Below are 57,671 nucleotides of genomic sequence, written 5' to 3'. Positions count from 1 at the left end.
GCGGGTGCCGTTATTTTTACCACAGGTGTAGCGGGAACTGCGGCGGTAACAAGTCGCAAGACGCTAGCTAATGTTCAAGAAGATGGCACTAAACGTTATGGAATGATTCATGACGAAACCGCTTGTATTGGTTGTACCGCCTGTACCGAAGCATGTCGTGAAGTAAACAAAGTACCTGAAGGTGTATCGCGCTTAGAAATTATTAAGAGTGAGCCCCAAGGCGAATATCCCAATGCTGATTACCGTTTTACTCGTAACTCTTGCCAGCATTGTGATAACGCACCTTGTGTGATGGTTTGCCCAACAGGCGCGGCCTACAAAGATGAAAAAACGGGCATTGTCGATGTGCATCAAGAGAAGTGCGTCGGTTGTGGTTATTGTCTATTGGCTTGCCCATACCAAGTGCGCTTTTTCCATCCAGAAAACAAGTCCGCAGATAAGTGTAACTTCTGTCGAGACACTAATTTAGCACAAGGGAAGTTGCCGGCTTGTGTCGAATCTTGCCCAACCAAAGCGCTGACATTCGGTGATTTGAATGACCCTAAGAGTGAGATAAACCGAGTACTTCAATCCGAGGTGGTTTACAGAGATAAAGCCTATCTAGGCACTCAACCAAAACTCTATAAAGTGCCACACCAAAAAGGGGAGATTTGATTATGAGTGCATGGGACGCAGCTTTTCAGTCTGGTACGGTGGTATGGGACTGGATTATAGCAATCTATCTATTTCTCGCGGGGATGTCGGCGGGTGCCGTAATGATCTCCATTTACCTAAAACGTAAGGTCATTGAAGGCGATCCTGCTCATAATGGTGTGCTAAAGGCCACGGCTTTTCTTGCGCCATTTGGGATCATTTCAGGTCTGCTTATCTTGGTTTTCCACCTGACAAAACCGTTATCCTTTTGGAAGATCATGATCTTCTATAATCCAACGTCTGTGATGTCGATGGGTGTGATCTTATTCCAAGTGTATATGGTGATCTTATTTCTTTGGATCGGCATTATATTTAGAGATCAAATCGTCGTATTTTTAAATGACCAAACATGGTTAAAAGGGCGACTCGATTTCGTCGGTAACTGGATTGGCAAATTGGAAGTGTTTGAGAATGCTCTGGAAATATTCTTAGCTGTTCTTGCTCTAATGCTTGCCGCTTATACCGGATTCTTGCTTTCAGCTTTAAATACCTTCCCACTGTTGAATAACCCCGTGCTGCCGATTTTGTTCTTATTCTCGAGCTTATCTTCGGGAGCGGCGGCGTGTATTTTATTTGGTGTGTTGGTCTTTAAAGAATCACCTCATAGCCCGAGTATTTCATGGATCCACGGGTTCGAACGTCCGGTAGTGATGTTTGAGTTGTTTGTTCTGATTACTTTCTTTACTGGGCTTATCTTCGCTGGTGGCCAAAGTGAGCAAGCCGTATGGAACGCCATCGGCAGTGGTTTCTGGGCGAGTTGGTTCTGGTACGGCGTTATCGGTGTTGGCATGGTTCTACCATTGTTGCTGAATGCCGTTACACCAACCTCGATCCGCCATAGCTCGGTGTATATTTTCTCGGTGACTTCACTAAGCCTAATGGGTGTATTAATGCTGCGAACTTTTGTCCTTTATGCAGGGCAGTTAACGATAGCTTAATTTCGCTCAAGTTTATTAGTGAGCAGATGTTGGATACTAAATATCTGCTTATTAATGAACATGTTCTTAATAAACATGAGATGCGTGTTTAGATCGGCTCTGCTCTAGCGGAGCCTTATTGAGGTGATATGGTCGGTTCTTTGGGGCTGTTTAGTTTAGTGTTGGTTGCTGTACTCAGTAGCATTATTGGTGTGCATTCGTTTTATCAAATGCTAAACAAACGGACGCAAAATATAAGTTTAATCCGCAGTTTCTCTCTTTCAAGTGCATTGCTTTCTCTCACTTCTGTCGCATTGCTTGGCTATGCTTTTGTCAGTGATGACTTCTCTATTCTCTATGTCGCTGAGCATTCAAATACTCAATTACCCTCATTTTTTAAGCTCGCAGCCGTATGGGCTGGCCATGAAGGTTCCTTGTTATTTTGGGTGCTGACGATCAGCGTCTGGTCTGGCGTGATCGCCTTACAAAAACACTATTCGAATGAATATCAAAGCCGTGTGTTGTGGGTAATGAATCTACTGCTCGCGATATTTGCTTGGTTCACCTTATTCGCATCAAACCCATTTGAAATGAATTCGATTTTGCCGCTAGAAGGGCGTGACCTTAACCCAATGCTACAAGATGTCGGTCTGATTTTTCACCCTCCATTACTTTATCTTGGCTATGTCGGCTTTTCTGTGGTGTTGGCGTTTGCCGTTGCAGCCTTACTGGTAGATCCAATTGAGTTTGATTGGGTTGCCCATTGTCGCAGTTGGTGTTTGGTTGCTTGGATCTTTTTAACCGCAGGGATCATTCTTGGTTCGTGGTGGGCTTATTACGAATTAGGTTGGGGCGGCTGGTGGTTCTGGGATCCGGTTGAAAATGCAAGTTTGTTGCCGTGGCTTACTTCGACCGCTTTACTGCACAGCCTAGGTGTTGCTAAGGGCAAACAACAGTTACTGAAATGGTCTCTCAGTCTCGCTTTCATTACGTTTTGTTTGAGTATCTTAGGCACCTTTATTGTTCGTTCTGGCGTACTCACATCGGTACACGCTTTTGCCGTCGACCCAACCAAAGGTATCGCACTGCTTCTTATATTAGTTCTGGTACTGGTGAGTTCATTTTCTCTGCTTATCGTCAGAGGAGAGTCTTTTGAATCAAGCCCGATTACCAGCTTCGCCAGCAAAAGCTTTTTGAGCTTAGTTGCGGTGCTTATTTTTGTTCTCGCGACTGCTGTCGTGGTGTTCGGCACGTTTTATCCCATGGTCTTTGAGTTGCTTGGACTAGGAAATATCTCGGTCGGTGCGCCTTACTTTAATCTCTTGTTTGCACCTTTGGCTTTGCTCGCGTTGGCTGTCGTCGGCCTTGCCCCATTGCTGAGTATTAAGCCTCAAGCATCGAAAGGCGTTGTTACGTTGATCGCTCTAGCATCTATTTGCCTCGGGTTTGTCTGTTACGTTTTGCAAGTAGAGAAGATTCAAGTGATGGCACTAATGACATGGTCACTCGCATTTTGGGTTTTACTCACTCATGTTTATGGCTTGGCAGTAACGCGCAGTTCCAAGTTCCAACGTAAAGTCTGGGTGATGACCTTTGCCCATGTTGGGGTTTCAGTGTTAGCGGTAGGTGCTGCGATGAATAGCTACCACTCGTTTGAGCGCAGCTATAAGTTAAGCCCAGGCGTAGAAGTCGAATTCATGGATTGGACGCTTTCTCATCGTGATACTGAGCTGTATGTCGCTTCAAACTTTACCGCAGAAAAAGCGATACTCAGCCTAAAGTCTGGCGAGCAGCGCTTTTCTATCGCGCCGGAAAGAAGACATTACCAAGTTCGAGTCATGAACATGAGTGAGCCCGCAATGAAATGGTTCTGGCATGGTGATGTTTATATCACCATGGGCGAGAAAGTTGATTCCACCGCTTACGCATTTCGTGTTCAGTATAAGGCGTATGCGCGCTGGATCTGGTTTGGTGGGCTGTTCTCCATTATCGGCGCTTTGCTCTCATTGACTCATCGTAAAAAGAAAACCGTTAAGGCGTCACAGTATGCATACCAGCGTTCGTAACAAGTTAATTAGTCTAATTGCCTTAGCATTGATTGTGGTGCTGGGGTTTGTCTTTGCGCTTGATAATAAGCAGCAATCGACCATGGTGTCTGAACAACAAAGGGCATTTCCAGAATTTACATCGAGTGCGTTAGTGAATAGTGAAGGCGTCAGCAGTCAGCAGAAAATTACGCTCGCTGATGTCACGCAGTACCCTTATCAACTGGTTAATGTGTGGGCCTCTTGGTGCGGTATATGTAAAACCGAACATTCATTTTTGCTTCAACTTCACGATAAAGGCATTCCCATCGTTGGGCTTAATTATCGAGATAACTCTGGGGCTGCGATTAACGTGTTATCGAACGATGGCAATCCGTATTCAACGGTGATCAGTGATCCTCAAGGTAAGCTAGCGTTAGAGTTGGGCGTAATTGGCACCCCTGAAACGTATCTGGTCGACGCTGATGGCCAAATCATTAAGAAGTTACTGGGCGTGGTCAATGAATCTGTATGGCAAGAAGAACTTGCGATGTATTTTGATGGTGTGAATCTATGGTGAAGTCTTTAATACAAACTCTCGTTATGCTGTCTACGCTTATGTTTGTTAGTTTTCCGACTTTGGCGGAAGACTTGTTTACAGCCAGTAATAAGGATACGAGTATTCAAGTTGAACTCTTTGAGTTTGAAAACCCAGAACAGCAGCAGCGCGCTATTACATTGGCAAAAACGCTACGTTGTCCGCAATGCCAGAACCAAAATCTGGTTGAGTCGAACTCTCCGATAGCAAAAGACTTGCGCCTCGTTGTATTCAATATGGTGAAAGCAGGTCAGAGTAATAATGAAATTACTCAATATATGACAGAAAGGTTCGGTGAATTTGTGCTCTATAAACCGGCAATGAGTGTTTCAAACTTATTACTTTGGCTACTTCCAAGCCTATTATTTCTCTTATTTATATATTTATCATTAAAAAGTGTTAGAAAGCGCTCATAAAAATTATGTATTACTGTTTACCAATTGACCTGTATTTTGTAACATTAAAGGATTATAAAGGCTAAGCACTGTTATATAAGGATGTGTCTGTGGATAACGTAATCTCAAATTTAAAGAAAGAGTTCCATACTCATGTCCGATCTGACAAATGGGCAGAAAAATACAGTGCAAAATCGAGCATTTCTACGCTTACTCAAGAAGAGTTAACTGAATTAGAGAAGGCTTGGGTTCAACTTGTCATCTGGAAGCAAACTCAAGTAAGTTGAGCGTTCTGTAAAAAAGTGTAGTTTTAGCCGCAACTGTTTAATTTATAACCCCATGTTGGTCATCCCAATGTGGGGTTTTTTCTTACTTGAAAAATAATTGTTATATTATAACAATTTGTACAAGGTCGACCTTGAAAAAAATTGTTAACAGCCTCATAGTGTCTATCATTAGATAGTTAGCTACAAAATATTGCCTAGACATATCATGTAGCGTCGTTAAATACATCGAATTTTCAAGTGAGTATAGCTATGGCGGAAGTGCGTGCCAGAATAGATTTCAAAGTAGGGGTAACAAGCAGTATTGATGCTGAACTTCTGTCTTTTCATGGATTGAAAACAGATAAAGAGCATGTTGCTGTGATATTTAAATCAGCAGACAAGACACAAGACATACCTCTTGTTCGTATGCACTCTGAGTGCCTGACTGGTGATGTTTTCCATTCCTCTCGCTGTGACTGTGGCGAGCAGCTAGACGAAACCATTAGAATTATGGGTGAGACGGGTGGAGTGATTCTTTACTTACGCCAAGAAGGTCGTGGTATTGGTTTATACAATAAAATCGATGCATACCGCCTGCAAAGTGAAGGTATGAACACTTACGAAGCCAATAACCATCTAGGTTTCGGTGATGATTTGCGTGATTTTACTGAAGCGGCAGAAATGCTTCGTGCTTTAGGAACCACAAAAATTCGCCTAGTCACTAACAACCCCAAGAAAATTAATGAGCTGAAATCTTTTGGTATTGAGATTGAAGAAGTGGTGAACACCTCTGCTCATGTTAAGTCGGGTAATGAAAGCTACCTGAAGGCAAAAGTCTCACACGGTAAGCATAATCTGGATATCTGATTAGCCTCTTTGTTGCGCTTAACATAAAAATGTTTAAAGACCTCACATATGTGAGGTTTTTTTGTATTTATCTTGCAATAAAATTGTAAGTTTGTATTATTCAAATCCGTAGTGCAAATGATAATGGTTTGCACTATTACTACGAATAATAATTTAAAGCTCAACAAGGACGCTTCATGACTATTAAATCTTTAGTGACAAAAGCCGTAACTTCGTCACTCCTTTTTGCCTCTGCTTCTTCTTTCGCAGCAGTAACTCAAGATCAAGTTGTAGAACATTACGCAGATATTGCTCATGCCGTGTTTGCAGATTCAGTAATTACAGCAAAAGCGTTGAACTCTTCTATTGATACCTTCTTAGCTTCTCCTTCTGCTGGCAACTTCGAACAAGTAAAACAAGCTTGGCTTGAGTCTCGCGTACCTTACCAACAGTCTGAAGTATTCCGCTTTGGTAACGTTGTTGTTGATGATTGGGAAGGCCAATTAAACGCATGGCCACTAGATGAAGGCCTTATCGATTACGTTTCTTCTGATTACCAATATGAGCTTGGTAACGAAGGCGCAAGCGCAAACATCGTTGCGAACAAAACGTTCCAAATTGGTCAGACAACGGTAGACGCAACCAACATTACTCCAGAACTAATTGCAGATCTCAACGAGATCGGTGGCTCTGAAGCAAACGTAGCATCTGGTTACCATGCGATTGAATTCCTACTTTGGGGCCAAGATTTAAACGGCACAAACAGCGGTGCAGGTGAGCGTGCTTACACTGATTTCGTTGTTGGTGCTGAGTGTACTAACGGCAACTGTGACCGTCGTGGCGCATACCTAAAAGCATCAGCTGAACTACTTATCCAAGATCTAGAGTTAATGGAAAAACAGTGGGCTGAAGGCGAGAAAGGCAACTACCGCCAAGAGCTTCTTTCTGAATCTAGCGACAACGGCCTACGTAAAATGTTGTTCGGCATGGGTTCACTGTCTCTAGGTGAATTGGCGGGTGAGCGTATGAAAGTGGCTTTAGAAGCTAACTCTACTGAAGATGAGCACGACTGTTTCTCTGATAACACGCACAACTCTCACTACTACAACGAGCAAGGTATCTACAACGTTTACACGGGTCTATACAAGCGTGAAGACGGCACTCTGCTTTCAGGTCCAAGCCTGTTTGACCTAGTAGAGCAAAAAGATGAGCAAGCTGCGAAAGAGATTCAAAAGCAGTTTGATCTAGCACGTGCACAAGTAGGCGAATTGGTAACGTCTGCAGAGAAAAACAACCAGCACTTCGATCAGCTAATCGCCGCTGACAACGCTGCGGGTAACGCACTAGTAAACAAAACAATTGTTGCGCTAGTGTCTCAAACAGCGGCAATTGAGCGTGCTGCGGGTGTGATTGGCATTGATAGCCTACACCCAGACACAGCGGATCACGAGTTCTAAGAACCCGAGCGAACACAAATGTAAGGGCTCTCATTGAGCCCTTAATTGTTTGCTAATTAAGAAAGTCATTTCCACATAAAAACTAAAATCAAAAACACAGCAAGGCAATGTATGAAGTCGTATTTCTCAGCCTCACTATTAACCGTACTGTTTTTCATATCTCCGCTACACGCCCATGAAACCTACTCTGGTGGCAAAACGACCGTGAAGAAAGAGGGAGCGAACGCTTTTTCCCTTCCCGCAGCCAACCTACCAATGAGTAAACGCTTAGATTTCAGCGTAGGTAATAGCTTTTTTAGAAACCCTTGGGTACCTGCACCTTCATCAACCGATGCTCGTGACGGTCTTGGCCCACTGTTTAACACCAACGGCTGCCAAAACTGCCATATCAAAGATGGTCGTGGTCACGCACCAGAAAAAGGCGATGAGAATGCGGTTTCAATGTTGGTTCGCTTAAGCATTCCAGCGGAAACACCAGAACAGCGACAAGCCTTCATTCGAGATGGTGGTATTCCTGAGCCGACATACGGTGGTCAGCTACAAGATTTTGCGCTTCAAGGTGTAAAACCAGAGGGTAAAGTGAATATTAGCTACACGGATGTTCCTGTTGAATTCAAAGACGGCACTGTCGTTACTCTGCGTAAGCCCATTTTGAAGATTACCGATCTTGCCTTTGGCGAGATGCATCCTAAGACTGAGTTTTCAGCTCGAGTCGCGCCGCCAATGATTGGTCTTGGTTTGCTTGAGAGTATTCCAGAAGAAACGATTCTAGGATTTGCAGAGCAGCAATTAGCTGACAAGCAAGGTATTTCAGGTAAAGCTAACTATGTTCTTGATGTTCAAACCAATGAAATGGCGCTAGGTCGTTTCGGTTGGAAAGCTGGTCAGCCAAACTTAATGCAGCAAAACGCGGCGGCATTTAACGGTGACTTAGGCCTGACAAGCAGCTTATTTCCGAATGAAAACTGCACATCAGCGCAATCAACCTGTGATGATTTTCCAAATGGTGGCGAGCCAGAAGTGAGTGACAACATCTTAGATTTTGTTGAGTTCTATTCGCAGCATCTCGCAGTACCTATTCGTCGTAATGTCGATAGCCCAGCTGTCGTACAAGGTAAAAAACTATTCAAAGAGGTTGGTTGTCAAAGCTGTCACCAAGCCGAATTCCGCACGGCAGAGCGAGAAGGTCTGTCTGCATTATCTAATCAGTTAATTAGCCCATATACCGACATGTTGCTACACGACATGGGTGAAGGCTTAGCGGACAATCGCCCTGAGTATCTTGCCAATGGTCAAGAGTGGCGTACCACACCACTTTGGGGATTAGGTTATACCAAAGAAGTGAATGGCCACACCTTCTTGCTGCATGATGGTCGAGCAAGAAACGTGATGGAAGCAGTTCTATGGCACGGTGGTGAAGCTGAGATGGCGAAACAGAAAGTGTTGTCACTAAGTCGTAGCGAACGTGAAGCACTGCTGGCGTTCTTAGATTCACTATAAGCTAACTTTAACTCATTTGGGCCAGAGGCTTGATGAGCGAAGCAAGTAGCGAATAAATGACTGACTGCCGCTGAACTTGTAGAAATACGAGCTCAGCGGTCGTTTTCATATTTGATGAACTCATATAATTAAAAGAAAAATTAGGAAGTAAGGTAACAGCATGGCTCAAAAATTATTGTTAATGCCTTTGTCGGTTTTAGCCATGGCAGGCTGTCAATCACCAGGGGAGCAAGTTGCTTCGTCTGAGGTTAACGGTGTGTCTTATCAAGCCGACACGACAAGTCATATTAGTCGTAGTGTGTATCAACAGGAGTTTGATTCAGCAGTACTATTCGCCAAGCAATCGAGCGAATTAGAAGCCTTGATGCAAGGTTACTGTGAAACAAATAACGTTGAGTTAGATGCAGTTAAAAATCAGTGGCAGATCACCATGAACAGTTGGATGGCGCTGCAAGGGCAAGAACGTGGTCCAACGGCGGCATTAGAAGAGAGCTGGAATGTTCAGTTCTGGCCAGACAAAAAGAACACGACGGGTCTTAAGATGCGTCAATTAACTCAACAGAACAAAGCCTGGACACAAGACGAAATCGCGCAACAAAGCGTGACAGTTCAAGGTTTAGGCGCGTTGGAGTGGTCACTTTATGACGAGCAATCGCCACTACTGCAAGATAAAGCGTCTGGTTGTCTATCTTCACAAGCTATTGCACAAAACTTGGCGATGAAATCTGCCTCTATTGCTGAGGCTTGGCAGGTTAACCCTTGGTTAGCATTGGATGAAATGCGTTGGGAATCGGAATACATCGCTTTACTGACTAACCAACTTGATTACAGCATGAAAAAGCTGAGTCGTCCGATGGCTAAAATTGGTCATCCACGCCCTTACTTCTCGGAATCATGGCGCGCTCAAACCTCAATGACTCAGCTGAAAGCGAACGTAGCGGCGCTAGAGAAATTGTACTTAGCTGATGGTAATGGTCTTGATGGTTTATTGAGAGAAAAGGGCTTAAATGACCTTGCCGATCGTGTAGCAGCCCAGTTCATGCTAACCTTAGATACTTGGCCTACAGACTCTAGCTTGTTTACTCTACTACAGAGCAAAGAAGGCTACCGAGATGTGCTGACTCAATACAACAAACTAGAACGTTTGAAGTACCTGATTCATGAAGAAGTGGCGATAGAGCTTGGCGTGGTAATAGGATTTAATGCTACCGATGGTGACTGATACTACACGAAGAACGTTACTCAAGGCCGTACTGGGTTGCGCAGCTGTTCCAGTACTTCCATTTGGGTGTACAAGTCAAAAGGATGGCATGAGCACATCTAATGATCCCCAACTGATTGGTTGCGCGCTGAATGGGCGAGGTCAATATTCAGCGGTTGTGGCTGACGAATATGGAATGCCATTGAGTCAGTTGCCGATTCCCGATCGTGGTCATGGTGTTGCTATTTGTCCAACCTCATCACATGCGGTGGTATTTGCTCGTCGTCCTGGTGACTATTTTATGGTGTTTGACTATAAAAATGGTCAGCAGATCAAAATGATAGTGAAAGGTAACAACCGCCACTTCTATGGTCATGGCGTTTACTCATTGGATGGTAAGTTACTGTATGCCACCGAAGGGAAAACGGACACTAGCCAAGGCGTGATTGGCGTGTACGATGTCGAACAAGGCTATCGTAAGGTCGAGGAGTTCACGGGGTTTGGTATTGGTCCACATGAAGTGATCATCATGCCTGATGGTAATCTCGCGATTGGCGTTGGTGGCGTTCATACTGATGGCAGAACACCTAAAAACCTCGATTCAATGCAGCCTAGTTTGAGTTATGTTTCTCCTGAAGGTGTGTTGCTTGATCAGGTTGAACTGCTAGACAAGAAGCTGAGTGTTCGACACTTAGCCCATGATGGTGCTGAAACCGTGCTTTGTGGTCAGCAATATCGCGGTGAACCGGACGAGTATCCTTCGCTTTTGGCGATGCATACCAAAGGCGGGCAGTTTGAATCACTGAACGCTGAGCCTGAGCAATGGGCAAGATTTAATCACTATATCGCAAGCATTGCGGCGTCAGATGATTGGATTATCGCGACCTCGCCAAGAGGGAATTGCTACGGTATTTGGTCTAAAGAGAGCAAAGAATTAGTCGAGCTGTCTGCACTGTCGGATGCCTCTGGTGCCGTGCTACTTGATGGAGAGTTTCGACTCAGCTCTGGGGCGGGCAGTGTGGTTAGCCAACGCAAGCCTTATGAGAAATCAACTCAGCAATCATCGGTCCAGTGGGATAACCATTGGAGTTCTATCTGATTTATAAAGCCGCTTAAAAATAACATGCTTACTCCTATATCTTTGCCATACTTATGGGATGATTGATGATGGAGTTAAGCATGTTAGCGAAATACTTCTGTGGATTATTGGTGTTAGTTTCCGTAAGTACATGGAGCTATACGAGTTCTGAAGAGCGTCGGTTTATTCCGGCAGATTCAGAGCTCTCTTTTATGCTGATTTATCCAGAGCTCACCCAGAGTATTTATCAAGACTCTTCTCTTCCTATCCTTTGGGATTCGCCGGAACTTGTTAAAGCGTTTGAATTCCAACTGTCGCTGTTAGAACAAGCGCAAATGGCACCGCTTTTTGATCGACAATTGAAGCAAATTCGTCAGTACCAATCTCGTGGTCAATGGCAAGAGCTAGACATTTTACTCACCGACACTTTTATTTATTACTTAAGCTACGTTGAAAATGCGCCACTTGCCGGTAAGGAGTGGTACTTCTCGGGTAAGCTGCATTCCAAACTGCCTGCGCCTTCTCCGCATATTCTGATGAGACTGAAAGGCAGTGTCGCCAATGATTATTTATTAGAGATGGTGTTGTCTTACGCGCCTCCTGTTGGGGATTTTGACCAATTCAAAGCAACCTATTCAGTGTTAGAAACGGCGTCTGAACTCAAGGTTGAGCGATACAGACAGAAGGGCTTGAAACGCTTGGGCGACCAACTTTCAGATAAAGCGATTCTGGTTGAACGTATTGCCTTGGTTGGTGTAAACACTTCAATGATCGCTATCGATTCCCCTCGATTTGATCGAGACTTACAAATCGCGATCAAAGCTTTTCAAAGTATGCATGGGATTACCGCGGATGGGATTATCGGGCCAGACACGATCAAATGGATCAATATGGGCTTTGATGATCGGTTGAGTTCTTTGGCTCTGAATGCAGAACGCGTTCGTTTGTGGCCAAGAGACAGAGACTCTCTCATCGTGGTGAATGTACCTAGTTTTGATATGAAGTATTGGGAAGGCGGAGAAGAGGTTTTTGAATCTAAAGTCGTGGTCGGGAGAAAATCGAGAAAAACACCACTCTTAGAGATAAAACTTGATTCGGTGATATTAAACCCGACTTGGAACGTGCCATGGAAAATCATGGTTAAAGATATCTTGCCTAAAGTAAAAGCCGACGAAAGTTATCTTGAAACACACAATTTTCAAGTGATTGATGGTTGGCGTTCGATGGAAACTGTCGATACTACCGAGATTGATTGGCAGACGATTAACTTCAACTCTTTCCCATATCGAATGCGTCAGCAAGCAGGCTCTAGCAATGCATTAGGTTTGTATAAGTTCAATACGCCCAACAAGCGAGCCATCTATCTCCATGACACCCCAAGTAAAAGTTTGTTTAACGATGACTTCCGCGCCTATAGCTCTGGTTGTATTCGTGTTGAGCATGCCGAGGAACTCGCGGCGTTGTTATTTGCGACTAAGGTAAAGAAAGTGCCGAATCAGAGTGATGACCTAGCCCCCAATACTAAAGTTCGACTCAAGAAAAGAATCCCTGTACATATCATTTATCAAACCGTGTTATTTGAGGAAGAGGGGATTCAATATCGTGGCGACATCTATCAATACGATAAACAGGGTGGTTAATGGCAGATATGCATAGAATGGTGATCTTGACCAAAAAATGACAACTCGCCTTCTATTGATAAAATTATAATGAGTATCAATAACTAACCGTGCAAAGGTTACAGATACTAACGTTTTGCGTGGTTTTTGTACGTTGACGCAGCAAATACCATTATGTATCGTGCATTTTTCGTTCGATCTAATTGGTTTTTTTGCTGTATGTCTCAAAGTTTATTTTCACGCCGTCAGTTTCTGACTTACGCTGGTGGTACTGCTGTTGTCGCCTCTCTTACTCCTTCTATCGCTTTTGCTTCATACCCTGATCAACCAAGAACGATTAGCATGAACAATCTTCACACTGGTGAACGATTAGAGACTTGTTATTTCGATGGCACTAACTATGTTGGTGATGAAATGGCTCGCCTTAGTAAGTTATGTCGAGACTTCCGCCGCAATGAAATCCACCCAATGGATAAGAACCTCTTTGATCAGATCACTCAGATCCAAAATATCTTGGGTATTCAAAAAGAAGTTCAGATCATCTCTGGTTACCGTTCACCGGCGACAAACGAAGCATTACGATCTAAGTCGAGTGGGGTTGCGAAAAAGAGCTACCACATGCTTGGAAAAGCGATCGATTTTCGTATCGATGGTGTTGATTTAAAGGAGCTGAGAGACGTAGCTAAAAGTCTGCAAGCAGGTGGTGTTGGTTATTACGCTCGTAGTAACTTCATCCACATTGATACTGGTCCAGTACGAAGCTGGTAGCTCTAGGCTCTGTGGTGAACTGAAGCGGTAGGCACTTGTCAAAGTAGACATCCAATGTCATAGTTTGCCCAAATTTTAGTTTGCCCTTTAAGGTTTGTATATGTCTCTTAAGTATCAAGTTGTACCTGTTACCTCTTTCGCTCAAAACTGCTCGATTGTGTGGTGTGATGAAACCATGGAAGGTATCGTTGTTGATCCAGGTGGCGACATCCAACAGCTAGCTGCAATCATCGAAGAGCTAGGTGTGAAGGTAGTGAACTTGGTGCTGACTCATGGTCACTTAGATCATGTTGGTGGTACGGTGCCACTTTCAGAGATGTTGAACGTGGAAATTGTTGGCCCACATAAGGCAGACAACTTCTGGCTACAAGGCCTTGAGAATCAAAGCCAAATGTTTGGTTTCCCTCTGTGTAAAGCGTTTGAACCAAATACTTGGTTAGAAGAGGGTGATAAAGTGACGTTTGGTAACCAAGTTATCGATGTGATTCATACTCCGGGTCATACGCCAGGTCACGTTGTACTGTTCAGTGAGCAAGCGCGCATGGCGTTTGTTGGTGATGTGTTGTTTAACGGTGCAATTGGTCGTACTGACTTCCCACAAGGCGATTTCAACACGCTTATCACATCAATCAAGACCAAGCTTTGGCCACTAGGCAGCGATGTAACTTTCGTTCCGGGTCACGGACCTGAATCGACATTCGGTCGTGAGCGCGCTTCAAACCCGTTCGTCGCAGACGAAATGCCTCTGTACTAAGCCAGTTATTGAATACCAAAACGATTGAAAATGAAGCTTAGCTTTTCTTCTGAAAGCTAAGCTTTTTTTATGGTTCATCACGGGTTAGCGTGACCATTCACTTCTATAGCTTTGAGTGTTAATTAGAAACACGTTCGGCAGCAGCCAAGTAGCGTCGAGCCAGTCCCACAAACTCTTCTCCACTCATATTCAAATCATGGGTTGATATGAAAATGTCATAACCGTGGAAACCCCTTTGATACTTCATTCTGTTGGCAAGCATCGCCTGCAATCCAGAATAGTTTTTAATCACCGCGTTTTGACTGTTTGTTTCATTCGGTGAGTCAAAGTTGTCTTGTGATTGGTTATCGTTGAAATTAACGTCGTCGGTATTCTGTGACTCTTTATATTGGCTTAGTTCGACACAGCCACTTTCAGTACAACGCGCATGGTAGTGCGATGAGTCGAGAACCATATCTTCAAAGTTGGACTCTTTGCCCGCTTGCTTGGCTCCTAAGTACAAAAGTGCTCGTTGGCTGAGCAATAATTCACAAGTGATTTTAGGACAAATCGAATCGAGGTAGGGCGAGTAGTCTTTTACCTTAATTCCGACCCACGGCAGAGGCTGATGCCAACCATCTTGCTCATAAGTGCAAAGACCAATTTTTTGGATGTTACTCCATTTTAAAACCCAACCCCCTTTGTAAAAGTGCTGCTGAAAATGAGTCGGGGTGAGTGTGAACATCACTTGGCTGCGCAGCATCAAATAGTAGCCAGTTCCCAGAAGCGCAATACTGCAAAAAGCACCCACGATCAGTAACTTTGGATTGTCACTGTAGAGCGCAACGATCAAGCAAATGAAGCCTAAAATAACGGCGAGGATACGGTACGAACGAGTGAATGAAGGCAAAGAGAAATTAGTAAGGTGACGAGTGTCCATAGGCAACACCAAGTTTTCATATTTTTGTCTGGATGGATAACCAGTGTATATGACCCTGAATTGATAAGTCGATGTTTAAATAATAGACGCTAGTAGACAATATCGGTATTTTTCGTCGACTTTCGACGCTTCACTCTACAAATAGCTCCTGTTTTTTGGTATAAATCGCGCTTCAAATTTTCACCACTGCGAAAAGAGCAGTGAACTGGAGAAATATTCAATGAGACTTGCTCATAAGCGTAAGGTGCAGGCTAAACTGCAGAAACGCACTAAAGCGGCTGTAGTTAAAGCAGTGGCAACGCCGAAAAAAGCGAAGCCTGTCGCAGAGAAAGTTGTAGCAGAAAAAACTGTAGCAGCAAAACCAGCGGTAGAGAAAGCAGTAGCAGCAACTAAAGAAGTTGCAGTAGCACTGACTCCTAAGCAACAACAAGTTCTAGACATCGTTGTTAGCAATGCTGAAGGCATTAACCCTAAAGGTATCGGCCTAGCAGCTGGTCAAGAAGATGCGAAAGCAGCTTCATGGGCAACAGGCGCATTGAAAAAACTTCTTGAAGAAAACCTAGTAGCGAAAGAGCAGCTAGCAGGTAACAAGGTTATCTACAAAGCTATCTAATCCTGTGGGATTACATTCGCTTCGTTAAGTTTTTAAGCCTCGATTTTCGAGGCTTTTTTGTATCTGGCACATTATGCCAAGCCCAAGCCCAAGCCCAAGCCCAAATCTAAACTCAAGCCTAAACCTAGGCTCTATAATCTCAATTCCAATTCGAGATACGGCTTAACTGATGAGTGTTGTCTCGTGTCAGAGCTTCGAATCAGCAAGCACTAAATTAGGGCGTTAGCTAGGTAGAATAAGAGAGCAAAGCCTTGATTGTTTTCCCTAAAATACAGCAATGAATAGAGCTTCATCACGAAATGGCAATCAATTGTTAAGAGTATTTAATTATTAATACCTAGGTATTTATCAATAAGCATTTTCCTTATAAATGATCTCAATCCTTTAAAATCGACATTACCCAAGTATCTCCTACGTAGTTCTACGTAATCATTTGGTCTAATACGCAGTTTGTGTGCGCCTGTCGTGCGTGCTCTCCCTGATATCTTGTTGCCTCATCACGGTGCACTCTTATGTTGAATCATAAAAAATGCTCATAGAAAGAGTGTTAACCCAACAAAGGACGTGAACATGAGTCTCATTTCTAACTCCCTCACACGAGTTTTTAAAAACGTTGCAGTAACTGCTGCGGCTTGTTTAGCTTTGGTCGCTACTGGAGCTACAGCCGATGATAAGGTTTACCGTTTAAAACTTGCGGAAACTTGGGGACCAAACTTCCCAGTTTTCGGTGATGCAACCAAAAACATGGCGGCGATGGCTGAGAAGATGTCGAATGGTCGACTGCAAATCAGAATCGATTCAGCAAACAAACACAAAGCACCTCTTGGCGTTTTTGACATGGTTAAGTCTGGTCAATACGACATGGGTCACTCAGGCTCTTACTACTGGAAAGGTAAAGTTCCAAACACTCTTTACTTCACTTCTATGCCTTTCGGTATGACGCCAGCAGAACAATACGCGTGGTTTTATCACGGTGGTGGTATGGAGTTAATGGAGCAGGTTTACTCTCCACATAACTTGATGTCTTTCCCTGGTGGTAACACGGATATCCAGATGGGTGGTTGGTTTCAAAAAGAGATCAACAGCGTTGAAGATCTACAAGGTCTGAAAATGCGAATCCCAGGCTTTGCGGGTGAGATTCTTGCAGAGCTAGGTGCGAAACCGACGAACATTGCCCCGGGTGAGCTTTACACCTCTTTGGAGCGTCGCACAATCGATGCACTGGAGTGGGTAGGTCCATCACTTGATCTTCGTATGGGTTTCCACAAAATCGCGCCTTACTACTACACAGGTTGGCACGAGCCGGGTTCAGAGCTTCAATTCCTAGTGAACAAGCGTACATGGAACAAGCTTCCTGAAGACCTTCAAGAGATCTTGCGTGTTGCCATGCGTACAGCGGCTTATGACATGTACACACAAGCTACGCACGAAAGTGGCAAGAACTGGGTTTCAATGAAAACAGAATACCCAGATGTACAAGTTAAAGATTTTCCGCCTGAAGTAATGTCGGCACTGAAAGAAGCGAACGATCGCCTACTTGCTGCACATGCTGAGAAAGATGAGCTGGCGAAAGAGATCCAAGCTTCACAAGCCAGCTACCTAGAGCAAGTGCGCTCATGGACGGATATTTCACACAGAGCTTATTTAAATAGCCAAGCGAAATAATCGACAGTTGTTGAACTGAAGCTAAATGAACCCAAAGCTGTTCTTGTTAGGTAACTAAGAGTGACTAAGCGGCGGGTTCATTTTAACCATAATAATTAAGCAGGATAAATCCTGTAACAAGATCCCAAGAACCCTTTCTACGTCGTGCCTATTGCTAGCTATAAACTGAATCGTTTTTAGTTGGGTTAGCTGTACTGCAAGATGTCTTTTCAAATTCCATGGAGTCGGGAATGCGAAGTCTAATTTATATTGAACGCGTGTTTAATCGTATCGGTGATGCACTGGGATGGCTTTCCAGTATGTTGTTTATTCTACTTATCGCCAACGTTGTGTATGACGTTGTCATGAGATATGCCTTCAATGATGTCTCAATCGCTTTCCAAGAGATGGAATGGCACCTCTTCTCAGCCGTTTTCCTATTAGGTGTTCCTTATGCCATCAAGGCTGGTGGCCATGTGCGAGTGGATGTGTTCTACGAGCAACTGAGCTTCAAGGCGCAAGCGATTATTGACCTGCTCGGCACACTGATCTTTCTGATGCCTTTCTGTTTGCTGGTTGCTTGGTTTGGTATTGATGTGGCCAAAGAGAGCTATAACCTCGGCGAAACCTCAGGTGACCCGGGTGGCTTGCCATATCGCTGGATCATCAAAGCTATGATCCCGCTGTCATTCTTCTTAATGGCACTCAGTGGCGTGGGTTTGATCCTGCATTCACTGAACAAGATTTTTAATCCGCACCTTATCCATGCAAACAATACTCATACAAAGAATAAGTAGAGGCTGAACATGATTGGAATAGTAATGTTTTTCGTAGCCTTGTTTGCACTTTTACTTGGCTTCCCAGTGGCGTTCACCTTTGGTGGTATCGCGTTAATCTTTGGTGTTTGGGCTGAGGGCATCGAAATGTTTGCCTTCATGCCATATCGAATTCAATCAATCATGGAAAACACGGTGCTGATGGCCGTTCCATTGTTTGTTTTCATGGGGCTTGTTCTACAAAAGACCAAACTTGCTGAGCAGTTGCTTGAGTCTATGGGACGACTGTTTGGTGGTGTTCGTGGTGGTATCGCAATCTCGACGGTACTCGTAGGTTCTCTGCTTGCCGCTTCTACTGGCGTGGTTGGTGCTTCTGTTGTTGCTATGGGACTTATCTCCCTACCTGTAATGCTCAAGTACAATTACGACAAAGGCTTAGCCTGCGGCACTATTTGTGCGTCTGGTACATTAGGGCAGATCATTCCGCCTTCTATCGTACTGATCTTATTAGGTGATGTACTCGGTGTTCCAGTAGGCGACTTGTTCCAAGCGGCGATTTGGCCGGGCGTGATGCTGGTCGGCGCGTACATCGTTTATATCTTAATATACGCAAAGCTACACCCTGAAGCGGCTCAACCGATTGAACGTGATGACTCCATCAGCCGTAAGCAAGAAGTGTTTAATGCACTGAAAGCGATTCTTCCGCCTTTAGCGCTCATCATTGTTGTACTGGGCTCTATCTTCGCAGGTGTTGCTACGCCAACAGAGTCAGCGGCATTAGGTGGCGCGGGTGCGATGATTCTTGCACTGCTTTACGGTCAGTTTAGTTGGTCGATGGTGTACGACGCGTCGAAAGAGACGGTGAAAGTAACCGCGATGGTATTTGCTATCTTGTTGGGTGCAACGGCATTCTCAATGGCGTTTACCTACACTGGTGGTGATTATCTGGTTGAAGAGTGGATGCTACAACTGCCTGGTGAGAAATGGGGCTTCCTGATCATTACTATGTTGGTGATTCTGATTCTGGGTTTCTTCATCGACTTCGTAGAGATTTGTTTCATCATCGTGCCGATCATTGCGCCAGTTGCTGAACTGATGGGCATCAATATGACTTGGTTCGCTATCCTTATCGCGATGAACCTACAAACCTCATTCTTAACGCCGCCATTTGGTTTTAGTCTGTTCTATCTCAAAGGCGTAGCACCTAAAGGTGTGACAACTAAGGACATCTACCGAGGCGTGATGCCGTTCATTCTGATTCAAATCCTCGTACTTGGATCACTTCTCGCTTTCCCATCTTTCTATGGAATGTGAGTGAAGCCAAGAATGTGAATGATATGTTTCAACGGCTATCTATAAATTGCTAAAGTAAAACGGCTTATTGATGTTCAGTAAGCCGTTTTTTGTGAGGGAAAGGAATGCCTCTAAAAGCCAAGCTGATTTTGCTGACGCTGCTCCCGTTGCTGCTGGTAACGGCGAGTATTAGCTGGATCTCGCTGCACCAGACTAAAACGTTAGGCGCTAAAGAAGTCGAGATCTTTAGAGATAGCCTAATCAAGTCGCGTGAAAACGCCCTCAAAGACACGGTTGACCTCGCGTTCGACGCCATAGAACACGTCTATAACGATCCAAATATCCAAGAAGCCCAAGCCAAAAAAAAAGTTCGAACCATATTGTCTAAACTTAGATATGGCTCTGATGGGTATTTCTTCGCATACGATCGCCACGGGACCAACTTGGTTCACCCAATTCAGCCAGAATTGATAGGCCAAAACCTACTCCAACTGCAAGATGAAGATGGCGATTTTCTGATAGAAGCTCTGTTAAGAGAAGCGCAAACCGGAGGCGGGTTTCACCAGTATTTGTGGCAAAAACCGTCAACGGGTGAGGTGGTATCTAAGTTGAGTTACGCTGCTTGGTTAGAGCGTTGGGATTGGATGATTGGCACGGGTTTGTATATTGAAGACGTGCACCAAGAAGTGGCTTCGATGCAGGCTGCGATAAATAAGAATATTGAAACCACATTCTTTTCGATTGTGGTGATTTTGAGCGTAACGGTCGCGGTCATCATCGTGCTGACCTTGGCTATTAACATGCATGAACATCGGATTGCGGATAACAATCTAAAGGAACTGGCGCATAAGACGGTGATGTTCCAAGAAGACGAGAAGAAGCATCTAGCGCGTGAGCTACATGATGGTATTAACCAATTATTAGTGTCGAGTCGTTGCCACTTAGAACTGCTCGGTAATAAGCTACAAAATGAAGACCTTAAAGCACATTTGAATAAGTCGCAGCATTCACTGATGCGAGCGATCGAGGAAGTGAGGCACATCTCGCATCAACTTCGTCCAAGTTCATTGGATGACATAGGCTTAGAAGCGGCATTGTCTTCGCTGTTATTAGATTTTCAGGCGCATTCGGGTATTGAAGTGGAAACCTTGTTTAGCACTCAACAGGGTAAGTTGAAATCTGAGGCTGCGACAACCTTGTATCGAGTAGTACAAGAGTCGCTGAATAACATAGAGAAACACGCGCAAGCGACCAAAGTAACGGTTATCGCGCAGCAAATCGGTAATGTGCTGCAACTACTGATTCAAGATAACGGTGTCGGTTTCAACACCTATAAAGCGATGGAAAAACGAGGGATCGGGCTGCGTAACATGAGAGAGCGAGTGGAGTTCATCGGTGGTGACTTTGAATTGATGAGTGAGATTGGCCTCGGAACGGAAATTACAGTGTTACTGACACTAGAGGGATTAATGAATGAGTGAAGTTATTCGAGTTGTGATTGCTGATGATCACCAAGTGGTACTGGATGGCTTTATGGCGAGATTGGAACTCGAGCCAGATATTAGCGTGATAGGTACCGCCAGTAATGGGCTAGAAGCGGTAGAGGTGGTTAAGTCTCTGCGCCCTGATGTGGTGTTGATGGATATCAGCATGCCTATCATGAATGGCATTGATGCCACCCATCTGATTAAAGAAGAAGACCCAGAAGCCAAGGTACTGATGCTGACTATGCATAACAACCGTGAATACATCATGAAGGTGATGCAATCGGGTGCTGTCGGCTACATGTTGAAAGAGATTTCGGCTGAAAAAATGGTGCAGGCAATCAAAACGGTCAATCAAGGATCGACCTATTTCTGTGAAAAAGTCACGCAGAATTTGTTTACTCAGCCGATTACTCCTACGCCATCGGTCAAGAATCCATTGAGTAGACGTGAAGAGGCTGTGCTGAAATTAGTCGCAAAAGGGGAGAGCAGTAAAGAGGTCGCGAAGGCGCTGAATATCAGCTATCGAACGGTAGAAACCCATAGGCAAAATATTAAGCATAAGCTCGATATTCACTCTACAGCAGAGCTTGCAAAATATGCGGTCAGCTCCGGGCTTGTGGACTGATCTTACGCTAAATAACGTTAAATGTGTAATTTAATTACTAAATCTGTAATTTACGCCTCCTTTATGGAGGTTTTTTTAGTATTTTTGCGACAGGTTGATATTCTTCTTTTCGAAATTTAAGCGCCGAATGCAATGTTGCAAACTGTGCGCTGCAAATTAGAGAGGAAGCATGGAGCCTGTAAAAGATAGGTATAGTATTGAAAATACCGATTATACAGTAGGACAAGATAACGTTCAGAAATGGGGTTTTGATGTTCATAACCCAGTATTTGGAATCAGTGCAGGGGCGATCATTATCTTCCTGCTGGCACTTCTAGTCGCAGACCCTGAAACCGCAAAAGCGGCGCTTGATGGAATCAAATGGAAAGTCATTGGTAACTTCGATGGTTTCTTCATGTGGGCAGCAAACATCTTCGTAATTTTCTGTTTTGCCCTCATTGTCTCCCCGTATGGCAAGATACGTATTGGTGGCAATGATGCCAAAGCAGAGCACTCAAACCTATCTTGGATGTCGATGTTATTCGCCGCAGGAATGGGTATTGGCTTAATGTTCTGGGGTGTGGCTGAGCCAGTGGCTTACTTCACTGGCTGGTATGAAACGCCACTAGGTGTTGAAGCTTACTCTCCTGAAGCGGCTAAGTTGGCACTTGGTGCAACCATCTACAATTGGGGCTTACACGGCTGGTCTATTTACGCTGTTGTTGCTCTAGCTCTTGCCTTCTTCACTTTCAATAAAGGTCTGCCTCTTTCAATCCGCTCGATTTTCTATCCTATCTTGGGTGACAGAACTTGGGGTTGGTTTGGTCATATCGTTGATATCGTGGCGGTACTGGCAACCTTGTTCGGCCTTGCGACATCGTTAGGTTTAGGCGCTCAACAAGCAACAAGTGGTATTAACCATGTATTTGGTACCGATGGCGGTATTGGCATGCAGCTGATTGTTATCGCAGTGGTTACTTTCTTAGCGACAATGTCCGTGGTTCGTGGCATCAACGGTGGTGTAAAGCTTCTGAGTAATGTGAACATGCTGGTTGCTTTGGGCTTACTTATCTTCGTTACCATCGCTGGTGGCATGGCGGGTATTAAAGCAATCCCAACCGCGCTAATGGGCTACATTGAAAACTTCATTCCCTTAAGCAATCCTCACGGTCGTGATGACGAAACGTGGATGCAAGGTTGGACGGTATTCTACTGGGCATGGTGGATGTCTTGGTCACCATTCGTAGGCATGTTCATCGCTCGTATCTCTAAAGGTCGAACGATTCGTGAATTCATCGTTGCTGTATTGTTCATCCCAACGACAGTAATCATCATCTGGATGGCTATTTTCGGTGGCATCGCGATTGATCAAGTGGCGAACAAGGTGGGCGAGATTGGTGTGAATGGTCTGCAAGATATTACACTTTCTCTTTTCCATACTTACGATGCTCTGCCAATGAGCTCTGTGCTTTCAGTGGTATCGATTGGTTTGATTATGGTGTTCTTTATCACCTCTTCTGATTCAGGCTCATTGGTTATCGATAGCATTACCTCTGGCGGTAAAGTGGATGCACCGGTTCCACAACGTGTATTTTGGGCGTTGATGGGCGGCGCGATTGCAGCGGTTCTACTATGGGTTGGTGGTACGGAATCTATTCAAGCACTGCAAGCTGGAACGGTATCAATGGCGCTACCATTTGCCTTCATATTATTGCTTATGTGCCTAAGCTTATTGCTAGGTTTACGAACTGAAAATCAATTGGTTAAGCACCAAAATGCTTTGAGTTAAAAGTATTTTTGATAAAAAGGTCGACAGGGTCGACCTTTTTATCGTCATAAACTTGAGTAATTACGTGAATATTGTTTGAAATTCCATCGAACCGGTTCTGGTTTACTGAAAACAACAAGTTAACCTGCTAAACTTCAGACATCCAAGTATTTGAATTATTGTGACAACAGCTTGTACTACTTGGATCGTAGGTTCGAGTTTGTAATTAAGTCGCAGGTAAGTAAGGAATACGAGGTCAATAGATCCTAATAGTATTCCGTAGAGAGGGATAATGACTAAAGGTATAGATAAATACAGTATCGACAGTACGGATTACACTGTCGGTCAAGATAACGTCCAAAAATGGGGTTTTGATGTTCATAACCCAGTATTTGGTATTAGTGCGGGACTTATCGCTTTGTTCCTGATCGGTGTTCTTATTACAGATACCGCTTCAGCAAAGGCTGCGCTAGATGGCGTTAAAGGCCAGATTATCAATTCGTTTGATTGGCTTTTCATCTGGTCGGGTAATATTTTCGTAATTTTCTGCTTAGGTTTGATTGTTTCTCCGTACGGCAAAATCCGCCTTGGTGGTGTTGATGCGACGGCAGATTACTCATTCTTCTCTTGGCTATCGATGCTGTTTGCCGCAGGTATGGGTATCGGCTTGATGTTCTGGAGTGTGGCAGAGCCAGCGGCTTACTTCACGGGTTGGTTTGAAACTCCGTTAGGTGTTGAACCAAACACACCAGAAGCTGCAAAACTGGCATTGGGCGCAACCATGTATCACTGGGGTCTACACCCTTGGGCGATTTATGGTGTAGTAGCACTGTCACTTGCGTTTTTCTCTTACAACAAGGGATTGCCTCTTTCTATCCGTTCTATCTTTTACCCAATTTTAGGTGATAGAGCTTGGGGCTGGGCAGGTCACATTGTTGATATTCTTGCTGTACTTGCAACGCTATTTGGTCTGGCGACATCGTTAGGTCTTGGTGCACAACAAGCGGCAAGTGGTATTCAGCATGTATTCGGCATTGAAGCGGGCTTAGGTCTGCAAGTTATTGTGATTACAGCGGTGACTTTATTGGCGGTAGTATCAGTACTTCGTGGTATTGATGGTGGCGTTAAAGTTATCAGTAACATCAACATGTTGGTGGCTTTCCTACTGCTTATCTTAGTGGCTCTAATCGGCTACGCGGTGACTTTAGGTTCTATCCCAACAACATTGATGGCATACATTGAAAACATCATTCCGTTGAGTAACCCTCACGGTCGTGAAGATGAAACGTGGATGCACGGTTGGACGGTATTCTACTGGGCTTGGTGGATCTCATGGTCACCATTCGTAGGTATGTTTATCGCTCGTGTTTCTAAAGGTCGTACGGTTCGTGAGTTCATCACAGCAGTACTGATTGTACCGACTACCGTGACTATCATTTGGATGTCAGTATTCGGTGGCATGGCGATTGACCAAATCGTGAATAACGTTGGTATTCTTGGTCAAGACGGCCTAACGGATGTATCACTAGCAATGTTCCAAATGTTTGATGCACTGCCGTTCGGGACTCTGCTTTCAATCATTGCGGTTGTATTGGTTCTAGTATTCTTCATTACATCGTCTGACTCAGGCTCTCTAGTAATCGACAGCATCACTGCGGGTGGTAAAGTTGATACGCCAGTGCCTCAACGTGTGTTCTGGGCGTTCCTTGAAGGTGCGATTGCTGTAGCTCTATTGTGGGTTGGTGGTACTGAAGCAGTACAAGCTCTACAAGCGGGTGCAATCTCGACGGCATTACCATTTACCATCATTCTATTACTGATGTGTGTGAGCTTGCTAATGGGTATGCGTACAGAAAAACGCTAGGCTTTTTAAGCTGAAATCTACTGCAATTTATACGCAGTAGAACGGTAAATACTATGAAGGCAGAAGAGGAAACTCTTCTGCCTTTTTTGTTTCCTCTTTACCGTGTTTTCTTGTCTCTTTTAAGCATGTGAAGTGCGATAAAAATGTTAATAACCGTAGAGATAATACCGCCTTAAATTTGGCGACAAGCCAAGGATTTGACATTACTTAAGCTTATGGTTTGCTTAAAATTATATTCCAATATTAAATTGTGAAATCGCTCGAATTTAATACTAATATTGGGTAGTATGCGCGAGATTCCCCACCACTCGTGAAACTTTGACATGAAACTAACACTAAAGCAGAAGTTGATAGGCGCTAGCCTATCTGCTGTTGTCGTTATGGCTACAGCGTTGACTTGGTTGTCAGCAAACCAATTATTTGAACAGACTCGTAATGGCGTATACCTACGAGCTGAAAGCGTATCTGAAGCAGCATCTGAAGGTATTAAAAACTGGATTGATATCCGTACTGATATCGCATCAGCATTTAATGACTTTTCACGAGAGGATGATGTTGTTCCTTTCCTTAAGCAAGCTCGTGTTGCGGGTGGCTTTGACGATATCTTTTTAGGTACTCCAGAAGGTGGAATGTATCGTTCACACCCTGAACGTAATCGTGCAGATTACGATCCTCGTCAACGTCCTTGGTACCAAGAAGCAAACGCTGCAGGTAAGCAAATCATCACAACCGCTTACCAAGATGCGATCACCAAAGCTCTTCTTGTAACGATTGCTGAACCGGTTCGTCACAACGGCCAACTTGTTGGTGTCGTGGGTGCTGACGTACTTATCGACCAATTGGTTAACGATGTAATCAGCCTTGATGTTGGTGACAACGCTTACGCCATGCTAATTGATGCCTCTGACGGTACATTCCTAGCACACCCAGATTCAGCGCTAAGCTTGAAGCCAGTAAGCCAGCTTTCAAACGATATCTCTATGCCTATTATCGAGAACTCAGTACGTACGGGTAGCATCGAGATTATTAAGCAACGTGGCGCAGAGAAGCTGCTTTATTTCACGAAGGTGCCTAACACTAACTGGATCTTCGCGGTTCAGATGGACAAAGCAACAGAAGAGGCGAACCACTCAACACTGCTTACTCAATTGATCACAACGGCTGTTATTATTACGTTAATCGTAATCGTATTAGTGTCTTGGTTAGTGAGCTTCCTATTCCGTGATTTGAACCGTGTTTCAGCGGCACTTGAAGAAATTGCTTCAGGTGAGGGTGACCTTACTCAACGCCTTGAGCCTAAGAGCGATGACGAAATTGGTAAGCTTGCTGAAAACTTCAACCGTTTTGTAGGCAATATGCACACCATGGTGATCAAGCTAAGCGAAGTATCTGCTGCGCTAGGCAACCAAGCACGTCAAACGGCTTCTCAAGCTGAAGAACGTAGTGCTCGTATCCAAATGCAACAAGACGAGATCAACATGGTAGCAACAGCCGTCAACGAAATGGCTGCAGCAACACAAGAGATCGCGGGTAACGCTGACCACACTGCACAGAACTCATCAGAAGCAGTTGGCGCGTGTGAGCACGGTACTGGTCAAGTGACACAGACGCAAAGCTCAATCCAAAACCTTGCTCAAGAAGTTCAGATTGCAACGAACGTAATCCTAGAGCTTGAAGAGCACGGTAATAGCATCAACGCTATCTTGTCTAACATTCAAGGCATCGCTGAACAGACAAACCTACTTGCACTTAACGCAGCGATTGAAGCAGCTCGTGCAGGTGAGCAAGGTCGTGGCTTTGCGGTTGTAGCGGATGAAGTTCGAGTTCTGAGCCAACGTACACACGGTTCAACGCAAGAGATTCAACAAACTATTGAGTTGCTACAAGGTACAACAGGCAAAGCGGTTAGCATCATGAACGATAGCCGTAGTCTTGCTGAAACCAGTGTTGATGACGCGAACTCAGCGGCTGCAAGCCTAACGCAAATCCATGCTGCTGTTGAACGCATCAGCGACATGGCGACACAGATTGCTTCTGCTGCAGAAGAGCAAGCGTCAGTAACGTCTGAGATTACTCGTAACACTGAAGGAATCCGTGACGTATCTAACGAGCTAGCAGACGAAGCGCACCAAGCGGCAGAGCAAGCAGCACAGCTGTCTGAACTGTCTCACGAGCTAGAAAGCGAAATTAGCCGCTTCAAGCTGTAAGCGCTAATAGGTAATTTGAAAGCCGAATGTGATCATCACATTCGGCTTTTTTGTGCGTGCTAGTTAGAGTTATGAATCCCTAACTAGTTGTTAGGATAGCCTGGGAATTTAGCTTTAAAGGCAACTCGCTTAGGGAAGTGCTGCTCCATAAATTTAACCATCGCAGGGTCGTTCGCTTGCAGCTCAGTGAACGTCGCAGAACTTAACTCTTGTGCGTTGTAACCCTTAAAGTTGAGGTCGTAGTAGGCATACAGAGAATAGGCTAGATACTCTTGATCGTATGACTCTGCGTCTAAATCAGCTTCAACAATCGTAGAGTCTTTACCGTTCGGAAAGTAAGAGCCTGCAAGAATCGCTTTCTCATTGAGTACATCTAACTCTTTTTGCATCACACTCCATTTCGATGAAGATGATTGTACTGCTAAGTTCATCACACCGTAATCGTGAACAAAGTGAATAATCTCTTCAAACGCAGCGTCTCTTTGAGTCCCTAAGTCAGGCTTGTTCTCGTCTGTTGTCGTGTCTGTGGTTTCAGTCGCGAACAGATCTTGGAAACGGTAATTTTCATCTAAGAAGTCACCGCCATCTCTGTCAGACCAATCTTCATCGTAAAAGAATGCCATGGTCGCTTTACTGTCGTAAATTGCCTTAGTCACTTCAGCAGGGAAGCTATCAAGGTAGTACTCCATGATGTTTTTAACATGAGCGACTTTTGCTACACCGTTATTTTTTGACTGGTCTTCAATCAACAGTGGAATCTTATAGCCGTGGGCTTCTACACAAGTGCGTTGCTTGATGCCATTTTTGAGTAAGTCACCAGTCGTGTTTGAGATTACAGAGCAGTCAGCTGTAGGCACTCGTGAGAATGTCTCTGAGGCGCTTTGAGCGAAGGATGGAACAAATTGAATGCCATTGCTCAGAGTGTTGCCAACTCGAACGTAGAGGTTCATTGGCCTCATTTGATCGATATTAAATTTGACGCCAATATTATCAAGAATGAATTGCTTATTGATGGTCACGGTGTCCGATTTTTTCCATCGAATGACGTTGTTTATGTCGTTTTCAACCTCGGCGATAGCAAGCTTTGCAAGGGTGCTCGTTGAGTTAAAGTTTTCGTAGTAAATATCGAAGTTTTCAACGTTGAACGTTTTACCCGCTGAGTCTGTTGCCGTTACAGAGAAGGTGATATCGGCATCGCTTTGAGTTTTGTAATTGCGCTCAGGAACGCCGTGAACTTGTGCGAAGTTGCCGCTAGATTTTAGATTATTACCATACTGAGTAATATCAATGTTCACATTTTTATCTGTACCCGCAGCAAGCGATTTCACGCTGAAATGCAGTGAGTAATTGCTTCCTAAGCTAACAACGGATTTTGCGCTTGATGCATCGATTACATTCTTTGACGCGCTAGTGTTATTGCTGTCGCTGCCGCCGCATGCAGTGAGCATCGTAGTCAGAACAAGAGTTGGAATAGTGAGTTTGTATACCATAGGGAACCAAGTTATCTGCAAGCTATAAAGCCTGCATGTTACAAGAAATGGCATTTGCTCTTGGTAAGCCTTTGTAAGTTTTGTATTGATGGCGCTTACAAATGAATAGCTTGTTATTTATTGAGGCTATTGGTTGTCGGTTGGTAGCTGCTCGATACTAGAATCACAGACACAAAAAAGCCCGAGTATAAACTCGGGCTTTGAATGGTTTTCTTTATAACTTATGAGGAGCTAGATTGCCTGACGAAGTTGGAAATAACGTCCTGCTTCGTTTAACAGTTTCTCATGAGAGCCGTTTTCAACAATCTCGCCTTGTTCAATCAGAACGATCGAATCCATCGATTCCAGACCAATCAAACGGTGCGTGATGAAGATAACCGTCTTGCCTTCGAAGTGCTTCTCGAACAGTGCCATGATGCTCTGCTCAGTTTGCTTATCTAAGCCTTCTGTTGGCTCATCAAGAAGCAGGATAGGGGCGTCATGAAGAATGGCACGTGCGATGCCGATACGGCGCTTCTCACCACCAGACAGTTGACGACCACCGTCACCTAACCAGCTATCAAGCGCGTTGTTCTCAAGCAGCTTTTCTAGGCCAACGTCTTTAAGGATGTTCGCTAAGTGATCATCGGTGGCTTCTGGTCTTGCAATCAACAAGTTGTCACGCAAAGTGCCATTTAGAATGTCGACACGCTGGCTTACCACACTGATTGATTCACGAAGCTGTGATTCGTTCCACTGCGTCAGTTCAATGCCCGCGATTGAGATATAGCCCTTTTTAGGATCCCAGTAGCGAGTCAGTAGCTGAATCAAAGTCGATTTACCTGAACCCGTTTGACCAACAATCGCAACCTTGTGTGTGGCAGGAATCGTTAGGTCTACAGCGTTCAGAACACTGCGCTCAGAATCAGGGTAGTTGAACGTCACGTTTGAGAACGTAATATCAAGCGGCTTGTTGATGTCGAGTTTCTCTTCAGCAAACTGAACTTCAGGTTCCGACAAAATAACTTCGTTCAAGCGACGCGCAGAAGACAGAGTCTGCCCTAAATGCTGGAACGCACCTGCAATTGGCATTAGCAGCTCGAAGCTTGCCATAGTTGCGAATGCCATTAGCGCGATGAACGGGTCTGGTGCATTACCACCCACGCCGTCAGCCGCAAGCCAAAGCATAAGAACCAATGTCAAACCGTTGAACAGCATCAGAGCTGCTGACGCCATACCGGTTAGGTTAGCATTCACAAACTGATTCGCCATCAGCTTCTGCTGTGTTTCTAGAATCGCATTACGGTAACGTTCTTCTGCACCGAACAGAGTCAGTTCGCTGTAGCCTTCAATCCAATCTAGCGTAGTCACACGAAGATCAGCTTTGTTCTGTGTCAGCTCACCACCGTTACGTTTACCTAGCTTGTAGAACAAGATTGGCCAAACCAACAGCATGATCAGAAGGATAGAACCTAAGATCAAACCTAGTGAGCTATCGAACCACATCAAGAACAGAGTCAGGAAGAAAATCCCGAACACACCAACCGTCACTGGGCTTACTAAACGTAAGTACACGTGATCCATGGCATCTACATCTGCGACCAAGCGGTTGAGAAGGTCAGCATCACGAAGGTTTGAGATACGACCTGGGATCAGCGGAGCAAGCTTCTTGAAGAAGAAGATACGCAGATCGGTTAATAGCTTGAATGTTGCATTATGGCTGACAACACGTTCACCCCAACGACCCGCAGTACGGCTCATTGCCAAACCACGGACACCACCACCCGGCAGCATGTAGTTGAAGGTTTCACGCGCAATCGTAAGGCCTGCAACCGCAGAAGCTGAAATGAACCAACCCGATAGCGTCAACAAGCCGATAGAAGCCGACAAAGTAGCAAAAGCCAATAGCATGCCTAGCGATAGGCCAAACCAATGCTTTTTATAGAGTTTCAGGTAAGGCAGTAAATCACGCATCTAAATTACCCTTATTATCTTGTTGAGCTAAGTTCGCGTTCAGCATCTCTTCAAACAAACCACCCGCAGTCGAAAGCTGAGAGTAATGACCTTGTTCAACCAGACCACCATCGCGCATCACCAGAATGTTATCGACCGATTGAAGAGGAGCCAGTTGGTGCGTCACAAGTAGGGCAGTGCGGCTTTCAATATTGCTATTGATGCCTTTCATCACTAACTGTTCGCTACGAGTATCTAGGCTGGCTGTTGGTTCATCGAGCAACCAGAACTGGCCATCTTGAATCATTGCACGAGCCAAAGCCAAACGTTGAGATTGACCAACAGACAGGCCGCCAGAGCGATCAGAAATCATGTAATCCAAGCCGTGCTCGTTAACGAACTCGCTAGCAAATGATTGCTCAAGAGCATTTTCGACAACTTGGTCAGCGATGTCGTGCTTACCTAGAGTGACGTTGTCACGAATGCTGCCGTGCAGTAGTAATGGGTTTTGACCAACCCAGCTAATGGTTTTACGCCAAGAGGCTAAGTCGAGGTCACGCAGTTCAATACCATTGATTTTCAAGCTTCCTTCATAAGGCATGAAACCAAGGATGGCATTGATCAAACTTGTTTTACCCGCACCACTTGGGCCAACTAACGCAGTCGATTGGCGAGTGTTCAATGCGAACGAGATAGGACCAACTAATTGAACACCTTCAGGGCTTAACACTTTTAGGTCGGTAGCTTCAATATTGATGCCTTGAGCCGGATCGAGCTGAGTGTTGCCTGATTTAACCTTAGTGATGTCGGTTTCTAGGAACTCGACAATACTTTCGGCTGCGCCAACCGCTTGTTGTTTCGCGTGGTAGAAAGTACCTAAGTCACGTAGAGGTTGGTAAAACTCTGGCGCTAAGATAAGGATAAACAAACCAGCGAATAGCGTAATGCCTGCACCGTAGTGGCCGAAGTTCAGTTCACCGATGTAGGTGAAACCAAAGTAAACCGCCGTCATCGCGATAGAGATAGACGTGAAGAACTCAAGTACCGCAGAAGACAAGAAAGCAATTTTCAACACATCCATGGTGCGCGTTCTGAACACTTCAGATGCACCTTTAAGTACTTCTGTCTCAGCGTTCGTGCGATCAAATAGACGGATAGTCGTCATCGACTGTAAACGGTCGTAAAAATGACCTGAAAGACGCTGCAGCGCTTTGAAGTTTTTACGGTTTGCATCGGCCGCTTTCATACCCACAAGTGCCATGAACATCGGCACCAGTGGAGCAGTAATCAAGAAGATCAGTCCTGCTGCCCAGTTTACTGGGAACACCACAACCAAAATAATGAATGGAATCATTACCGACAGAGACATCTGAGGCAGGTAACGAGAGAAGAAGTCTTGCATGTCTTCTACTTGTTCTAGCAACAGCGTTGCCCACGTACCGGCAGGTTTACCTTTAATGTAAGCAGGGCCTAACTCACGTAGTTTATCTAGGATGAGTTGCCTTATATAGACCCGGATCTGTTCACCACAGCGATAACCTGCGATTTCACGTCCCCATGTACAGCCAGCACGGCCAACGACCGATAATGCCAAGCCTGCGAAATGACCAACCAGTTCAGATTTATCGACATTCTCGATGATCAGCTGGTGAAGAATAGAGGCGAGAAGAGCTGCTTGAGCAATTAAGAACACGCTTGAAAGTACGCCAAGGCTAATCGCAATCATAAGCCAGCGTTTCGCTAACTTACTCTGTTGCTTAAGCCACTTGTTCAAGCTGCGTTGTTTTTTCTTATCCATTATGAAGGCTTAATGATAATTATTATTTGTTGAGGGCGGCTAGTATACAAAAGAAAGCCCAGTGGATATACCACTGGGCTCTAGGGATTTACAACAAAATGTGATGACGCCCTGCATCTACTGAGGCGAGAGCACCGATAATCAAATCTGCAATCTCAGATTTACTTATCGTTAAGGCCATCTAGGAAGCGCTCAGCGTCCAGTGCAGCCATACAACCTGTACCAGCAGAAGTGATTGCTTGGCGGTAGTTGTGGTCCATTACGTCACCTGCAGCGAATACGCCTGGGATGCTGGTTTGTGTCGCGTTACCTTCCAGACCAGACTGAACGATGATGTAGTCATCTTTCATATCCACTTGGCCTTTGAAGATTTCCGTGTTCGGTTGGTGACCGATAGCAATGAACGCGCCCATTACTTCGATGTCTTCTGTTTTGTCAGACTGAGTATCTTTAATACGAACGCCAGTCACACCCATATCGTCGCCTAGAACTTCGTCTAGCGTGCGGTCAGTGTGAAGAACAATGTTGCCGTTCTCTACTTTGTCCATTAAACGCTTCACAAGAATCTTTTCAGCGCGGAACGTGTCACGGCGGTGAATTAGGTGAACTTCAGACGCGATGTTCGATAGGTAAAGTGCTTCTTCAACCGCCGTATTACCACCACCCACAACCGCTACTTTCTGGTTGCGGTAGAAGAAACCATCACACGTTGCACAAGCAGAAACACCGCGGCCTTTGAATGCTTCTTCAGACTCTAAACCTAGGTATTTAGCTGATGCACCTGTTGAGATGATCAACGCATCACACGTGTACTCGCCAGAATCGCCTTTAAGACGGAAAGGGCGGTTTGAAAGGTCGACTTCGTTAATGTGGTCGAACAGGATCTCTGTTTCAAAGCGCTCTGCGTGCTCTTTCATGCGATCCATTAGAGCAGGGCCCGTTAAACCTTCAGCATCACCCGGCCAGTTTTCTACTTCTGTTGTGGTTGTAAGCTGACCACCTTGCTGCATACCGGTAACTAGTACTGGGTTTAGGTTTGCACGAGCAGCGTAAACTGCAGCTGTATAGCCAGCAGGGCCAGAACCAAGAATCAATAAATTACAGTGCTTTACGTCGCTCATGAGGACTCCGAAATTGAAATTGTTTTTATTTATAATCGCTTAGGATTGTATGGAAAATATGGAGGCAATAAAAGGTTAAACAAGGGCTGAAGTGTAATTAATCGTTATAGGTTAGAACATAAGCTATTTTTAGGAACTTAGGTACATCAAGGGATGTTGCATTATTAATGCGTTGAGTGAGTCTTAATGTCGCATGGACATATAGTGGCTTATTGCGGTGAAATCTGCCTTAACCAAGAAATTTTAGAACGTAAGGGGATAGGACTAAACTTTGTTGTCGAGTTACTTGTGTTGACATGGTCTAAAGCAGACCGCTAGATTGAAAAAGCCTCGCATTTGCAAGGCTTTGAATCGTCTGTTACCAATGATAATTAAAGCTCTGCGATCAATTCTATTTCTACTAGAGCATCTAATGGTAAACGAGCAACCTCTACGCATGAACGAGCCGGCTTATGTTCGCCAAAAAACTCAGAATAAGCGGCATTGAACTCTGCAAAATTATTCATATCAGACAAGAATACCGTCGTTTTAACAATGCTCTCTTTTTCGCAGCCAGCTTCCGCAATAACGGAACTTATATTACGGAAAATTTGCTCAGCTTGCCCCGTCACGTTACTAGCAGAAAACTTCATTGTTTCTGGGTCTAGAGGTAGCTGACCAGAAAGGTAAAGCATACCGTTAGACTTGATAGCTTGAGAAAAAGGGCCAACTGCTGCAGGTGCTTGTGTCGAGAATACAATTTCCATGAAAACTCCAAAATATCATCGTGTGATGATGTGAAAATAATTAATAAATGCGTGTGAAGCCGTTTTCTAGATCTTCAATAAGATCGGATACGTTTTCGAGACCTACATGGATTCGAACCAAAGTACCTTCAAAATCAACAGGGTTTGCAGGGCGAATAGCATTCAGCTCTTCAGGTTGATTAGCAAGAATCAACGACTCGTAACCGCCCCATGAATATGCCATTGAGAAATGCTTAAAATTGTCTAAATATTCTTCAAGTTCTTCTTGGCTGAGTCTCTTATTTAGGACGAAGCTGAATAGACCATTACAGCCTTTGAAATCGCGAACGTAGAATTCATGACCTTTACAGCTTGGTAGTGCAGGATGGTTAACTGTTGCAACTTCTGGGCGCTCCGTTAACCATTTAGCCACTTCGATACTAGCTTTCTCGTGTTGAGCTAAACGAATTCCCATAGTACGCAAACCACGTGAAGCGGTGTAAGCTGTGTCTGCATCAACCATCTGACCCATTAGGTAAGAACGCTCACGTAAACGATCCCAACAACGCTCGTTGCTTACGGCCGTACCCAGCATTGCGTCTGAGTGGCCAACGATGTATTTAGTGCCAGCTTGAATTGAGATATCGATACCGAATTCCAGTGCTGGAAATAGAATGCCTGCAGCCCAAGTGTTGTCGATCATAATAATGACATCTTCAGATACAGCGCGAACCGCTTTGACAATAGCTGGAATGTCTTGAACTTCCATGGTTACTGAACTTGGTGACTCTAAGAAAACTACTTTTGTATTAGGTTTTACTAAATCAGCAATTTCAGAACCAATTGTTGGGTCGTAGTATGTTGTTTCTACAGCCATGTCTTTAAGAATGATATTGCAGAAATCTTGAGTTGGCTCATAAGCGGCACCCGTCATAAGAACGTGATCGCCCGAGGCAACGAATGACAATATAGAATTTGTTACGGCAGCTGCACCACATGGGTATAGCGCGCAACCCGCACCATTTTCTAGCTCGCACATAGCATCCTGTAGAGAGAAGTGAGTCAGAGTACCGCGACGTCCATAGAATAATTCACCGTTTGCACGGTTTGCTGTTGCGTCTTTCTTCTCTTTAACACTGTTAAACACAAGTGAAGATGCACGTTGAACGACAGCGTTTACAGAACCTTGTTGAAAACGAGGTTTGCGACCTGCGGTAACTAATTTTGTTTCGATATGTTTACTAGTCATTTTTTTATCCTATGCCAATTGTTCAGCAGGTTGTGATAGTTCTTGAGTTTGTTTTTCTTTACCCATGAAGCGTTCTACGATTTGTGTTGCGTTAATGTCGTGCACAACGTTGAGTACTGTTGCAGGCGCATCACATATAGTGCCGATTACTACGAGCACTGGAATTACTTCAAGTGGAAGGCCGAGCGTAGTGACAATGAAAATCTCACCTAAGAAAGCGCCGCCCGGTACACCACCGATGATGATTGCCGATAGCACAGCAATAACCATGGTCATAACGAATACATCAAAACTAAATGGAAGCCCTAAAACTGCGTAGATAAAGACCACTTTGATTGCCGCAGTAATAGCAACGCCTGATTTATTAAGGTTTACGAAGAGTGGGATACAGATATCGTATATTTCTTTTTTGATACCCATGCTGTCAGCCGCTTTGATAGTGACTGGTAGAGTGCCAAGAGAAGAACATGTGCCCAGCGCTGTAATTGATGGGGCAGCTGCGTATTTCCAGAACTGCTTAACGCCATTAGTGCCACCACCGATGTATGAGTAGACAGTTGCGCCAACTGCGTAATAAACAACCATATATCCGCAGAGTAGGCCGATAACTGTAGCAAGAGGAGCTAAGATTGAACTGTCTTGAGATGCCATTGTTGCAGCAAAGAATGCGCCAAGGCCGACAGGAGCGAGTTTCATAATAAGGCCAACGATGTTCATCACTATAGCGTTAGCTGCATCAACTAACTCAGCAATTTTCTTACCTTGCTCACCGGCTTGGCTAATCGCAATTCCCGCCAGTACAGACATGATAATAAGCGCAAGAATGTTCGATTTAGATAATAAGCCCACAAAGTCATTGGTCGTAAACATGCTGACAAAGTCCATGCCACCAGCACTGCCTGTAAATTCTTGGCTTAAGTCGATGGTCACACCTTGAGATAGGTCAAATAGCTGAGCGATACCAACAATTCCCAGTGATGGGAAAAATGCCATTGCAATTGAAATCGTCAGTACTAAGCCTAGAATCTTGCCAAGTTTCTTTAAATCAGTCATGCCCGCAATTGAAGACATTACACTAAGTGAAACTAAAGGAACGATGACCATGAATAGAAGGTTAAGAAAAATTTGACCGATTGGTTTTACCTTAAGTGCAAGTTCTGGTGCGGTTATTCCAAAGATTGCGCCAATAATAAGCGCCAATAGTAAGACTATTGATGAGCGGTAAGGCTCTAGCTTTTTTAACATAATGTTTCACTCTTGTTAGTAATTGTGATTAATAATTAATTATACGAACACTTGAATTTGGAGTGATTATGGAGAAAAAATTATACCAAGACAGTGATTTTGATCTCTAAAGTGGCATTTATGGATAATTTTTTATAATTTAATGTATTGGATCAATTTTTGTGATAATTTTTTATTAAATAAAGAAATGGAGCGATTTAATGAACTACTTAGTCCCGTATGAACCGATTGTTGATATGCTTGCTGACTTTTTGGGAGAAAATGTCGAAGTAGTGTTACACGATCTTAGAGATATGGAGTCATCCATATACAAGCTTAGAAATGGACATATAAGCGGTAGGGTGGTTGGAGATCCTGTGACCAACCTTGTAGTCAAATCAATCGCTACAGATAATTCGGTTGATTATGAATACAACTATGTAGGTCTTTCGAAGGACGGAAAAAAGTTAAAATGCGCAACTCTTTATATTCGTGACGAGAATAAGAGAATTGTTGGTGCTTTGTGTATCAACATGGTTGTAGAGCAGTTTTTAAATGCTAAGAAATTTATTGACTCGTTTCTTGCTGGTTATGTGCCAAATGAGGAAGACAATAGTGTTGATGAGCATATTGGAGTTAGTATCCCTGAGATGGTTGATATTCGTATCGATAAAGTGATTGAAGCTTACCCTGTGACGCTAGCTGAACTATCGAAGGAAGACAAAATTGCTATTGTTACGGATCTAAATAATGAAGGGATATTTTTGTTAAAGGGAGCTGTTGGAAAAATAGCGAATAAATTAAACATCTCTGAGCCTACTGCTTATAAATACTTGCAACAGCTTAAGTAATGACCATTTACCTCTAACTGCACTATGACGGTTAAAGTTAATTCCAATGTCTAGTATGTAATGTGTATAGCCCATTGGTTTTTATAAATATAAAAACCAATGGGAAATTCTAGATTAGAACTTTATGGAGACAAACGTTTTCGTGGCTGAAAGATCGCCTAAACCACCGTCTTCTTCGAGAATTGTTGCTGTCGCCTTTTCGATTTCGAACCGCCATATCAAAACACGCCCAAATAACTGTATATAAAAACAGTATTTAGTTATAAGATTGCACGCACGTTTGATCGGCAAAGTTAGAAAGATGAGGAACGAGCAATGAACTTACTCCCAACAGGCACACAGCTAGGTAAATTGGAACTATTGGAAGTGTATCAAGACGTCTTAGGGCCGAAGTGTTTTTCGGTTAAGAATGAAAATACCCAAAGGTTTATGGTGTATTGGAGTGGGGATTACGACAACGGCCAGTGCATTAAGTGGGCTTACATTCCTGTGACCAAACCATTGCTTGCCAGTTTGCTAAACAAAGAAGTGAGCTTTCACGATGCGTTCCACCGTTCAGACAAGCTTTATCTAGCGACTATCTACACAAACGAAGTAGGGAAGCCCGCGAAAGTCGGACTACTGAATGCAACGAACAAGCACTTAGTAAACCTACCGCCCGTTGATTTTGAAATCGACCTTGAAGAAGCATGTGTGTTTTAGTTTCTACAAGATTAGTTACGGGCTCTGAAGCGTCTAATTGGACATTAGCAATTAATGAATTACTTCTTGTAAGGAAAATATGCAAGTAGTTAGGCGACAACAATACTTAGCAGGAACTGCGCCTTCATGGATTCAATCTGAATTAGAGGTTAAGACTTCAACACATTTACTTAGGCTTGCTAGAGCTATAGCCATACATTAAGAAATAATATACGGCTATGTTGGGATAGCTAGAATGGTAATTAACCTGACTACTTAGCCATAGTTTTGATGCTATGTAGTCAAAGTTGAGCTCAAAACTCTACAGCTCGGCTTAATCAATTAAACAATTATTTCAAACACTGGTAACAACAAAAGCCTGTTTTAGCCTTAGAAGCCCAATTTGACTTGGTCCTTAATGACAAGTAAATCCGTTGATGCCATAATTGACGTGAGATTAAACAAGAGATTATAACAAAATGATAGACTTAGACGTATTTACTGAGCAAGCTGAGTACATCCCCAAAAAATCATTTAAAAAGTGGACAATCAGCCATCAAAATGAAGTAGATATAGTCAAAAAGCTCACGCAAGGGGGAGCTAAACTAATTACCGGACCTAGAGGGTGTGGTAAGACTACTCTGATGCTCAAAGCTTATAACAACCTGATATCGAGTAAGCGAGCCAATACCTTACCAGTGTATGTTAACTTTAAGTCTTCATTAAAGTTGGAGCCTTTGTACAGAAATAATCCAAACGCAGCTTATTGGTTCAATCAATGGCTTTTATTGAAAGTTCTCTTAGGACTTTATGAAAGTCAGGAAATTGCTTTAGGCGAACAAAGCTTATCTTTTTTATCAATGAGTAAAGCCCATATTCAAAAAGTAGTTGAACTACTTGAAATGGGAAGAGTTGACTTGATTGATGAAAATGAAGATCACGTAAGCATCTCTATTATAGATAGCTGTATAAATAGTGTTATTTCCAATCTCGGTAAATCTAGGTGTGCACTGCTGCTTGATGATGCTGGCCATGCTTTCTCAGCAGAACAACAGCATGACTTTTTTGAATTTTTCAGAGAAGTGAAATCTAAATCCATATCCCCTAAAGCAGCTATTTACCCTGGAGTTACAAGCTACTCGTCTTCTTTCCACGTTGGGCATGATGCAGAAGAAATTGATGTATGGGTTAAACCAACGGACAATGGCTACTTAGACTTTATGCATCAATTATTGAAAAGTCGGTTCAACGAACAGGTTTATCTTCAATTAACAAAACATGAGCATCTACTCAACCTCATGTGCTATGCAGCATATGGTATTCCTCGTTCGCTGTTAAATATGATTTCTGAATTGTGTAAAATTAACGCCGATGCAAATGGAGGGGATGCTGCAGAGATAAAATTGGATAATAAAAGAACGCTCGCTGCTATCAAGGGATCGTTTGAAAAAAGTTATCAAATATATGATTCATTAAGATTGAAACTACCTATGTATAGTAACTTTATTGACACAGGTGCATCATTTTTTGAAAACAGTTTGAAACTTTTAAAAGAATTTAATAAAGGACCAGATACAACTAAGCAGAGCTCAATTATCGCCATCAAAAGGCCTATTAGCCCAGAATTAGGTAAAGTAATCGGTTTCTTTCAGTATTCAGGGATAATATCGCCATCAGGTATAAGTAGTAGAGGTAATAAAGGTGTATATGAACTTTATGAGCTTCATTATGCAGCGATAATTGATAGAAATGTGTTCTTTAGTAGCCGTGGTATTAATGTTGAAAACTACTGTTTAGCATTTAGTAGTCGGCCTAACCACCATTACCCAAGGCACGGTGAACAATCACTGTTAGAAGCGATAGAGTGTTCTTTTGTCCTAGCATTACCAGCGTGCGAAGTATGTAAAACACCTAGGCTGTCGGATGAAGCAAGGTTTTGCATGAGTTGTGGTTCAAAACTAAAAGATGCATCTATATTTGAAGACATTGTTAATCAAGATATATCGAAATTACCGATCACAGAAGCTCGTGCACAATCGATAAAAGAGTCATCAAAGATTAGAATTATCAAAGATATCTTGATGGATCATGATAATAAAGAGTTACGTAGCGTAAGAATGATTGGTCCCACATGGGCTAAAAAAATCCGTAATTATGCAGAGGAGTTTATTGCGTAATGTCATGGAGAAATAGCATATGCCAGCAAAGTGGTGTGGAAAGAGTCACTGATCTGAATCGTTATGTGTCTAGGGTTTCAATCTCTACTGATTCACCTATTGATCAATTCTACAAAGAAACTAGAAATATTATATCTTTTGCGACGCCTCAGAATATCAATAGTTCACCTACTTTAGGTGCATTAAGTACCGTTGGAATTGTGTCATGTTGTGAAAATTATTTTCGTCAAATCTTCAGTGAAATACTTAGCATCTGTAGTGATGCCCAAAAGAATGCGGCGTCACAAACAATCAATATGGGATCAGTAATTTGGCACCCCAATTCTGAAATGGCTAAAGGTGCTTTCGAACATACATCGTTAGCTGCATCGGAAAACATTTGTAAAACAAGTGATAAATATCTAGGTATAAAGCTTAAGTCGCTTGGGCTTGAAGCAATACTTGCAGAGTTCGATAAGATATGTGAATTACGGCATGGTATTGTTCACTCAAATAGGGTTTTAGCCGGTAAAAATGGGATAAAACTTAAGCTCGAGTCTTCGGCTAATCTTACTTTGATTGATGTGAAATTTGCAGAACTTCAGGAAATATTGGCGGTATGCCAAGCATTGATAATTTCGACAAATTCAACGCTATTTGGTGTCATGTGTGAGCGTTGGGCTAAGTCTTGGAGATCAAATCCGTCTTGGACTTCAAGTAAAGAAAATGAAAAATTTAAGCAAATTTGGTTCTTATTTCGTTCTAATATGGATTCATCTAATAGTTTAATTACACGAGATATTACTTGGATAAAATGTCGAAATGAAGTGAAGAAAGAGTTTAATGTTTAAACTTTTATCCTCTCAATTAATATTAAAGATGATAGAAGAGGCTGATACTTAGTCTTAAACTAGCCTCTTACCTCATAATCGAATTCATAACTTTCTCGAAGTTTAGACCAAGTTTTGACAGGTTTTGAACACTACGCACAGGTTTAACACTTGTCATTACGTCGAATTTCCCCCCGTGATACAACACGGGGATTCACGACGAACAGCATTAGAAGAGTGGATAACTTCTAGTAGGGCAAAGCCCATAAACAGGATGTGAATGAGTAAAAGGTCTATCCAAAAAAGCATAAACGTATTGTCGAAGAGCCTCTAACATTAGTGAACACCTGCCTATGTTCTAGGCTGTCAAAAAACACAAAGTAAATTCCTTTCGCAATGTTCCACTTCAAGAAATTCACATAAACGACATTATCAATTCGAATTAGGTGCACACCGTTTAAAGCTGAGTATTTTCGTCATTGAAAGGTAAGAGAAACGACTTCGTGAAAGCAAATTGATTTGAGGGCGGCCGAGTTCCCCCCGAACTCGACCTGTTCCAGACGCGCAAGCAAAGGCGTTTGGTTTCTGGCGTACTCATAAATTAACCAATTTCAGTTTGTTGTGTAAATAATCAATAGCTTGGCAATTGATAGGTAAGTCGTATTTCGCGGTGCAAAAGCATAGAAATGAATGATGGCGAGCGTGATGCCTGAGCTCATGCAAGGAGGCTGGCGTATTGAAGCGAAAGGGCTGACACAATACGAAACATGGCTAGCCAGTTAATAATATCGTTAAATTTAAATTTGTAGGGATTTATAACTAGCTAGTGGAGTGTGCTAGTTTTAAGAGTTGGTCATCTTTTATTCTGGTGTTATACACTGCTTTTGATTTTCAAGTTGGATTTAGTGTCTGAATTATTAAATCTGACGGGATAAATGATTGTTTAATGTTGATTTGACAAGATCTTCAAGTATCCTTTATGTAAACAAAACGTTAAATATCGAAAGTAAATTAACAATCATTAAGGAGTCGATGATGTTACATGCTCACGAAAATACCCTACATATTACCCACCTCAGTAACCACGCGGTTGAGGAGTTGTCACCATCATTCTCTAAGCTACCAAGCACAGAGCATGCGGATGGCCAGTTTCGATTGAGAAGATACTCGGTGGTTCAATTCAGTAATGGACAAGTCGTTGAGCAAGACAAACATAACTTTGTTCAGTCTGAAAACATTAATCACTTTCAAGGTGACGTTGTTCGCCAGTTCGAGCCGATTGAAGCGAATATTTTAGGCAGTGAAGGCATGCAGGAAATGTGTGAACTGTTTATTGAAACCAACGGGCTTGAAGACGGGCAAGAAATCGAAATCCATCAAATTCGTATTGCCGCTATTTTTGAAGAGACTCAGGTTGCTCCTGAAGGTGTTCACCAAGATGGTTTTGACCATATCGCTTTGATCGGTGTGAACCGTCACAACATTGTGGGCGGTGAAATCATGCTGTATCAAGATTCACATGAAGCGCCATTCTTTAGAAAAGTGTTAGGTGATGGCGAGGTTGCGATGCTGGCAGACAGTAAGCTTTGGCACAATGCACAGCCGATTCGTACCATAGACCACGATGAGATGGGCTATATGGATGTGTTTGTTCTAACAGCTAAGGATGCGCGCAATGTCCTTCACTCTTAATGATGTGCGCCAACAGTTTAGTGCTTTAGGCCAATATCATAACGGCAAGCCTGTGACCTTTTTTGATGGGCCTGGTGGATCTCAGGTACCAGAGAATGTTTTAGCTTCGATGACCGAATACCTAGGGCATTTCAATTCAAACCTAGGCGGCCACTATTTTTCTAGCCAAAAGACGACGAGCTTAATGCAGCAAGCGCGAGAAGCGGCGCAAGCACTGCTAAATGCGGAGTCTTCTGGCAACGTTGTGTTCGGTGCGAACATGACATCTCTAACCTTCCAACTTAGCCGAGCGATCAGCCGCGATTGGAAAGAGGGCGATGAAGTTATCGTCACGGCGTTAGACCATTACTCAAATGTATCGAGCTGGCAGCAAGCGGCAGACGACAAAGGCGCGATTGTTCGCCAAGTTCGTGTAGACGAGTCGGATTGTAGTTTGGATATGGCGCATTTTGAATCGCTGCTTAACGAGAAAACCAAGCTTGTCGCAGTCACGTTTGCTTCGAATACGACAGGCTCTATTGTCGACATGGCGAAAGTTATCGAGCTTGCACATCAGCATGGTGCGCAGGTTTATGTCGATGCCGTTCATTACGCGCCACACCACTTGATTGATGTTCAGCAACTGAATTGTGATTTCTTAGCGTGCTCGGCTTATAAGTTCTTCGGCCCGCATGTTGGCATTGCTTATGTTGCGCCTCAATGGCTGCATACTTTAAAGCCTTACAAGGTAGAGCCTGCAACCAATATCGGCCCAGGTCGATTTGAGACTGGCACCCAAAGTTTTGAAGGCCTTGCTGGTGTGATTGCGGCGGTGGATTACTTGGCACAGTTAGGTGATCCAGCCGATTCATTGCGTTCTCGTTTAGAGCAAAGCTACGCGTTGTATAATAAGCACGAAAGCCAGCTCAGTGAATACTTCCTTAAGCGCTTGGCCGACCTTGAAGGGGCAACGCTTTACGGGAAAACCGAGTTTGATTCGAATTTAAGAACGCCAACGTTTGCGATTACCTTTGAAAACCATTCTCCAGAGTTCATCGCCAAGAAGTTGGGTGAACATAATATCTGTGTTTGGAACGGACACTTCTATGCATTAGGGTTGGTGAAGCAGTTGGGTATTGAAGAGCAGGGCGTGGTGCGTATTGGTTGTATGCATTACAACTCGATTGAAGAGATCGACTTGCTGTTCAATGTGCTTGAAGGGATCTTGCGAAGTCACTAGCAAGAAGTAACTAACACCTAGATGGTTACAGAATTAGAAAAGAGCATGCTTCTCTCAATAATATTGAGGTGGAAGTATGCTCTTTTTGTTTGACTGAGCTTGTTTGTTCAACGGCAGTTATTCTATTAAGCCATTGATTTAACTAAGCGATTAATTTAACTAAGAAAGTTGTTTAACCAGAGCTGCACCTACAGCGTGTGCGCTGGTTGGGTTCTGGCCTGTAATCACTCGCTCATCAACAATCACAAGTTCTTGCCAAGGTTGAACCTTGTTGAAACGCGCAGCGCTACGAGCAAGAGACTCTTCCAGTAGGAATGGAATGTCGTTGATGGTGCCAAAGTCGATCTCTTCTTCGCGAGTAAAGCCAGTCACCGATTTAGAGCTTAGTAATTTTTCACCGTTGCTCAGAACAATCGGAAGCAGCGCCGCAGGGCCGTGACATACTGATGCGATCACACCGCCATCTTCATAATGTTTAGCCGCAATAGCAGCAAACTGCTCGTTAGTTGATAGGTCTGAAAGCAAGCCGAACCCGCCTGGATAGAAGATAGCATCGTAGCTTTCTGCATTAATTTGGCTTACAGGGATCGTATTGTTAATACGGTTTTGGAAGTCATCATCAGCCAAGATCTCCGCGTTTACTGAATCCCCTTCAATATCTGTCCCATACAACGGACCTTTACCACCCTTGATAGAAGCGATGTCGTACTCAAAACCCGCAGCCAAGATCTCTTTCAGAGCATGAGTCAGTTCAGGCGCGTAAGTACCGTTCGCTTGATCTGTATCGCCTAGTGTTGCGTGGTTAGTTACAGGTATTAGTATTTTTTTCATGATTCGTCCCTTTGAGCACGTTTGTTTGGTTTCAGCGTCGTTGTTTAGACATCCGCGTTTCTAAGACAGACATCCGTTTTATTTATAGAGGTGCCGCTGTTTCGTTACCTGTAATAGTAGTAGTAAACCATTTGAGTGATAATATGCCGAGTAGGCAAAACATTATTGCTATATAGCAATAGTGGGTGTGAATTAGTCGGATGTGAATTCGTTAGATGTAAACAGGTGAAGTATGGACAGCTTTGAAGGGATTAATGAGTTTGTTGCAGTAGCCGAGTGCCACGGCTTTTCTGCAGCAGCAAAACAACTGGGTTGCAGTACCAGTCATGTCAGTCGCCAAGTTTCAAGATTAGAAGAGAGAGTGGGTGTGGCGTTGCTTGCACGCTCTACACGAATGGTGAGCCTGACTGAATCGGGTCACACCTATTATCAGCAGTGCAAAGACTTAGTAATAGGGCTTCAGCAAGCGAACGAACAAGTGACTTCTCAACAAACTCAGCTTAGCGGTACTTTGCGTGTGAGTGCCGCAGGCGCGTTTGCAGAAAATCATGTCGCGGCGGCGCTGATGGAGTTTGCCAAAGATCATCCTGAGCTCACCATAGAAATGAATTTCAATACCAAGATGGTTAACTTCATCGAAGATGGTATCGACTTCGCTATTCGTTACGGCCGATTGGACGATTCAGGTTTGGTGGCAAGAAAGCTCGTCGATCGCCCAATGGCGGCCGCAGCCAGTAAAGACTATATAGAGCAATTTGGTACGCCCACTCACCCTGAGCAGTTGAAAATGCACAGCTGTATTATCGCCAACAGTGATCAGTGGCTATTTGAGAAAGAGGGCAAACCGTTAAATGCAGTGCGAGTGCATGGGCGATGGCGCAGTAACAATTCGAGTGCAGTACTGAAAGCATGTGAAGAGGGGCTTGGTGTTGTTTACCTTCCCAAAAGTAGTTTCAATGGCGGTCTGACTAATGGAAAGCTTGTCCCGGTGCTTGAAGAGTATTGGGGAGCAGGAACCAGCAGTTGGGTCGTATATCAAAATCGTCGTTTTTTACCCCAGAGAGCACGGTTAGCGATCGACTTCTTGGTTGCTTATTTTTCGGATTGGAATGAGTAACCGACGAGGTTTTAAGCGAACAGCCAACAAGATAGAAGTGAATAATTAACGGAATTGAAAAGAGTTGTAATTATCGCTAGCTACCTACTTTAAGGTCGAAAACAGAAAAGCTAATGCTTACATAGATATACGTTATCTTTTTTTGTTTTTTGACGCGCGTAATCAGATTGAGAGACTTGTCTACTTTTGATAACTGGTGTTAGCGATTGAATTGTAGAGAAGCCCTCAACAGTACGATATACTAGATACCATATTAATGTCCCTAACGCGTGATAGATTCTGTGGAAGCGTTGGCAGGATATGTTGTTATGCTCCAGTTTATGAAGTATAGCTAGAGTGCGGAGTTGGCAATGTCTTCAATAAATTTCGAATCCACGTACGGTGTAATAACTATTCAAGATATGAATGTAGTTAGTGTTGACGCTAACTATGCTCGCATCTATGGATACCAATCGCCCGAAGAACTACTTTCTAATATCGATAGCTTTCTAGATTTAATCTCAGAAGATTATCATGTTCTAGCTTATCAAAATTACCTTGAAACGGTCAGTGGTCAACGCGACCCTCAGGTTCACACCTATACCAATGTTGATCGTAATGGCAGAGAGTTCACCGTGTTTTCTATCGACCATGTGACGGAGTGGCAGGGAAGACCTGCACTGCAAGTCACTGTGATCGATCTTTCCCCTGCGATTCAGCTGCAAAATGCGGTGCGTGAGCAAGATAAGATGTATCACGACATGATCATGCAATCTGGGCAGGGCATCTTGGTTCACCGAGATTTCAAGCCGCTGATGGTTAATCAATCTTGGGTTAACATGCAAGGCGCTGCTTCCATCGAGCAAGTATTAGAGCTGGACTCTATCCTTGAACTGGTACCAAAACAGAATGCCGATGGCATCAGCAAGCACTATCACGCGATCGTATCAGGGGAGTTGTCAGGTACTAGTACCGTGGTTGAAAACATTGGCTTTGACGGCGTTCATCGGTTCTTCAATATTTACGACAATGCGATTACTTGGAAAGGTCAGCCAGCCGTTCAGGTTGTGCTCGAAGATGTGACTCAAAAGGTGATGCTGGAAAAGCAGTTGGTACACCAAGCGAACTTCGATGAAATGACCGACTTACTTAACCGCAGAGCGATTTATGAATGGTTGAGAGAACACATTTCCTCTAACAACTACCTTGTGTGTATGCTGCTGGATATCGATGATTTTAAGTCGATTAATGACACTTACGGTCATATGGTTGGTGATGAGGTCATTTGCGCTTTGGCTAATATTACCAAGCGCAGTGCCGAGAAAGTCGGCGGAGTAGCAGGCCGTTGGGGTGGTGAAGAATTCATTATATTTATCCCACATGCCTCTCTTGAAACTGCGCGCGAGGTTTCAGAACAAATTCGTCAAGAGTTCAATCAAGCCGAGTTCAAAATCGATGAGAAGGTTCGATTTAATGTGAGTGTCAGTATAGGAATAAGTGATAGCCGAGCCTGTGAAGACGGTGTCACTATTGACGCACTCGTGAACTTAACCGATCAATCTCTCTATCGCGCGAAAGCCAACGGCAAGAACTGTGTCGATGGAGATGTGGTCGCGCTCTAGTCTTTGTACGTTGCTTTATTAAAGCAGATCGTCTCATCTGGAATGAAAAATGCCCTGAAGCAGAAGCCTCAGAGCATTTTTGTATCACACTTGTGATGGCGCTCTGCTGATTAAGCAGAAACCTCAACTTCGTAAGAACCAAATTTACGGATGTTAATCACACCTGTATCTAGGATAAGGTATTGGCCTTTAATGCCTTGAAGTACGCCTGTCACTTCAGGGTTCTTATCAAAGTTATGCGACACAATCTTCACTGGGTGCTGCTCAACTGGGTAGCTCAGTGAAGTGATGTTTTCGCTCAGAATTTCGATAGCATCGTCACCAAACTTAGCTCTGATCTCTTGGATTTTATCTTCAACCAATGGCAACAGTTCTTTGGCTTTTTCTACCAACTCCATATCGTCGCCGTCGCCTTTTAGCAGCGTGCGCCAGTTGGTTTTGTCAGCAATGTGCTTTGCCAACTCTACTTCGATCAGGCCAGAAATCTGACGTGTTTTTACCTTCAAGATAGGCAAACCTTGAGTCGCGCCTTGATCAATCCAACGGGTAGGGATTTGAGTGTGACGAGTGATACCCACCTTTAGGCTTGATGTGTTCGATAGGTAAACGAAGTGATCAACCATGCAGTTCTCTTCACCCCATTGAGGCTCACGACAAGTGCCTTCATCGTAGTGGCACGTCTCTGGTTTCATGATGCACATGTCGCAGCTTGCTAGCTTTTTCATGCACACAAAGCAGTGGCCTTGAGAGTAGCTTTTCTTGGTTTTCTTACCACATGAGCAGCAAAAAATATTGCCAGTGTGAGTGAGGTTGATGGTTTTACCAATCAGAGGGTTTAGCTCTACAAACTCTTCGCCTACAGGCAAACGGTAGGTAACCGCGCCATCAAGGGAAGCACTCATCTTTTTGAGTGTACCTTTTGCTAATAAAGACATGACATTACTCGTTGTATTTTGATTATTATTTCGTCGACTCGATTGCGCTGCGAGCAGGCAGTACGGTTAACGATGATTATGCGATGAGTATAACAAATGGTACCTGTTTTTATACGCAATATTACTTGATTCTCGATGTAAATAATCTGAATGAAATATAGGCATAAAAATATAGTATGACATTTTGTTCAGCCGTGATATAACGTTTTTTAGTGATTTATTGGTATCAAGATCACTAATTTATCTGACTTGTTTTTTATCGTGAAATCCCAACTATAGGGATCTTAAGCCGGAAGCTTAGACGTGAAGTGGATCCATAAGATTGTTATCTTTCTCGTTATCGCAACGCTTGCCATTGTGCAGTATTACCGTGTGAGCGGAAATCGTGTGATAACAGCAATAACCCCTGATAAATATGAATTTATCGCGACTAGCGATCAAGTGGATAGAGGCGTCAGTACGTCCCAATTATCTTATCAAAATGGCCAGTATATTCTCGACTGTGAGCTTAAAAAGTCTGAGTATCCGTGGCCTTATTGCGGCCTATCGGTTCGTATCAACCCAGACATTACCACTGGCCTTGACCTTTCTCAGTACCACACCTTTAGAGTCAATATTGATTACCATGCGGAGGCGGACTCTAGTGGCCGTTTGAGAACCTACCTACGTAACTACAACCCTGCATATTCAGTTCCAGATAACGAGTACACACATAAGTACAACGGAATGGAGTTTTCTCCAGGAATCGATGGTGGTGTGATTGAGATTCCGATTAAAAACCTGCAAGTGATGACATGGTGGTTGGCGGATAACGACATTGCGTTAGAGCACTCAGCACCTGAGTTTTCGAATGTGAATATGGTTGAATTTGCTACTGCGTCTGGTGCGAAACTGGGTCACCACAGAATAGTCATCCGCAGTATTGAGTTCGAGGGATCTTATATTTCAGGCGAAAGCTTGTTCCTTATCTTACTGTTTGTTTGGGTTGGTACGGGCACCGTATTCTTATTGTCTGAGTTAAACCGTTCAAGAAAGCGTATGGTGCTTGCAGAGAAAAGGCATCATCACTTAAAGAACGTCAATCGAGCACTGAGAGAGCAAAACTTTGAGTTTTCAGAAAAGGCTCATCGTGATGAACTGACTGGGATTCTCAACCGACACGCGATTCGTGATTGGCTAAAAATGCAGTCTCAGCAGGTAAAGCAAGGGCATGGAAAGTTGAGTATGTTGTATCTCGATATCGACTACTTCAAGAGCGTCAACGATAAATACGGACACCAAATGGGTGATCATATCTTACGAGAATTCAGCATGGTGGTGGGCAGTTCGATCAGCGCTTCCGACAAATTGGTGCGGTGGGGTGGTGAAGAGTTCATTGTTTTTTGCCCGGAGACTGATCTTGGCGAAGCACAAAGAAAGGCCGAGAAAATCCGACTTTTAGTCAGCCAGCACCTTTGGGTTCATGGCGATCCACTGACATGCAGTATTGGTGTTGCCGAGATGAAGCAAGAGCGGGTGACAGAGACCATTGCTCGCGCTGATGAAGCTTTATATCAAGCGAAGCATTCAGGTCGAAATCAGGTGATCTTGAGTCACTAATCTGAAAATTGTTTTGATGAGTTTATAAGCCATATGTGCATATGTGGCGTTTTTATGGTTCTTCTCCCAAAAGCCAAAAACAAAAAAGGTGGCGCGGGGCCACCAAAAGGGAAAAGCGTTTCTTGTTTTTATGTGCCCGTTCAGTGCTTGCTTACGCTGAACGGGCATTTTTGTCTTGGTTGAACCGGGGGAAGTTCAACCCGTTTAGGGAGAGCATTCCTGTAAGTATGCGCTTATAGGACGTTCGTGCTTACCAGAAGATCCAAGCGAACAGAGTCAGAACTAGGATACAAACTAGGTTCAACACCATACCGATTCGCATCATCTCTTTCTGCTTGATGTGGCCCGAGCCAAACACGATTGCGTTAGGTGGTGTGGCTACTGGTAGCATGAAGGCACAAGATGCAGCAACCGCAATCAGTGCAGACAAGATAACTGGAGACATCCCCAGCGCTTCAGCAATAGTCGCAAATACAGGGACAAGCAATGCCGCACTCGCCGTGTTACTCGCAAATTCCGTTAGGAATACCACGAACGCTACCACGGCTAGAATCGTAAGCAGTACGCCAGCTGTTTCTAAAAATCCGCTTAGTGAGTGTGCTAGGAATACGCTGGTTCCTGTCGCTTTCAGAATATTACTTAAACAGATACCGCCACCGAACAGGATAAGCACACCCCAGTCTGTAATGCCGATCAGTTAGAGCCAAAGTGATCGGTTGAACGATCCTTCAGAGCTGTCAAAATCCAAGTGTATTTAATGCACTTGGATTTTTTTATGGATGTTTCTCAAGCTCTAAACATAATTAATGATTGGAAACCTAGCAACGTTGAAACTTTGTCTGACTTGCTTCCAATTGACCTCATCGACGAAGCTTATTCTCTTACTGATACTGTCACGATGAGAAAGAGGAAATTAACTCTAGAATCCATGGTTTGGTTACTTGTTGGAATGGCTATCTACAACAATAAATCCATGAAAGACTTAGTTAATCAGCTTGATATTGTCGACCGTACGGGTAAAGCTTTTGTCGCACCGAGCGCGTTGACTCAACGTCGAAAGACGTTGGGTGAAGACGCAATTAAAGCGGTCTTTGAGCGAATGACAACTTCATGGTTAAAAAGTGCAAAGTTACCTCAGTGGAATGGATTAACGCTGCTTGGCGTCGATGGAGTTGTTTGGCGAACGCCCGATAACCCGCAAAATGAAAATGCATTTTCTCGACAAAAAGGGACACAATATCCGCAAGTGAGAATGGTCTGCCAAATGGAACTAAGCAGTCACATTATCACGGCAAGTGCCTTTGATAATTACAATACAAACGAAATGGTATTAGCTGAAAAACTGGTAGAAACAACACCAAACCATAGCGTGACAATGTTCGATAAGGGGTTCTATTCTTTAGGTTTATTACATAAATGGCAAGACTCTGGCTCAGAGCGCCATTGGCTTATCCCCCTCAAGAAAAATACACAATATGACATTGTTCAATCTTTAGGGCGAAATGACAAACTTGTTCAATTACACAGTAACCCAAGAGCTAGAAAGCTATGGCCTGATTTACCAAAGTCGATAACCGCTCGACTTGTCACTCGTAAAATTAAAGGAAAAGACTACCAAGTATTAACCTCCATGACGGACTCCCTGCGTTACCCATCAAAAGATATTGCAGGCCTTTATGAACATCGTTGGGAAATAGAGCTAGGCTACCGAGAGCAAAAACAATACATGCTTGGAAACCGTCTTACGCTGCGAAGTCGTTTACCAGAGCTGGTCAAGCAGGAGTTATGGGGTATCTTGCTTACTTACAATTTAATCCGATATCAGATGGTCGAGCTCTGCTTAAATTTAAAGGGAAATTACCTTCCCTATCAACTGAGTTTTAACGGCACATTAGCTCATGTATCAGCGTTACTTGTAGGCTTACCTTACTCAACACCAGGAGCAATACCTCGTCAGTTAAAGGGGTTTCACAACATGGCTGAAAGCTTAATACTTGAAGGGCGAAGGGAAAGAACATTCCCTAGAACAGTTAAGCCTAGACCACAACGGTATGCTAAGAACAAAAATGCCGTTCACTCTTAAGTGAACGGCATTACACCCCAGTCTGTTGTTTTCTCTACATCTTTCCATTCCACCGCTCTAGAAGCGCCAAGCAGTACAATTGCGCCAATCGCTACCAAGCTATCAAATTTAGAGAATCCGCCAATCATTGCGTTGATTGGTTTACCGAATATCCAAAGCGTTACCGTTAAAAGGAAGATAGACAGTGTGATTTTCTTGCTGTTTGTCCACTCAACTGGGGCATGGTCTAGCTCGAATTTGTGGTCAAGCTTTGGCTTAGTCATCACGTAAAGAATAATCATCGCGATTGGCAGTAAGATCATTGAGATAGGTAGGCCAAGTGCCATCCACTCTGTGAAGCTCAAGCCAACTTCTGCCGCTGCAATTGCGTTTGGTGGGCTACCAACCAAGGTTGCGATGCCACCGATTGATGCACAGTAAGCGATACCCAATAGCACGAACACGTAGGTGTTGCGGTCTTCACTTTGGTCGACTTTGTTCATGATGCCAAGAACAAGAGGAAGCATCATTGCAGTGGTGGCTGTGTTTGAGATCCACATTGATAGACCGGCACTCACACCGAACAACATGAACACAGCGACCGACATTCTGCCTTTTGCAATCAGCAGTACTTTGTCAGCAATCGCTTTATCTAGCTCTTGTTTGTTCAGTGCGGCTGCTAATGCGAAGCCACCCATGAACAAGAAGATGATTGGGTTTGAAAAGTTAGCCAGCGCTGCGGGCGTGTTGAATACACCAAACAAGATAGCCAATAAGGGAACGAGCAAAGCGGTGATGCTGACGTGAATAGCTTCTGTTAACCATAGAATGGCAACGAACACGAGAATACTTAAACCTGTATTCACTTGCGCTTCGAATGGCAGGGTATTAAGCAAAACAGCAAATAGCGTGAAATTACCAATTAATATCATGCTGTTGCGGGTAAACAACCAGTGTTTCAGTGTAGTAACAAGTGCCGTCATAAGACGCTCCTTTTGTTTATCCTCGTTTTATTGGTGCACGACTTCATTGAGTCGTGCTTATTATTTTCGAGGTATATAGCTTGATGTAGGGTCAGACTTTGTTGGAAGAATGTTACTCAAGTTAATAAAGGAGTGTTGGTGTGTTTTTGCTTAACAATGGGGAAGTGTGAGGCAACAAATTCAAAATGTGTAGTTTTCTACACATCGGTCTCTTCAGGGGCTGCAATCGGGCTTGTTGTAGGGTCGACAACAGGGTTTACAGTGGGGTCAGTAATAGGGTTTGGAATCGGAAATGATTCCGGTTTTGGGCTCGGTTGAATAGGCTCTTTAGGGCCAAGAAACTTTGGCGTTGTCCCCATGATATACAGATCAAGGAATGCTTTGGTACGCGCAAACACTTCACGTAAACGTATCGTGGTTCCGGAATGGTGGGTTGGTCCTGAAACGGCTAAACACTGCGCATGAATATCGTAAGAATTGGCGATGAATAGCGCTCTTTCACAGTGGAATTTTTGAGTGATGATCAGGAAGTTATCGGTATCGAATATCTTTTTGGCGCGAACAATCGAGTCTAAGGTTCTGAACCCCGCGTAGTCGAGATTGATACGTTCATCGGGGACGCCTGCTTTCAACAAGTCGCGCTTCATCGTCCACGGCTCATTGTAAGAGCGATGAGCGTTATCGCCACTCAGTAGAAATTGGTCCACTTTTTCACGATCGAACAGCTCAATCGCCGCTTCAATTCGGTGCTTATAATAGTCGTTGAGTGTTCTACCCAAATATTTGCTTGTGCCAAGCACAACTGCAACCTCAAGCTCGGGCACTTCATCAATATCGTAGATGATGCGATCTTCCGCTTGCCATGAAACCCAATAATCGATCGCAATAACCGCAGCGCTGCCTACCAAGAACACAATAAATGAGCCATACAGAAAACCTTGCAGTTTTTTGTATGTTTTTAGTAAGTAGTTTCGGCAAATGTGAGAATTGAATTTCACTCTCGGCATAGTCCTTTGACTGAGCATTATTTTTTGAGTGCTCGATAATACCAAATAAAAATGAGAAAAATCAGTTAAAAAGACAAGACAGTGTAAAGAAAAAAGCCCCTGCAATGGCAGAGGCTCTTAGAAGAGGAATTAACGCTCTTTATTCCAAGCGCAGTACGCTTTATTGAGAGCGCAGCACGCTTTATTAGAATGCCGTGCGCTTGTAGCGACGGTAAACTGGCTGCCAGAAGTGCTGGTCAATCGCTTGTTGCAGTGCTTCTTCAGTGATCTCTAGAGCAACGCCCTGTTCAATCGCCTTCTTACCAACAGCAAGAGCAATCTTCTTCGATACAGTGTGGATTTCTTCTAATGGTGGAAGTAGAGCGCCTGTGCCATTGATTGCTAGTGGAGAACACGTTGCAAGTGCACGGCTTGATTCCATTAGCATTTCGTCAGTGATGCGTGAAGCATTCACAGCTAATACACCAAGGCCAATACCTGGGAAGATGTAGCTGTTGTTACACTGAGCGATTGGATAAGTCGTGCCATTGTGAACTACTGGCTCAAATGGGCTACCTGTCGCAACAAGTGCTTGGCCATCAGTCCAACGAATAATGTCGTTTGGTGTCGCTTCAACACGGCTTGTTGGGTTAGACAGTGGGAACACGATAGGGCGTTCACAGTGCAGGTTCATCTCTTTGATGACTTCTTTGCTGAATAGACCTGGAGCACCAGATACACCAACCAATACTGTTGGTTTCGCGTGGCGAACAACATCTAGTAGAGAGAAACCAGTGCCGTCGCTTTCCCAGTCTTTGGTGTTTTCGTTGGTTTGAACCAGACGCTGTTGGAAATCAAGCAGGTTTTGCATGCCTTCCTGTAGCAGACCCCAACGGTCAACCATGTAAACTTGAGAGCGAGCTTGTGCATCGCTGATACCTTCAGACACCATTTGAGCAATGATAGCTTCAGCAATACCACAACCTGCAGAACCCGCACCTAAGAAGGTAATACGCTGATCTGACAGTTTGCTGTTTGCTGCTTTACATGCTGCAAGTAGAGAGCCAACCGTTACGGCAGCTGTGCCTTGGATGTCATCGTTGAAACAACAGATGCGATCTTTGTAACGCTCAAGCAGTGGCATTGCGTTCTTTTGTGCGAAATCTTCGAACTGAACTAATGCATCAGGCCAACGGCGTTGAACCGCTTGGATGAACTCTTCAACGAATGCATCGTAGTCAGCACCTGTGATACGAGGGTGACGCCAGCCCATGTACATTGGATCAGCAAGACGTTGAGGGTTGTTAGTACCCACATCGAGCACGATTGGTAGCATGTAAGCTGGGCTGATGCCGCCACACGCTGTGTAAAGTGCTAGCTTACCAATTGGAATACCCATGCCACCGATGCCTTGGTCTCCCAAACCAAGAATGCGCTCACCATCCGTAACCACGATAACTTTAACGTTGTGGTTTGTCGCATTATTCAGTAGATCATCGATACGATCGCGGTTCGGGTATGAAATAAACAGACCACGACCACGACGGTAAATATTTGAGAAGTTCTCACATGCTGCGCCAACCGTTGGCGTGTAAATGATAGGCATCATTTCAGAGATGTGGTTTTGAACTAAACGATAAAAAAGCGTTTCATTAGTGTCTTGGATGTTACGAAGGTAGATATGCTTATCCATATCACTTTCGAAGTTACAATATTGTTTGTATGCACGTCCTACTTGCTCTTGGATTGTTTCGGTTGTTTCCGGTAACAAACCTTCAAGGTTGAAAGAACTGCGCTCTTCAGCAGAGAATGCGCTGCCTTTGTTTAGAAGAGGGGTACTTAGTAGAGCAGGACCAGCATAAGGGATATATAGAGGGCGTTTATCGTTGTTCATTGGATGCCTAATATGGGAGAAAGGGTAACTGAAAAATGATAACGGTTTAGTTATTCAATTGTAAATAGTTTCTCCGCGATCTGAGCAAACAAAATGATATTCTTACCTCTGTCCCACACTTATCGAATTTCAACACGATAATTCGTTATACTTTGCTCACACTTTTTCGCGACGCTCCCTTTTATGTCATTACTTCCCATCGATGCTTATCAAAATGTATTCCACCAACAAATCGTTAATTCTCACCTTGTAGTAGAGGCTGAAACCGGATCAGGTAAATCTACGCGATTGCCAATTTGGGCTTCCCAACATGGGCGAGTTCTGGTGGTTGAGCCAAGACGCATCGCGTGTACTTCACTGGCTAAATATCTCGCACAACAATCGGGCGTGAAGCTTGGTAGCAAAGTGGGCTATGCGATTAAGCTCGAATCGGAATACAACGAGCAAACGGACGTTGTTTTTGTTACGCCCGGTATCGCGCTGCGTTGGCTGTCAGAAGATGGGCTCGCTAGCTTTGACGTGATCGTGGTGGATGAGTTTCATGAGAGACGCTGGGACATCGACTTGCTGGTGGCGATTCTGAAACAAAAAGCGAGTCACCGTTTGGTGAGCACATCAGCAACCATTGAGGGTGAACGCCTTGCTTATTATTTGGATGCGAATCGAATCAGTTGTGAAGGCCGAACTTATCAAGTTGAGATTGAACACAGAGCGAATGAATCCAGAACTCTGCCTGATATCCGACATCTAGAGCAGCGCATCGCGGAAGAAGTGAATCATCAATTAATTGCGTCTTTCGGCGATATGTTGGTTTTTCTGCCGGGTAAAAAAGAGATTGTGCAATGCGAACAAGCCTTAGCGAAAAATCCAGATATCCAAGTCATTAAATTGCATGCGTCGGTCAGTGATAAAGAGCGAGATTTAGCGTTATCGGGTCGGAATATCGATACTGCAGGTAATGGTTTGAGAAAGGTCATTCTTGCGACCAACGTTGCAGAAACCTCATTAACCATTCCTGACATAGGTGTGGTGATAGATTCAGGATTAGAAAGGCGCACTGTTCAGCGTAATGGCAGAACAACTCTGATGCTTAAATCCATATCACGAGCCAGTGCCAAACAACGAGCTGGCCGCGCGGGTAGGGTCATGGACGGCGTTTGTGTGCGTCTATATGGTGAGCATGCGGCGTTAGAGTTAGTCACACCGCCTGAATTGCAGCGTGAAGAGCTGACCGAGCCTATGTTGGCCGCGGCATGTTGTGGATCTCCGCTTGAGAGTTTGTCTTTCCTCGATCCTATTCCTGAGAAGTCGCTAAATAGCGCAACTCAAACCTTGCTGACGATGGAAGCAATTAACGGCAACCATCAAATTACCGAGCATGGCAAAAAGCTGTATCCGTTGCCG

The 57,671-nt window shown here is 43.9% G+C and carries 46 protein-coding genes and 3 pseudogenes (2 of these 49 only partly in view); 35 read left to right on the top strand and 14 right to left on the bottom strand.

The features are described 5' to 3' along the window. The 14 genes from nrfC to AC3CH3_RS09260 form a co-directional block, all read left to right on the top strand. Positions 1 to 654: the 3' portion of a cytochrome c nitrite reductase Fe-S protein gene (nrfC, locus tag AC3CH3_RS09325; protein ID WP_488537031.1), read on the top strand. 33 nt of this gene lie to the left of the window's left edge; 654 of the gene's 687 nt are visible here — the last part of the coding sequence; its start codon lies beyond the left edge, outside the window; it ends in the stop codon at positions 652 to 654. 2 nt (positions 655 to 656) lie between these two features. Continuing rightward, positions 657 to 1,631, top strand: a complete 975-nt coding sequence (gene nrfD / locus AC3CH3_RS09320) for a cytochrome c nitrite reductase subunit NrfD (protein WP_029223547.1) — start codon at positions 657 to 659, stop codon at positions 1,629 to 1,631. A 128-nt stretch (positions 1,632 to 1,759) separates the two neighbouring features. After that, complete coding sequence (locus tag AC3CH3_RS09315) at positions 1,760 to 3,676, top strand: heme lyase CcmF/NrfE family subunit (protein WP_488537030.1); 1,917 nt, start codon at positions 1,760 to 1,762, stop codon at positions 3,674 to 3,676. After that, on the top strand, positions 3,657 to 4,214 hold the full coding sequence (locus tag AC3CH3_RS09310; protein ID WP_019822331.1) for a DsbE family thiol:disulfide interchange protein: 558 nt from the start codon (positions 3,657 to 3,659) through the stop codon (positions 4,212 to 4,214). Before AC3CH3_RS09315 ends, AC3CH3_RS09310 begins: the two co-directional genes overlap by 20 nt. Next, positions 4,208 to 4,648 (top strand): heme lyase NrfEFG subunit NrfF, encoded by a 441-nt coding sequence (nrfF, locus tag AC3CH3_RS09305; protein ID WP_019822333.1) that lies wholly within the window; start codon positions 4,208 to 4,210, stop codon positions 4,646 to 4,648. The genes AC3CH3_RS09310 and nrfF overlap by 7 nt, the downstream gene beginning before the upstream one ends. 89 nt (positions 4,649 to 4,737) lie before the next feature. Continuing rightward, positions 4,738 to 4,914, top strand: a complete 177-nt coding sequence (locus AC3CH3_RS09300) for a hypothetical protein (protein WP_488537029.1) — start codon at positions 4,738 to 4,740, stop codon at positions 4,912 to 4,914. A 249-nt stretch (positions 4,915 to 5,163) separates the two neighbouring features. Next, positions 5,164 to 5,760: a GTP cyclohydrolase II gene (locus AC3CH3_RS09295; RefSeq protein ID WP_004733379.1), complete on the top strand. Its 597-nt coding sequence runs from the start codon at positions 5,164 to 5,166 to the stop codon at positions 5,758 to 5,760. 176 nt (positions 5,761 to 5,936) lie between these two features. Next, positions 5,937 to 7,196 carry an imelysin family protein gene (locus tag AC3CH3_RS09290; protein WP_488537028.1) on the top strand — a complete coding sequence of 420 codons (1,260 nt, stop codon included), beginning with the start codon at positions 5,937 to 5,939 and terminating at the stop codon, positions 7,194 to 7,196. Between the two features lie 111 nt (positions 7,197 to 7,307). Further along, on the top strand, positions 7,308 to 8,696 hold the full coding sequence (locus tag AC3CH3_RS09285) for a di-heme oxidoreductase family protein (protein ID WP_019821199.1): 1,389 nt from the start codon (positions 7,308 to 7,310) through the stop codon (positions 8,694 to 8,696). Positions 8,697 to 8,856: 160 nt separating this feature from the next. After that, complete coding sequence (locus AC3CH3_RS09280) at positions 8,857 to 9,918, top strand: imelysin family protein (protein ID WP_488537027.1); 1,062 nt, start codon at positions 8,857 to 8,859, stop codon at positions 9,916 to 9,918. Next, positions 9,908 to 10,996, top strand: coding sequence for a DUF1513 domain-containing protein (locus AC3CH3_RS09275; RefSeq protein ID WP_488537026.1), 1,089 nt, complete (start codon positions 9,908 to 9,910; stop codon positions 10,994 to 10,996). Before AC3CH3_RS09280 ends, AC3CH3_RS09275 begins: the two co-directional genes overlap by 11 nt. An 80-nt stretch (positions 10,997 to 11,076) precedes the next feature. Next, positions 11,077 to 12,615: a L,D-transpeptidase family protein gene (locus tag AC3CH3_RS09270; RefSeq protein WP_488537025.1), complete on the top strand. Its 1,539-nt coding sequence runs from the start codon at positions 11,077 to 11,079 to the stop codon at positions 12,613 to 12,615. Positions 12,616 to 12,813: 198 nt separating this feature from the next. After that, on the top strand, positions 12,814 to 13,362 hold the full coding sequence (mepK, locus tag AC3CH3_RS09265; RefSeq protein WP_029405354.1) for a peptidoglycan L,D-endopeptidase MepK: 549 nt from the start codon (positions 12,814 to 12,816) through the stop codon (positions 13,360 to 13,362). Between the two features lie 100 nt (positions 13,363 to 13,462). Continuing rightward, a complete protein-coding gene (locus AC3CH3_RS09260; RefSeq protein ID WP_488537024.1) occupies positions 13,463 to 14,116 on the top strand; it encodes an MBL fold metallo-hydrolase in 654 nt (217 codons plus the stop codon). Between the two features lie 118 nt (positions 14,117 to 14,234). Here the strand turns inward: AC3CH3_RS09260 and AC3CH3_RS09255 are convergent, their stop codons facing one another. Further along, entirely contained in the window at positions 14,235 to 15,035 is an 801-nt protein-coding gene (locus AC3CH3_RS09255; protein ID WP_019821208.1) for a DUF2982 domain-containing protein, read from the bottom strand. Positions 15,036 to 15,255: 220 nt separating this feature from the next. Between AC3CH3_RS09255 and AC3CH3_RS09250 the strand changes: the two genes are divergently transcribed. The 9 genes from AC3CH3_RS09250 (at position 15,256) to AC3CH3_RS09210 (ending at position 27,291) form a co-directional block, all read left to right on the top strand. Then, positions 15,256 to 15,648 (top strand): hypothetical protein, encoded by a 393-nt coding sequence (locus tag AC3CH3_RS09250; protein WP_004733388.1) that lies wholly within the window; start codon positions 15,256 to 15,258, stop codon positions 15,646 to 15,648. Between the two features lie 570 nt (positions 15,649 to 16,218). Next, the gene (locus tag AC3CH3_RS09245; RefSeq protein WP_488537023.1) at positions 16,219 to 17,313 is read left to right on the top strand and encodes a TRAP transporter substrate-binding protein; all 1,095 of its coding nucleotides are present in this window, start codon (positions 16,219 to 16,221) and stop codon (positions 17,311 to 17,313) included. Positions 17,314 to 17,543: 230 nt separating this feature from the next. Next, the gene (locus tag AC3CH3_RS09240) at positions 17,544 to 18,089 is read left to right on the top strand and encodes a TRAP transporter small permease subunit (protein WP_029405356.1); all 546 of its coding nucleotides are present in this window, start codon (positions 17,544 to 17,546) and stop codon (positions 18,087 to 18,089) included. Between the two features lie 9 nt (positions 18,090 to 18,098). Beyond that, the gene (locus tag AC3CH3_RS09235) at positions 18,099 to 19,382 is read left to right on the top strand and encodes a TRAP transporter large permease (protein WP_019821215.1); all 1,284 of its coding nucleotides are present in this window, start codon (positions 18,099 to 18,101) and stop codon (positions 19,380 to 19,382) included. Positions 19,383 to 19,486: 104 nt separating this feature from the next. After that, positions 19,487 to 20,842 carry a cache domain-containing protein gene (locus AC3CH3_RS09230; RefSeq protein ID WP_019821218.1) on the top strand — a complete coding sequence of 452 codons (1,356 nt, stop codon included), beginning with the start codon at positions 19,487 to 19,489 and terminating at the stop codon, positions 20,840 to 20,842. Then, complete coding sequence (locus tag AC3CH3_RS09225; protein WP_017060961.1) at positions 20,835 to 21,473, top strand: response regulator transcription factor; 639 nt, start codon at positions 20,835 to 20,837, stop codon at positions 21,471 to 21,473. The genes AC3CH3_RS09230 and AC3CH3_RS09225 overlap by 8 nt, the downstream gene beginning before the upstream one ends. Before the next feature lie 169 nt (positions 21,474 to 21,642). Beyond that, a complete protein-coding gene (locus tag AC3CH3_RS09220; RefSeq protein WP_488537022.1) occupies positions 21,643 to 23,241 on the top strand; it encodes a BCCT family transporter in 1,599 nt (532 codons plus the stop codon). A gap of 271 nt (positions 23,242 to 23,512) precedes the next feature. Next, a complete protein-coding gene (locus AC3CH3_RS09215) occupies positions 23,513 to 25,084 on the top strand; it encodes a BCCT family transporter (RefSeq protein WP_017060963.1) in 1,572 nt (523 codons plus the stop codon). Between the two features lie 323 nt (positions 25,085 to 25,407). Beyond that, entirely contained in the window at positions 25,408 to 27,291 is a 1,884-nt protein-coding gene (locus tag AC3CH3_RS09210; protein ID WP_488537021.1) for a methyl-accepting chemotaxis protein, read from the top strand. Between the two features lie 83 nt (positions 27,292 to 27,374). Here the strand turns inward: AC3CH3_RS09210 and AC3CH3_RS09205 are convergent, their stop codons facing one another. The 7 genes from AC3CH3_RS09205 to AC3CH3_RS09175 form a co-directional block, all read right to left on the bottom strand. Further along, positions 27,375 to 28,781: a hypothetical protein gene (locus AC3CH3_RS09205; protein ID WP_488537020.1), complete on the bottom strand. Its 1,407-nt coding sequence runs from the start codon at positions 28,779 to 28,781 to the stop codon at positions 27,375 to 27,377. Between the two features lie 231 nt (positions 28,782 to 29,012). Continuing rightward, entirely contained in the window at positions 29,013 to 30,734 is a 1,722-nt protein-coding gene (gene cydC / locus AC3CH3_RS09200) for a heme ABC transporter ATP-binding protein/permease CydC (protein ID WP_488537019.1), read from the bottom strand. Then, a complete protein-coding gene (gene cydD, locus AC3CH3_RS09195) occupies positions 30,727 to 32,511 on the bottom strand; it encodes a heme ABC transporter permease/ATP-binding protein CydD (RefSeq protein WP_488537018.1) in 1,785 nt (594 codons plus the stop codon). The genes cydC and cydD overlap by 8 nt, the downstream gene beginning before the upstream one ends. Positions 32,512 to 32,672: 161 nt before the next feature. After that, complete coding sequence (gene trxB / locus AC3CH3_RS09190; RefSeq protein ID WP_332410552.1) at positions 32,673 to 33,632, bottom strand: thioredoxin-disulfide reductase; 960 nt, start codon at positions 33,630 to 33,632, stop codon at positions 32,673 to 32,675. 371 nt (positions 33,633 to 34,003) lie between these two features. After that, complete coding sequence (locus AC3CH3_RS09185) at positions 34,004 to 34,378, bottom strand: RidA family protein (RefSeq protein WP_192888905.1); 375 nt, start codon at positions 34,376 to 34,378, stop codon at positions 34,004 to 34,006. 40 nt (positions 34,379 to 34,418) lie between these two features. Next, positions 34,419 to 35,606: a cystathionine beta-lyase gene (gene metC, locus AC3CH3_RS09180; protein WP_488537017.1), complete on the bottom strand. Its 1,188-nt coding sequence runs from the start codon at positions 35,604 to 35,606 to the stop codon at positions 34,419 to 34,421. A 9-nt stretch (positions 35,607 to 35,615) separates the two neighbouring features. Next, positions 35,616 to 36,851, bottom strand: a complete 1,236-nt coding sequence (locus tag AC3CH3_RS09175) for a dicarboxylate/amino acid:cation symporter (RefSeq protein WP_488537016.1) — start codon at positions 36,849 to 36,851, stop codon at positions 35,616 to 35,618. Between the two features lie 200 nt (positions 36,852 to 37,051). On the opposite strand from AC3CH3_RS09175, the gene AC3CH3_RS09170 reads away from it, so the two are divergent. The 7 genes and pseudogenes from AC3CH3_RS09170 to AC3CH3_RS09140 all read left to right on the top strand — a co-directional run bounded on the left by AC3CH3_RS09170 (position 37,052) and on the right by AC3CH3_RS09140 (position 44,259). Further along, on the top strand, positions 37,052 to 37,681 hold the full coding sequence (locus AC3CH3_RS09170; protein WP_102447696.1) for a helix-turn-helix transcriptional regulator: 630 nt from the start codon (positions 37,052 to 37,054) through the stop codon (positions 37,679 to 37,681). Positions 37,682 to 37,996: 315 nt separating this feature from the next. Next, a complete protein-coding gene (locus tag AC3CH3_RS09165; protein ID WP_488537015.1) occupies positions 37,997 to 38,383 on the top strand; it encodes a DUF6575 domain-containing protein in 387 nt (128 codons plus the stop codon). Positions 38,384 to 38,465: 82 nt separating this feature from the next. After that, positions 38,466 to 38,585 (top strand): annotated as a pseudogene (locus AC3CH3_RS09160) (regulator); the annotation flags it as partial. Between the two features lie 256 nt (positions 38,586 to 38,841). After that, positions 38,842 to 40,539, top strand: a complete 1,698-nt coding sequence (locus tag AC3CH3_RS09155) for a P-loop NTPase family protein (protein WP_102548918.1) — start codon at positions 38,842 to 38,844, stop codon at positions 40,537 to 40,539. Then, positions 40,539 to 41,369 (top strand): ribonuclease H family protein, encoded by an 831-nt coding sequence (locus AC3CH3_RS09150; protein ID WP_102548917.1) that lies wholly within the window; start codon positions 40,539 to 40,541, stop codon positions 41,367 to 41,369. The genes AC3CH3_RS09155 and AC3CH3_RS09150 overlap by 1 nt, the downstream gene beginning before the upstream one ends. A gap of 1,014 nt (positions 41,370 to 42,383) precedes the next feature. Further along, complete coding sequence (locus tag AC3CH3_RS09145) at positions 42,384 to 43,040, top strand: 2OG-Fe dioxygenase family protein (RefSeq protein WP_029223539.1); 657 nt, start codon at positions 42,384 to 42,386, stop codon at positions 43,038 to 43,040. Next, positions 43,024 to 44,259, top strand: a complete 1,236-nt coding sequence (locus AC3CH3_RS09140; protein WP_488537014.1) for a cysteine desulfurase-like protein — start codon at positions 43,024 to 43,026, stop codon at positions 44,257 to 44,259. Before AC3CH3_RS09145 ends, AC3CH3_RS09140 begins: the two co-directional genes overlap by 17 nt. A gap of 159 nt (positions 44,260 to 44,418) precedes the next feature. On the opposite strand, the gene AC3CH3_RS09135 is transcribed toward AC3CH3_RS09140, so the two are convergent. Then, on the bottom strand, positions 44,419 to 45,090 hold the full coding sequence (locus AC3CH3_RS09135; protein WP_019821834.1) for a type 1 glutamine amidotransferase domain-containing protein: 672 nt from the start codon (positions 45,088 to 45,090) through the stop codon (positions 44,419 to 44,421). Between the two features lie 232 nt (positions 45,091 to 45,322). Here AC3CH3_RS09135 and AC3CH3_RS09130 point away from each other — a divergent pair, with 232 nt between their 5' ends. Then, a complete protein-coding gene (locus AC3CH3_RS09130) occupies positions 45,323 to 46,207 on the top strand; it encodes a LysR family transcriptional regulator (RefSeq protein WP_050052967.1) in 885 nt (294 codons plus the stop codon). A gap of 350 nt (positions 46,208 to 46,557) precedes the next feature. Beyond that, positions 46,558 to 47,808: a sensor domain-containing diguanylate cyclase gene (locus AC3CH3_RS09125; RefSeq protein ID WP_488537013.1), complete on the top strand. Its 1,251-nt coding sequence runs from the start codon at positions 46,558 to 46,560 to the stop codon at positions 47,806 to 47,808. A gap of 110 nt (positions 47,809 to 47,918) precedes the next feature. Here AC3CH3_RS09125 and AC3CH3_RS09120 read toward each other — a convergent pair whose 3' ends face one another. After that, positions 47,919 to 48,743, bottom strand: coding sequence for a DUF2797 domain-containing protein (locus AC3CH3_RS09120; RefSeq protein ID WP_017063586.1), 825 nt, complete (start codon positions 48,741 to 48,743; stop codon positions 47,919 to 47,921). Positions 48,744 to 49,046: 303 nt separating this feature from the next. Here AC3CH3_RS09120 and AC3CH3_RS09115 point away from each other — a divergent pair, with 303 nt between their 5' ends. Further along, positions 49,047 to 50,342: a GGDEF domain-containing protein gene (locus tag AC3CH3_RS09115; RefSeq protein WP_488537012.1), complete on the top strand. Its 1,296-nt coding sequence runs from the start codon at positions 49,047 to 49,049 to the stop codon at positions 50,340 to 50,342. A gap of 250 nt (positions 50,343 to 50,592) precedes the next feature. On the opposite strand, the pseudogene AC3CH3_RS09110 reads toward AC3CH3_RS09115, so the two are convergent. Beyond that, positions 50,593 to 51,027: pseudogene (locus AC3CH3_RS09110) on the bottom strand (SLC13 family permease); the annotation flags it as partial. Positions 51,028 to 51,117: 90 nt separating this feature from the next. On the opposite strand from AC3CH3_RS09110, the gene AC3CH3_RS09105 reads away from it, so the two are divergent. Beyond that, positions 51,118 to 52,425 (top strand): IS4 family transposase, encoded by a 1,308-nt coding sequence (locus AC3CH3_RS09105; protein WP_488537011.1) that lies wholly within the window; start codon positions 51,118 to 51,120, stop codon positions 52,423 to 52,425. 8 nt (positions 52,426 to 52,433) lie between these two features. Here AC3CH3_RS09105 and AC3CH3_RS09100 read toward each other — a convergent pair. The 3 genes and pseudogenes from AC3CH3_RS09100 to AC3CH3_RS09090 all read right to left on the bottom strand — a co-directional run. Beyond that, positions 52,434 to 53,387 (bottom strand): annotated as a pseudogene (locus AC3CH3_RS09100) (DASS family sodium-coupled anion symporter); the annotation flags it as partial. Between the two features lie 197 nt (positions 53,388 to 53,584). Continuing rightward, entirely contained in the window at positions 53,585 to 54,385 is an 801-nt protein-coding gene (locus AC3CH3_RS09095; protein ID WP_029405420.1) for a SanA/YdcF family protein, read from the bottom strand. Between the two features lie 193 nt (positions 54,386 to 54,578). Further along, on the bottom strand, positions 54,579 to 56,267 hold the full coding sequence (locus AC3CH3_RS09090) for an NAD-dependent malic enzyme (RefSeq protein ID WP_019821850.1): 1,689 nt from the start codon (positions 56,265 to 56,267) through the stop codon (positions 54,579 to 54,581). Positions 56,268 to 56,450: 183 nt separating this feature from the next. Here AC3CH3_RS09090 and AC3CH3_RS09085 point away from each other — a divergent pair, with 183 nt between their 5' ends. After that, on the top strand, positions 56,451 to 57,671 hold the 5' portion of the coding sequence (locus AC3CH3_RS09085) for a helicase-related protein (protein WP_488537010.1). Its footprint extends 1,158 nt past the window's final position; 1,221 of the gene's 2,379 nt are visible here — the first part of the coding sequence; it begins with the start codon at positions 56,451 to 56,453; its stop codon lies beyond the right edge, outside the window.

This window comes from Vibrio sp. QJM3NY_35, from assembly GCF_057785915.1.
The sequence above is the reverse complement of the archived record's forward strand: the minus strand, read 5'-3'. Positions and strand labels throughout refer to the sequence as shown.

Excerpts from the sequence above, each read along its gene's own strand:
- AC3CH3_RS09215 (WP_017060963.1), top strand. The coding sequence starts at position 23,513 with ATGACTAAAGGTATAGATAAATACAGTATCGACAGTACGGATTACACT.
- AC3CH3_RS09285 (WP_019821199.1), top strand. The coding sequence starts at position 7,308 with ATGAAGTCGTATTTCTCAGCCTCACTATTAACCGTACTGTTTTTCATA.
- AC3CH3_RS09185 (WP_192888905.1), bottom strand. The coding sequence starts at position 34,378 with ATGGAAATTGTATTCTCGACACAAGCACCTGCAGCAGTTGGCCCTTTT.
- AC3CH3_RS09150 (WP_102548917.1), top strand. The coding sequence starts at position 40,539 with ATGTCATGGAGAAATAGCATATGCCAGCAAAGTGGTGTGGAAAGAGTC.
- AC3CH3_RS09205 (WP_488537020.1), bottom strand. The coding sequence starts at position 28,781 with ATGGTATACAAACTCACTATTCCAACTCTTGTTCTGACTACGATGCTC.
- AC3CH3_RS09290 (WP_488537028.1), top strand. The coding sequence starts at position 5,937 with ATGACTATTAAATCTTTAGTGACAAAAGCCGTAACTTCGTCACTCCTT.
- AC3CH3_RS09105 (WP_488537011.1), top strand. The coding sequence starts at position 51,118 with ATGGATGTTTCTCAAGCTCTAAACATAATTAATGATTGGAAACCTAGC.
- AC3CH3_RS09090 (WP_019821850.1), bottom strand. The coding sequence starts at position 56,267 with ATGAACAACGATAAACGCCCTCTATATATCCCTTATGCTGGTCCTGCT.
- AC3CH3_RS09235 (WP_019821215.1), top strand. The coding sequence starts at position 18,099 with ATGATTGGAATAGTAATGTTTTTCGTAGCCTTGTTTGCACTTTTACTT.
- cydD (WP_488537018.1), bottom strand. The coding sequence starts at position 32,511 with ATGGATAAGAAAAAACAACGCAGCTTGAACAAGTGGCTTAAGCAACAG.
- AC3CH3_RS09140 (WP_488537014.1), top strand. The coding sequence starts at position 43,024 with ATGTCCTTCACTCTTAATGATGTGCGCCAACAGTTTAGTGCTTTAGGC.
- nrfD (WP_029223547.1), top strand. The coding sequence starts at position 657 with ATGAGTGCATGGGACGCAGCTTTTCAGTCTGGTACGGTGGTATGGGAC.
- AC3CH3_RS09310 (WP_019822331.1), top strand. The coding sequence starts at position 3,657 with ATGCATACCAGCGTTCGTAACAAGTTAATTAGTCTAATTGCCTTAGCA.
- AC3CH3_RS09145 (WP_029223539.1), top strand. The coding sequence starts at position 42,384 with ATGTTACATGCTCACGAAAATACCCTACATATTACCCACCTCAGTAAC.
- AC3CH3_RS09165 (WP_488537015.1), top strand. The coding sequence starts at position 37,997 with ATGAACTTACTCCCAACAGGCACACAGCTAGGTAAATTGGAACTATTG.
- AC3CH3_RS09240 (WP_029405356.1), top strand. The coding sequence starts at position 17,544 with ATGCGAAGTCTAATTTATATTGAACGCGTGTTTAATCGTATCGGTGAT.
- AC3CH3_RS09280 (WP_488537027.1), top strand. The coding sequence starts at position 8,857 with ATGGCTCAAAAATTATTGTTAATGCCTTTGTCGGTTTTAGCCATGGCA.
- AC3CH3_RS09125 (WP_488537013.1), top strand. The coding sequence starts at position 46,558 with ATGTCTTCAATAAATTTCGAATCCACGTACGGTGTAATAACTATTCAA.
- mepK (WP_029405354.1), top strand. The coding sequence starts at position 12,814 with ATGTCTCAAAGTTTATTTTCACGCCGTCAGTTTCTGACTTACGCTGGT.
- AC3CH3_RS09130 (WP_050052967.1), top strand. The coding sequence starts at position 45,323 with ATGGACAGCTTTGAAGGGATTAATGAGTTTGTTGCAGTAGCCGAGTGC.
- AC3CH3_RS09135 (WP_019821834.1), bottom strand. The coding sequence starts at position 45,090 with ATGAAAAAAATACTAATACCTGTAACTAACCACGCAACACTAGGCGAT.
- trxB (WP_332410552.1), bottom strand. The coding sequence starts at position 33,632 with ATGAGCGACGTAAAGCACTGTAATTTATTGATTCTTGGTTCTGGCCCT.
- AC3CH3_RS09170 (WP_102447696.1), top strand. The coding sequence starts at position 37,052 with ATGAACTACTTAGTCCCGTATGAACCGATTGTTGATATGCTTGCTGAC.
- AC3CH3_RS09210 (WP_488537021.1), top strand. The coding sequence starts at position 25,408 with ATGAAACTAACACTAAAGCAGAAGTTGATAGGCGCTAGCCTATCTGCT.
- AC3CH3_RS09275 (WP_488537026.1), top strand. The coding sequence starts at position 9,908 with ATGGTGACTGATACTACACGAAGAACGTTACTCAAGGCCGTACTGGGT.
- AC3CH3_RS09120 (WP_017063586.1), bottom strand. The coding sequence starts at position 48,743 with ATGTCTTTATTAGCAAAAGGTACACTCAAAAAGATGAGTGCTTCCCTT.
- AC3CH3_RS09270 (WP_488537025.1), top strand. The coding sequence starts at position 11,077 with ATGTTAGCGAAATACTTCTGTGGATTATTGGTGTTAGTTTCCGTAAGT.
- nrfF (WP_019822333.1), top strand. The coding sequence starts at position 4,208 with ATGGTGAAGTCTTTAATACAAACTCTCGTTATGCTGTCTACGCTTATG.
- AC3CH3_RS09220 (WP_488537022.1), top strand. The coding sequence starts at position 21,643 with ATGGAGCCTGTAAAAGATAGGTATAGTATTGAAAATACCGATTATACA.
- AC3CH3_RS09255 (WP_019821208.1), bottom strand. The coding sequence starts at position 15,035 with ATGGACACTCGTCACCTTACTAATTTCTCTTTGCCTTCATTCACTCGT.
- AC3CH3_RS09225 (WP_017060961.1), top strand. The coding sequence starts at position 20,835 with ATGAGTGAAGTTATTCGAGTTGTGATTGCTGATGATCACCAAGTGGTA.
- metC (WP_488537017.1), bottom strand. The coding sequence starts at position 35,606 with ATGACTAGTAAACATATCGAAACAAAATTAGTTACCGCAGGTCGCAAA.
- AC3CH3_RS09245 (WP_488537023.1), top strand. The coding sequence starts at position 16,219 with ATGAGTCTCATTTCTAACTCCCTCACACGAGTTTTTAAAAACGTTGCA.
- AC3CH3_RS09175 (WP_488537016.1), bottom strand. The coding sequence starts at position 36,851 with ATGTTAAAAAAGCTAGAGCCTTACCGCTCATCAATAGTCTTACTATTG.
- cydC (WP_488537019.1), bottom strand. The coding sequence starts at position 30,734 with ATGCGTGATTTACTGCCTTACCTGAAACTCTATAAAAAGCATTGGTTT.
- AC3CH3_RS09155 (WP_102548918.1), top strand. The coding sequence starts at position 38,842 with ATGATAGACTTAGACGTATTTACTGAGCAAGCTGAGTACATCCCCAAA.
- AC3CH3_RS09230 (WP_019821218.1), top strand. The coding sequence starts at position 19,487 with ATGCCTCTAAAAGCCAAGCTGATTTTGCTGACGCTGCTCCCGTTGCTG.
- AC3CH3_RS09315 (WP_488537030.1), top strand. The coding sequence starts at position 1,760 with ATGGTCGGTTCTTTGGGGCTGTTTAGTTTAGTGTTGGTTGCTGTACTC.
- AC3CH3_RS09250 (WP_004733388.1), top strand. The coding sequence starts at position 15,256 with ATGAGACTTGCTCATAAGCGTAAGGTGCAGGCTAAACTGCAGAAACGC.
- AC3CH3_RS09295 (WP_004733379.1), top strand. The coding sequence starts at position 5,164 with ATGGCGGAAGTGCGTGCCAGAATAGATTTCAAAGTAGGGGTAACAAGC.
- AC3CH3_RS09260 (WP_488537024.1), top strand. The coding sequence starts at position 13,463 with ATGTCTCTTAAGTATCAAGTTGTACCTGTTACCTCTTTCGCTCAAAAC.